The sequence below is a fragment of the Pseudidiomarina salinarum genome, from assembly GCF_000753715.1.
Classification (GTDB): Bacteria; Pseudomonadota; Gammaproteobacteria; order Enterobacterales; family Alteromonadaceae; genus Pseudidiomarina; species Pseudidiomarina salinarum.
The window spans coordinates 56,785-111,554 of record NZ_JPER01000002.1 but is presented as its reverse complement, the minus strand read 5'-3'; the positions used below and the strand labels follow the sequence as shown (position 1 = coordinate 111,554).

58 protein-coding genes (2 of these 58 only partly in view) are annotated in these 54,770 nt (G+C 54.9%); 24 read left to right on the top strand and 34 right to left on the bottom strand.

The features are described from left to right. Both IDSA_RS06080 and IDSA_RS06075 read left to right on the top strand, forming a co-directional pair. A protein-coding gene (locus tag IDSA_RS06080; protein WP_034775190.1) for a cystathionine gamma-synthase crosses the window boundary here: on the top strand, positions 1–996 show its 3' portion. 168 nt of this gene lie to the left of the window's left edge; only the last 996 of its 1,164 coding nucleotides appear in the window; the start codon falls outside the window, past its left edge; it ends in the stop codon at positions 994–996. Positions 997–1,018: 22 nt separating this feature from the next. Beyond that, positions 1,019–1,444, top strand: a complete 426-nt coding sequence (locus IDSA_RS06075; protein WP_034775189.1) for a VOC family protein — start codon at positions 1,019–1,021, stop codon at positions 1,442–1,444. On the opposite strand, the gene IDSA_RS06070 is transcribed toward IDSA_RS06075, so the two are convergent. After that, a complete protein-coding gene (locus tag IDSA_RS06070; protein ID WP_051986124.1) occupies positions 1,426–2,370 on the bottom strand; it encodes a threonine ammonia-lyase in 945 nt (314 codons plus the stop codon). The genes IDSA_RS06075 and IDSA_RS06070 overlap by 19 nt on opposite strands. A gap of 47 nt (positions 2,371–2,417) precedes the next feature. Here IDSA_RS06070 and IDSA_RS06065 point away from each other — a divergent pair, with 47 nt between their 5' ends. Continuing rightward, positions 2,418–3,032, top strand: a complete 615-nt coding sequence (locus tag IDSA_RS06065; RefSeq protein ID WP_034775186.1) for a YjaG family protein — start codon at positions 2,418–2,420, stop codon at positions 3,030–3,032. A 5-nt stretch (positions 3,033–3,037) separates the two neighbouring features. Here the strand turns inward: IDSA_RS06065 and IDSA_RS06060 are convergent, their stop codons facing one another. Both IDSA_RS06060 and rsmD read right to left on the bottom strand, forming a co-directional pair. Next, on the bottom strand, positions 3,038–3,316 hold the full coding sequence (locus tag IDSA_RS06060) for a DUF1145 domain-containing protein (RefSeq protein WP_034775184.1): 279 nt from the start codon (positions 3,314–3,316) through the stop codon (positions 3,038–3,040). A 25-nt stretch (positions 3,317–3,341) separates the two neighbouring features. Further along, positions 3,342–3,947, bottom strand: a complete 606-nt coding sequence (gene rsmD / locus IDSA_RS06055; RefSeq protein ID WP_034775182.1) for a 16S rRNA (guanine(966)-N(2))-methyltransferase RsmD — start codon at positions 3,945–3,947, stop codon at positions 3,342–3,344. An 88-nt stretch (positions 3,948–4,035) separates the two neighbouring features. Here rsmD and ftsY point away from each other — a divergent pair, with 88 nt between their 5' ends. The 4 genes from ftsY to rpoH all read left to right on the top strand — a co-directional run bounded on the left by ftsY (position 4,036) and on the right by rpoH (position 7,911). Further along, a complete protein-coding gene (gene ftsY / locus IDSA_RS06050) occupies positions 4,036–5,241 on the top strand; it encodes a signal recognition particle-docking protein FtsY (protein ID WP_034775179.1) in 1,206 nt (401 codons plus the stop codon). Next, positions 5,238–5,909 (top strand): cell division ATP-binding protein FtsE, encoded by a 672-nt coding sequence (gene ftsE, locus IDSA_RS06045; protein WP_034775177.1) that lies wholly within the window; start codon positions 5,238–5,240, stop codon positions 5,907–5,909. Before ftsY ends, ftsE begins: the two co-directional genes overlap by 4 nt. A gap of 2 nt (positions 5,910–5,911) precedes the next feature. After that, the gene (gene ftsX, locus IDSA_RS06040; RefSeq protein ID WP_034775175.1) at positions 5,912–6,892 is read left to right on the top strand and encodes a permease-like cell division protein FtsX; all 981 of its coding nucleotides are present in this window, start codon (positions 5,912–5,914) and stop codon (positions 6,890–6,892) included. Positions 6,893–7,044: 152 nt separating this feature from the next. Then, positions 7,045–7,911, top strand: coding sequence for an RNA polymerase sigma factor RpoH (rpoH, locus tag IDSA_RS06035; protein ID WP_034775174.1), 867 nt, complete (start codon positions 7,045–7,047; stop codon positions 7,909–7,911). Here rpoH and IDSA_RS06030 read toward each other — a convergent pair. Genes IDSA_RS06030 through gpmI form a run of 3 tightly spaced genes read right to left on the bottom strand, consistent with a single transcriptional unit; the run spans position 7,901 to position 11,363 of the window. Further along, positions 7,901–8,704, bottom strand: a complete 804-nt coding sequence (locus tag IDSA_RS06030; RefSeq protein WP_051986123.1) for a divergent polysaccharide deacetylase family protein — start codon at positions 8,702–8,704, stop codon at positions 7,901–7,903. The two genes, rpoH and IDSA_RS06030, sit on opposite strands and share 11 nt — an antisense overlap. Next, positions 8,704–9,828 (bottom strand): murein hydrolase activator EnvC family protein, encoded by a 1,125-nt coding sequence (locus IDSA_RS06025; protein WP_034775173.1) that lies wholly within the window; start codon positions 9,826–9,828, stop codon positions 8,704–8,706. Before IDSA_RS06025 ends, IDSA_RS06030 begins: the two co-directional genes overlap by 1 nt. After that, positions 9,828–11,363, bottom strand: a complete 1,536-nt coding sequence (gpmI, locus tag IDSA_RS06020) for a 2,3-bisphosphoglycerate-independent phosphoglycerate mutase (protein ID WP_034775172.1) — start codon at positions 11,361–11,363, stop codon at positions 9,828–9,830. The genes IDSA_RS06025 and gpmI overlap by 1 nt, the downstream gene beginning before the upstream one ends. A 157-nt stretch (positions 11,364–11,520) precedes the next feature. Between gpmI and IDSA_RS06015 the strand changes: the two genes are divergently transcribed. The 3 genes from IDSA_RS06015 to gpsA are packed head-to-tail and all read left to right on the top strand — an operon-like array spanning position 11,521 to position 13,497. Next, positions 11,521–11,949, top strand: coding sequence for a rhodanese-like domain-containing protein (locus IDSA_RS06015; protein ID WP_034775171.1), 429 nt, complete (start codon positions 11,521–11,523; stop codon positions 11,947–11,949). Positions 11,950–11,981: 32 nt separating this feature from the next. Then, the gene (gene secB, locus IDSA_RS06010) at positions 11,982–12,476 is read left to right on the top strand and encodes a protein-export chaperone SecB (RefSeq protein WP_034775170.1); all 495 of its coding nucleotides are present in this window, start codon (positions 11,982–11,984) and stop codon (positions 12,474–12,476) included. A gap of 19 nt (positions 12,477–12,495) precedes the next feature. Then, positions 12,496–13,497 (top strand): NAD(P)H-dependent glycerol-3-phosphate dehydrogenase, encoded by a 1,002-nt coding sequence (gene gpsA / locus IDSA_RS06005; protein ID WP_034775169.1) that lies wholly within the window; start codon positions 12,496–12,498, stop codon positions 13,495–13,497. On the opposite strand, the gene slmA is transcribed toward gpsA, so the two are convergent. Both slmA and coaBC read right to left on the bottom strand, forming a co-directional pair. Next, positions 13,498–14,085, bottom strand: coding sequence for a nucleoid occlusion factor SlmA (gene slmA, locus IDSA_RS06000; RefSeq protein WP_034775168.1), 588 nt, complete (start codon positions 14,083–14,085; stop codon positions 13,498–13,500). It lies immediately after the preceding gene. A 27-nt stretch (positions 14,086–14,112) separates the two neighbouring features. After that, entirely contained in the window at positions 14,113–15,351 is a 1,239-nt protein-coding gene (coaBC, locus tag IDSA_RS05995) for a bifunctional phosphopantothenoylcysteine decarboxylase/phosphopantothenate--cysteine ligase CoaBC (protein ID WP_034775250.1), read from the bottom strand. Between the two features lie 162 nt (positions 15,352–15,513). Between coaBC and IDSA_RS05990 the strand changes: the two genes are divergently transcribed. The 4 genes from IDSA_RS05990 (at position 15,514) to rpmG (ending at position 17,166) form a co-directional block, all read left to right on the top strand. Continuing rightward, the gene (locus IDSA_RS05990; protein ID WP_034775167.1) at positions 15,514–15,783 is read left to right on the top strand and encodes a hypothetical protein; all 270 of its coding nucleotides are present in this window, start codon (positions 15,514–15,516) and stop codon (positions 15,781–15,783) included. Between the two features lie 78 nt (positions 15,784–15,861). Then, the gene (radC, locus tag IDSA_RS05985; RefSeq protein WP_034775166.1) at positions 15,862–16,539 is read left to right on the top strand and encodes a RadC family protein; all 678 of its coding nucleotides are present in this window, start codon (positions 15,862–15,864) and stop codon (positions 16,537–16,539) included. A gap of 222 nt (positions 16,540–16,761) precedes the next feature. Next, on the top strand, positions 16,762–16,998 hold the full coding sequence (gene rpmB / locus IDSA_RS05980; protein ID WP_034775165.1) for a 50S ribosomal protein L28: 237 nt from the start codon (positions 16,762–16,764) through the stop codon (positions 16,996–16,998). 12 nt (positions 16,999–17,010) lie between these two features. Next, entirely contained in the window at positions 17,011–17,166 is a 156-nt protein-coding gene (rpmG, locus tag IDSA_RS05975) for a 50S ribosomal protein L33 (RefSeq protein WP_034775164.1), read from the top strand. Between the two features lie 77 nt (positions 17,167–17,243). Here the strand turns inward: rpmG and IDSA_RS05970 are convergent, their stop codons facing one another. Further along, positions 17,244–17,906, bottom strand: a complete 663-nt coding sequence (locus IDSA_RS05970; protein ID WP_198024046.1) for a 2OG-Fe(II) oxygenase — start codon at positions 17,904–17,906, stop codon at positions 17,244–17,246. 72 nt (positions 17,907–17,978) lie between these two features. Here IDSA_RS05970 and mutM point away from each other — a divergent pair, with 72 nt between their 5' ends. Beyond that, the gene (mutM, locus tag IDSA_RS05965; protein ID WP_034775163.1) at positions 17,979–18,794 is read left to right on the top strand and encodes a bifunctional DNA-formamidopyrimidine glycosylase/DNA-(apurinic or apyrimidinic site) lyase; all 816 of its coding nucleotides are present in this window, start codon (positions 17,979–17,981) and stop codon (positions 18,792–18,794) included. 3 nt (positions 18,795–18,797) lie between these two features. Here the strand turns inward: mutM and bioH are convergent, their stop codons facing one another. Then, positions 18,798–19,586 (bottom strand): pimeloyl-ACP methyl ester esterase BioH, encoded by a 789-nt coding sequence (gene bioH / locus IDSA_RS05960; protein WP_034775162.1) that lies wholly within the window; start codon positions 19,584–19,586, stop codon positions 18,798–18,800. A 35-nt stretch (positions 19,587–19,621) separates the two neighbouring features. On the opposite strand from bioH, the gene IDSA_RS05955 reads away from it, so the two are divergent. Then, positions 19,622–20,344, top strand: a complete 723-nt coding sequence (locus IDSA_RS05955; protein ID WP_051986122.1) for a ComF family protein — start codon at positions 19,622–19,624, stop codon at positions 20,342–20,344. On the opposite strand, the gene IDSA_RS05950 is transcribed toward IDSA_RS05955, so the two are convergent. Beyond that, entirely contained in the window at positions 20,341–22,968 is a 2,628-nt protein-coding gene (locus tag IDSA_RS05950; protein ID WP_126760550.1) for a M14 family zinc carboxypeptidase, read from the bottom strand. The genes IDSA_RS05955 and IDSA_RS05950 overlap by 4 nt on opposite strands. A gap of 156 nt (positions 22,969–23,124) precedes the next feature. Between IDSA_RS05950 and nfuA the strand changes: the two genes are divergently transcribed. Then, positions 23,125–23,703 carry a Fe-S biogenesis protein NfuA gene (gene nfuA, locus IDSA_RS05945; RefSeq protein ID WP_034775160.1) on the top strand — a complete coding sequence of 193 codons (579 nt, stop codon included), beginning with the start codon at positions 23,125–23,127 and terminating at the stop codon, positions 23,701–23,703. On the opposite strand, the gene IDSA_RS05940 is transcribed toward nfuA, so the two are convergent. Then, complete coding sequence (locus IDSA_RS05940) at positions 23,697–24,995, bottom strand: MATE family efflux transporter (protein ID WP_051986121.1); 1,299 nt, start codon at positions 24,993–24,995, stop codon at positions 23,697–23,699. The genes nfuA and IDSA_RS05940 overlap by 7 nt on opposite strands. A gap of 43 nt (positions 24,996–25,038) precedes the next feature. On the opposite strand from IDSA_RS05940, the gene IDSA_RS05935 reads away from it, so the two are divergent. After that, positions 25,039–26,097, top strand: a complete 1,059-nt coding sequence (locus tag IDSA_RS05935; RefSeq protein WP_034775246.1) for a polysaccharide deacetylase family protein — start codon at positions 25,039–25,041, stop codon at positions 26,095–26,097. Here the strand turns inward: IDSA_RS05935 and IDSA_RS05930 are convergent. Genes IDSA_RS05930 through IDSA_RS05910 form a run of 5 tightly spaced genes read right to left on the bottom strand, consistent with a single transcriptional unit; the run spans position 26,094 to position 29,965 of the window. After that, complete coding sequence (locus IDSA_RS05930; protein ID WP_034775159.1) at positions 26,094–26,708, bottom strand: SCO family protein; 615 nt, start codon at positions 26,706–26,708, stop codon at positions 26,094–26,096. The two genes, IDSA_RS05935 and IDSA_RS05930, sit on opposite strands and share 4 nt — an antisense overlap. A 25-nt stretch (positions 26,709–26,733) precedes the next feature. After that, entirely contained in the window at positions 26,734–27,687 is a 954-nt protein-coding gene (cyoE, locus tag IDSA_RS05925; protein WP_084694059.1) for a heme o synthase, read from the bottom strand. 22 nt (positions 27,688–27,709) lie between these two features. After that, positions 27,710–28,693 (bottom strand): COX15/CtaA family protein, encoded by a 984-nt coding sequence (locus IDSA_RS05920; RefSeq protein WP_034775158.1) that lies wholly within the window; start codon positions 28,691–28,693, stop codon positions 27,710–27,712. Between the two features lie 4 nt (positions 28,694–28,697). Beyond that, complete coding sequence (locus IDSA_RS05915) at positions 28,698–29,240, bottom strand: hypothetical protein (RefSeq protein WP_034775157.1); 543 nt, start codon at positions 29,238–29,240, stop codon at positions 28,698–28,700. 2 nt (positions 29,241–29,242) lie between these two features. Beyond that, complete coding sequence (locus IDSA_RS05910; protein WP_157980778.1) at positions 29,243–29,965, bottom strand: SURF1 family protein; 723 nt, start codon at positions 29,963–29,965, stop codon at positions 29,243–29,245. Positions 29,966–29,991: 26 nt separating this feature from the next. Between IDSA_RS05910 and IDSA_RS05905 the strand changes: the two genes are divergently transcribed. Then, positions 29,992–30,207 (top strand): DUF2909 domain-containing protein, encoded by a 216-nt coding sequence (locus tag IDSA_RS05905; protein WP_034775153.1) that lies wholly within the window; start codon positions 29,992–29,994, stop codon positions 30,205–30,207. Positions 30,208–30,243: 36 nt separating this feature from the next. Here IDSA_RS05905 and IDSA_RS05900 read toward each other — a convergent pair whose 3' ends face one another. The 6 genes from IDSA_RS05900 to lexA all read right to left on the bottom strand — a co-directional run bounded on the left by IDSA_RS05900 (position 30,244) and on the right by lexA (position 35,773). Further along, positions 30,244–31,128: a cytochrome c oxidase subunit 3 gene (locus IDSA_RS05900; protein ID WP_034775151.1), complete on the bottom strand. Its 885-nt coding sequence runs from the start codon at positions 31,126–31,128 to the stop codon at positions 30,244–30,246. Between the two features lie 9 nt (positions 31,129–31,137). Continuing rightward, on the bottom strand, positions 31,138–31,716 hold the full coding sequence (locus IDSA_RS05895) for a cytochrome c oxidase assembly protein (RefSeq protein WP_034775149.1): 579 nt from the start codon (positions 31,714–31,716) through the stop codon (positions 31,138–31,140). A 5-nt stretch (positions 31,717–31,721) separates the two neighbouring features. Continuing rightward, positions 31,722–33,308, bottom strand: coding sequence for a cytochrome c oxidase subunit I (ctaD, locus tag IDSA_RS05890; protein ID WP_034775147.1), 1,587 nt, complete (start codon positions 33,306–33,308; stop codon positions 31,722–31,724). Between the two features lie 13 nt (positions 33,309–33,321). Next, positions 33,322–34,443 (bottom strand): cytochrome c oxidase subunit II, encoded by a 1,122-nt coding sequence (gene coxB / locus IDSA_RS05885; RefSeq protein ID WP_084694058.1) that lies wholly within the window; start codon positions 34,441–34,443, stop codon positions 33,322–33,324. 299 nt (positions 34,444–34,742) lie between these two features. After that, entirely contained in the window at positions 34,743–35,156 is a 414-nt protein-coding gene (locus tag IDSA_RS05880) for a hypothetical protein (RefSeq protein ID WP_034775145.1), read from the bottom strand. Further along, the gene (gene lexA, locus IDSA_RS05875) at positions 35,153–35,773 is read right to left on the bottom strand and encodes a transcriptional repressor LexA (protein WP_034775144.1); all 621 of its coding nucleotides are present in this window, start codon (positions 35,771–35,773) and stop codon (positions 35,153–35,155) included. Before lexA ends, IDSA_RS05880 begins: the two co-directional genes overlap by 4 nt. Before the next feature lie 146 nt (positions 35,774–35,919). On the opposite strand from lexA, the gene plsB reads away from it, so the two are divergent. Further along, entirely contained in the window at positions 35,920–38,364 is a 2,445-nt protein-coding gene (plsB, locus tag IDSA_RS05870; RefSeq protein WP_034775141.1) for a glycerol-3-phosphate 1-O-acyltransferase PlsB, read from the top strand. 22 nt (positions 38,365–38,386) lie between these two features. Here the strand turns inward: plsB and ubiA are convergent, their stop codons facing one another. The 6 genes from ubiA to IDSA_RS05840 are packed head-to-tail and all read right to left on the bottom strand — an operon-like array spanning position 38,387 to position 43,207. Next, the gene (gene ubiA / locus IDSA_RS05865) at positions 38,387–39,253 is read right to left on the bottom strand and encodes a 4-hydroxybenzoate octaprenyltransferase (protein ID WP_034775139.1); all 867 of its coding nucleotides are present in this window, start codon (positions 39,251–39,253) and stop codon (positions 38,387–38,389) included. Then, complete coding sequence (locus tag IDSA_RS05860) at positions 39,225–39,794, bottom strand: chorismate--pyruvate lyase family protein (protein WP_051986120.1); 570 nt, start codon at positions 39,792–39,794, stop codon at positions 39,225–39,227. The genes ubiA and IDSA_RS05860 overlap by 29 nt, the downstream gene beginning before the upstream one ends. Before the next feature lie 9 nt (positions 39,795–39,803). Beyond that, entirely contained in the window at positions 39,804–40,640 is an 837-nt protein-coding gene (locus tag IDSA_RS05855) for a rhomboid family intramembrane serine protease (protein ID WP_034775137.1), read from the bottom strand. Beyond that, positions 40,641–40,964 (bottom strand): thiosulfate sulfurtransferase GlpE, encoded by a 324-nt coding sequence (gene glpE / locus IDSA_RS05850; protein WP_034775135.1) that lies wholly within the window; start codon positions 40,962–40,964, stop codon positions 40,641–40,643. A gap of 8 nt (positions 40,965–40,972) precedes the next feature. After that, positions 40,973–41,998, bottom strand: coding sequence for an L-threonine 3-dehydrogenase (tdh, locus tag IDSA_RS05845; protein WP_034775134.1), 1,026 nt, complete (start codon positions 41,996–41,998; stop codon positions 40,973–40,975). A gap of 15 nt (positions 41,999–42,013) precedes the next feature. After that, positions 42,014–43,207, bottom strand: a complete 1,194-nt coding sequence (locus IDSA_RS05840) for a glycine C-acetyltransferase (RefSeq protein WP_034775133.1) — start codon at positions 43,205–43,207, stop codon at positions 42,014–42,016. 84 nt (positions 43,208–43,291) lie between these two features. Between IDSA_RS05840 and coaD the strand changes: the two genes are divergently transcribed. Both coaD and pckA read left to right on the top strand, forming a co-directional pair. Beyond that, the gene (gene coaD, locus IDSA_RS05835; RefSeq protein ID WP_034775132.1) at positions 43,292–43,777 is read left to right on the top strand and encodes a pantetheine-phosphate adenylyltransferase; all 486 of its coding nucleotides are present in this window, start codon (positions 43,292–43,294) and stop codon (positions 43,775–43,777) included. A 118-nt stretch (positions 43,778–43,895) separates the two neighbouring features. Beyond that, on the top strand, positions 43,896–45,497 hold the full coding sequence (pckA, locus tag IDSA_RS05830) for a phosphoenolpyruvate carboxykinase (ATP) (RefSeq protein WP_034775131.1): 1,602 nt from the start codon (positions 43,896–43,898) through the stop codon (positions 45,495–45,497). 7 nt (positions 45,498–45,504) lie between these two features. Here pckA and IDSA_RS05825 read toward each other — a convergent pair whose 3' ends face one another. Then, the gene (locus IDSA_RS05825) at positions 45,505–47,532 is read right to left on the bottom strand and encodes a S9 family peptidase (protein ID WP_232221272.1); all 2,028 of its coding nucleotides are present in this window, start codon (positions 47,530–47,532) and stop codon (positions 45,505–45,507) included. A 114-nt stretch (positions 47,533–47,646) separates the two neighbouring features. On the opposite strand from IDSA_RS05825, the gene IDSA_RS05820 reads away from it, so the two are divergent. Next, positions 47,647–49,425: an SLC13 family permease gene (locus IDSA_RS05820; RefSeq protein WP_034775129.1), complete on the top strand. Its 1,779-nt coding sequence runs from the start codon at positions 47,647–47,649 to the stop codon at positions 49,423–49,425. Here IDSA_RS05820 and fabR read toward each other — a convergent pair. Then, complete coding sequence (fabR, locus tag IDSA_RS05815) at positions 49,394–50,014, bottom strand: HTH-type transcriptional repressor FabR (protein ID WP_034775128.1); 621 nt, start codon at positions 50,012–50,014, stop codon at positions 49,394–49,396. The two genes, IDSA_RS05820 and fabR, sit on opposite strands and share 32 nt — an antisense overlap. A gap of 183 nt (positions 50,015–50,197) precedes the next feature. Here fabR and IDSA_RS05810 point away from each other — a divergent pair, with 183 nt between their 5' ends. After that, positions 50,198–51,343 (top strand): fatty acid desaturase, encoded by a 1,146-nt coding sequence (locus tag IDSA_RS05810; RefSeq protein WP_198024049.1) that lies wholly within the window; start codon positions 50,198–50,200, stop codon positions 51,341–51,343. 19 nt (positions 51,344–51,362) lie between these two features. Here the strand turns inward: IDSA_RS05810 and IDSA_RS05805 are convergent, their stop codons facing one another. From IDSA_RS05805 to greB, 3 genes are all read right to left on the bottom strand, one after another. Beyond that, a complete protein-coding gene (locus tag IDSA_RS05805; RefSeq protein ID WP_034775127.1) occupies positions 51,363–53,684 on the bottom strand; it encodes a Tex family protein in 2,322 nt (773 codons plus the stop codon). A gap of 106 nt (positions 53,685–53,790) precedes the next feature. Beyond that, positions 53,791–54,381 carry a 3'-5' exonuclease gene (locus tag IDSA_RS05800; RefSeq protein ID WP_034775126.1) on the bottom strand — a complete coding sequence of 197 codons (591 nt, stop codon included), beginning with the start codon at positions 54,379–54,381 and terminating at the stop codon, positions 53,791–53,793. Further along, positions 54,374–54,770 carry the 3' portion of a transcription elongation factor GreB gene (gene greB / locus IDSA_RS05795; RefSeq protein ID WP_034775125.1) on the bottom strand. It continues 89 nt past the right edge of the window, so only the last 397 of its 486 coding nucleotides appear in the window; its start codon lies off the right edge, out of view — the gene reads right to left on this strand; it ends in the stop codon at positions 54,374–54,376. Before greB ends, IDSA_RS05800 begins: the two co-directional genes overlap by 8 nt.

The window sequence follows — 54,770 nt, the reverse complement described above, 5'->3', positions numbered from 1 at the left end:
ACCCGTTTCGCCTGGGAGCGCTCAGTCGCTAACCTGGAAGGCGGCAAGCAGGGCCTGGCTTTTGCATCGGGTATGGCTGCTACGTCCACTATTATGGAACTGCTGGACAGCGGTGACCACGTGGTGGCGATGGACGATCTGTACGGCGGTACCTTCCGCTTGTTTGATAAAGTCCGTGGCCGTTCAGCTAACCTGAAATTCTCTTACGTTGATCTGGCCGATATAAGTGCCGTTGAAGCCGCGATCACCGACAAAACCAAGATGATCTGGGTGGAAACTCCAAGTAACCCGATGCTGAAACTGGTTGATATCGATGCCATCGTGAAGGTCGCCAAAGCGCGCGACATTCTGGTGGTAGTGGATAATACCTTCGCCACACCCTACAACACCCGTCCGCTGGAACTGGGTGCCGACATGGTCATGCATTCAGCGACCAAATACCTGAACGGCCATTCTGATATGGTTGGCGGTATTGCGGTGGTTGGCGATAACCAGGAGCTGATCGAAAAAATGTTGTTCCTGCAGAACTCTGTAGGCGCGATAGCTGGTCCGTTTGATAGCTATCTGGCACTGCGCGGCGTGAAAACCCTGGCCTTGCGGATGAAGCATCATAACGAAGCGGCGCTGGAGCTGGCCAAGTGGCTTGAGAAACATGATCAGGTTGAGAAAGTGATTTACCCTGGTCTGCCAAGTCATCCGCAGCACGAGCTGGCGAAACGCCAGATGACAGGTTTTGGCGGCATGATCTCGATTCTGCTCAAAGGCGACATCAACAAAGCCCGTCGCTTCCTCGAAGAAGTTGAAATCTTCGCGCTGGCGGAAAGCTTAGGTGGCGTCGAGAGCCTGATTGAACATCCGGCGATTATGACCCACGCGTCGATTCCAAAAGAGAATCGCGAGAAGCTGGGCATTCTGGATAACTTCGTGCGGATCTCTGTGGGTATTGAAGATCTGGACGATCTGATTGCTGATCTGGATCGGGCGCTGAACGCTTAAGGCTGAGCGAAGGGAGACATACATGGCAAAGCAGGTTCAACCTTTTCATTTAGCGATTCCGGTGAAGGATATTGCCCGGGCACGCGCCTTTTATGGTGACGTGCTTGGGTTAAGCGAAGGCCGCAGCGATAAGCAGTGGGTCGACTGGGATTTTTTTGGCCACCAGTTAGTGACGCATCTGGCACCGGTACAAGCCGGTGAAGTGCATCATAATCCGGTCGACGGCCATGCCGTGCCGGTGCCGCATTTTGGTGTGGTGCTGACTATGGACGACTGGCAGCAACTGGCGCGCCGGCTGCAGGATAAAGGCATCAAGTTTGTGATTGAGCCGCATATCCGCTTTGAAGGGAAGCCCGGCGAGCAAGCCACCATGTTTTTCTATGATTACAGTGGTAACGCGCTGGAATTTAAAGCCTTTCAGGATATGAATCAGCTGTTCGCCAGCTGATTCACATTTCCCCCACTGATCACGACCCCGATCCGTTTAGCGGCAAATAGCTGCGGATAGGCCTTAATGGCTGCCAGCGGGGTCGCTGACGAGGGCTCGATCCACATTCCGGTATGCTCAAAACAAAGTTGTTGGGCGGCCAGTGCCTGTTCATCGGTGACCACCAGTACATCGTCCACCGCGCGCCGGATAATGGCGAAGGTTTCTTCCCCCAGGCTGGTCAGCAGGCCATCGCAGACACTGCGCGGCGGCATTGCCGGCTGAATGGATCCCGCTTCCAGCGAGGCCCTGCCATCGGCCGCCAGCTCCGGTTCCACGCCATAGATGTTGCTGATGCCCAGCTCACGCCCGACGATCGCCGTGCCGCTGAGCAAGCCGCCGCCACCCAGGGGCGTCAGTAAGATCTCGAGATCCGGTTGCTGCTCGAGCAGCTCCAGTGCCGCGGTGCCCTGACCACAGATAATATGCGGGTGATTGTAAGGCGGAACAAAGTGCCGGCCGCTGGCCTGCTGCTGCTCGACGAACTGCTCGCGTGCTGTCATGCCCGGTTCGATGGTGATGAGCTCAGCGTCGTACTGCTCCATATTGGCGCGTTTAACTGGTGACGCATTGCTGGCAACGCCCACCCGCACCGATATCCCCAGTTGCTGTCCGGCGGCCGCAAGTGCTGCACCATGATTGCCGGAAGAGACCGTAAATACACCCGCTTCGCGCTGCGCTGGCGTCAGTTGCAGCAGGGCATTGCAGGCACCGCGAAACTTAAACGCGCCGGTGTGTTGCAGGTTCTCGCACTTCAGCCACACCTGCGCGCCCAGCGCGTCGTCTAACGCCAGCTGATGGCGCACCGGCGTGCGCATGACGCGATCGCTGATGCGCGCTGCGGCGTCGCGGATCTGGCAAAACCATTGGTGTATGCTTGATTCCATGTATACTTACCCCTATCTGATCTGTCGCTAGTTTACCAAGGATTTCCATGGCTGTACTGAACACTTTTGAACGCATTCGCGAATTACCCCTGGCTTACCAGACGGTGGTGGCGCTGTACCTGTGTGAGCGCATGGTCCCCAATTATCACCTGTTCCATCAGGTGACCGGCTTTGGCGATCCGCAGCCGCTGGAAGGTGCTTTGAATGCTTGCTGGGATTGGGTATGGCAACCGAAGAAAGTCAAAGTGAATTTCAGCCGCTGGCAGGAAAAGGTCGACGATGTCACCCCCAGTGAATACGGCCATGATCTGCTTGGCGTATACCCGGCGATTGACGCCTGCACTGCCATCAGCACCATGCTGCAGGGGCTGATGGACAATACCTCGGCCGAACTGGTCAGCGTGGCGAAGATTTCTCAGGCGGATGTGGCTAAATTTGTCGAACTCACGGAAGGCGCCGAGCTGGATGCGGAACAACGCCAGCAACTGCTGCGCGAGCATGAGTTAGTACAGTACGAAGTCGACATTCAGCAGGCGCTGCTGAATTACCTGGAAGTGGTGGCGCCGACGTCCGCGTTGCCGACCAAAGAGCTGGTCGCACAGATCCGCGCGATGGCCGATGATGAAGGCATCTCCAACATCGGCGTCGCGATTTCCGAATAAGCGACTTAGTCGGTTTTCTGGCGTGGCTGTTTTTGTAATATGGCCAGCCAGCCAATCACGCCAAATACAATGATTTGCCAGTAATCGCCGCGGCTCCATTTGATTTTGTCGCCATACACGGTGACAAACATCAGTAGCTGCAGCAGGTGAATTGCCAGCAGTACAAACAGCAGGATCAGAAACAGCGCAAAGCCTTTGCCCGGAAACGGCCATACCAGGTTGGCCAGTAAGGCACCCCACACCAGCGCAAAAAGAATTCGACCCAACCACACGCTAATACTCATTCGTTGTCTACCTTAAGTTGTTGTTCTAATCATTTACCTGCAGCAGCCGGAAGGCCACCTGGCCGGCTTCTTTTTCGCGATGCAGGCGCCAGTTCGAGGGCCAGTTCGGATGCCAGTCGCGCTCGGTTTCCAGGTATACCCAGCTGCCCGGGCGCAGCCAGCCATTCCGCTGCAATAACTCGCAGGCGCTATCCGCTAGGTCCATGCGAAACGGCGGGTCCACAAATACCACGTCAAAGGGAGCGGCTGGTTGCTGTTGTAAAAAATTCAGCGCATCGCCCGATTGCACCAGCGCGGTGCCCTGGCAAGCAGCGGATAAGCGCTCGGCATGCTGGGCCAGTAATCGTGCCGCCTGGCTGTCTTTTTCCAGCAGGATCACTTGTGCGGCGCCGCGCGACAGCGCTTCAAAGCCCAGTGCGCCGCTGCCGGCGAATAAATCCAGGCAACGCTGATCGGCCAGCTCAAACTGCAGCCAGTTAAACAGGGTTTCGCGCACCCGGTCGGTGGTGGGGCGCAAGCCGGGGACCGCAGCGATACTGAGTTTCCGCCCGCGCAGCGAACCGCCGATAATACGCAATTCGCCGCTGCCTTCGGCACTGGCCTTTTTGTTCTTGTCTGGGCTTCGCGGCATGCTAAAGTAAGCCTTCTGTTTAGTCGCGTGTTAAACTACCGGCATAGTGTAAACCCTGTAGTAATGAACTTCCAAAGGTAAACTGGGCATGGCCAAAGGATCGCTGTTTTCGTTATTTCGTAAATCCAAAAAAGACGCACCCGAACAATCGCCTGAGAGCGAAGCGCCCCAACAAGACGAGGCGCAGCAGGAAGAGCCTCAGCCGCAAGAACTTCAGCCAGAAGAGCAGTCAGTAGCTGAACAGGTCGCTCCTGATGCTGCCGAGATTTGTGCGCAGGTTACTGCCGAATCGGCCGCCGAAGCCAAACCAGAACCAGAACCAGAGCCAGAGCCAGAACCCCAGCCAGCGAAAAAAACGGGCCTGTGGCAACGCCTGACCGCCGGACTGCGCAAAACCTCAAGTGCCATCGGCGATGGCCTCTGGGGCGTTTTTAAAGATAAGAAAATTGACGATGACCTCTTTGAAGAACTCGAAACCCAGTTACTGACTGCGGATATCGGCGTGCCCACGACCATGCGTATCGTCGAGCGCCTCACCGAGCAGGCGGATCGCCGCCAGCTGCAGGATGCCAGCGCCTTGTATGAGCTGCTGCAACAGAACATGACGGAAATCCTCAAGCCAGTCGAGCAGCCGCTGAAACTGGATACCAAAGCCGGCCCCTTCGTAATTCTGATGGTCGGCGTTAACGGCGTCGGCAAAACCACTACCATTGGTAAGCTGGCCCAGCAGTTTAAGCGCGAGGGTAAATCGGTGATGCTGGCGGCCGGCGATACTTTCCGCGCTGCCGCGGTAGAGCAGTTGCAGGTATGGGGCGAGCGCAACGCCATTCCGGTGGTCGCGCAGCATACTGGTGCCGACAGCGCCTCGGTCATTTATGATGCGGTGGAGGCCGCCAAAGCCCGCGGTGTCGATGTACTCATTGCCGATACTGCCGGTCGTCTGCAGAATAAAGCGCACCTGATGGATGAGCTTAAAAAAGTGGTGCGGGTGATGAAAAAACTGGACGCCGATGCCCCTCATGAGGTTATGCTGACGCTGGATGCCGGTACCGGCCAAAATGCCATCAGCCAGGCCAGGCTCTTTACTGAAGCGGTTGGTGTTACGGGCATAACCCTGACCAAACTCGATGGTACCGCTAAAGGCGGCGTGATATTTGCCATTGCCGACCAGTTTAATATCCCGATCCGGTATATCGGTGTGGGTGAGGGTATTGATGACCTGCGGCCCTTTAAAGCTGATGAGTTCGTCAGCGCCTTATTTCAGCGTGAGATCGCGAAAACGGAGCAAGAATGATCAAGTTTGAGCAGGTTAGTAAGACCTACGCCGGTGGCTTTACCGCGCTGAATCAGGTGAGCTTTCATCTGGAGCCCGGCGAAATGGCGTTTCTGACCGGCCATTCCGGTGCCGGCAAGAGTACCCTGCTCAAACTCATCAGCATGATGGAACGGCCTACCGCCGGCCGGGTGCTGATTAACGGCCATGACTTAAAACGTATCAACTCGCGGCAGATCCCTTATGTGCGCCGCGATATTGGCATGATTTTTCAGGATCACCGGCTGCTGATGGACAAAACTGTGCTCGATAACGTCGCGCTGCCGCTGTTGATTGAAGGTTACAGCATGCAGGAGGCACGTAAGCGGGTGCAGGCATCGCTCGAGAAAGTTGGGCTTGGCGATAAATTGCGCTATTACCCGATGATGCTCTCTGGCGGTGAACAGCAGCGTGTCGGCATTGCCCGGGCGGTGGTGAACAAGCCGCCCCTGTTGTTGGCCGACGAGCCGACCGGTAACCTGGATCCTAAGCTATCCACCGAAATCATTAAGCTGTTCGAAGATTTTAACCGGGTTGGCGTATCGGTGTTAATTGCGACTCACGATCTGGGCCTGATTGCCCGGTTGCGCTATCGCACCCTGAGCCTGAAAGAAGGTCGCATGATTAACGACGGCCTGCAGGAGAACTGAGCATGAGTATACTGTTCCGTTCACGCAGCCAGGGCGCTCAGCAGGTAAAAATTTCCGGCTTTCGTCGTTTTGTCATGTTCTGGGTGCATAATGCCCAGCAGGCCGTGGCAAGTCTGGGTGAATTAGTCCGTTATCCGCTGGCCAGTCTGATGACGATGGCGGTGCTGGGTCTGAGCCTGACGTTGCCGGCAACGCTCTATGTGGTGGTGAAAAATACCGACGCCATAGGCTCGGACTGGCAGGAAGCAGCAGAGATCACGGTATTTTTGCGTAAGAATTTAAGCCAGCAGGAAGTCGCTACTTTCACCAAGCGGCTGAACCTGTCACCGGATATCGAGTCGGTGAAATGGATTGATAAAAATGAAGCACTGGCAGAGTTTCGCGAAGGTTCAGGTTTTGGCAGCGCGCTCGACGCGCTCAGTGAAAACCCCTTGCCGGATGTACTGTTGATTACACCGGCTGCGGATAAACGCACGCCGTCCGCGGCTGAAACACTGTTGCGTAGTCTGAAAGGCGAGCGTGAAGTTGAAGAAGCCCGGCTGGACTTAGCCTGGCTGCAACGGCTGGAGGCCCTGCTGAATCTGGTTCGTGATGGCTTTCTGGCGCTGGCTTTGTTGCTTTGTATCGCGGTGGTGCTGATTGTCGGCAATACCATCCGCCTGAACATTAACAGCAAGCGTGATGAGATCATGGTGATGAAGCTGGTTGGCGCTACTGATGCTTATATTCAGCGACCCTTTATGTATACCGGCGTCTGGTACGGCATCGTCGGGGGCATCATTGCCTGGCTGGCCACGGCGCTGTTGATCTGGTGGATCGACGATGCGGTGCGGGCGATTAGCGAATTGTACGAAAGCCAGTTCAGCCTCACTGGCCTGAATTTGCAGGAAATGCTGGTACTCTGGCTGATTGCGGTGGGTTTGGGATTGCTGGGTTCTTATATTGCGGTAAGAAAACACGTCGCGACTATTGAACCACAATAAATCAGCCCCATATGATCTGAAGCAGGATCTATAGGATCGATCATTGTCACCTGCGTCAGATTTGCTAGAATGATAGAACTTCGCAGGCCCACAGAGGTCTGATGTATGTGTGGCGATGCAGCCACGCAGCAGTAAAAAGAGGATGTTGTTGGATGAGCACTGAAATGACAAATTTGGCGTTAGCAGTACCGCAGAGTAGCGGCAGCCTGGAAGCTTACATTCAGTCGGTCAATCGCATTCCTATGTTGAGTGCCGATGAAGAGCGTGGTCTGGCAGAGCGCTTAGTAGAGCAGGACGATTTAGCAGCTGCACGGCAGCTGATCATGTCGCACCTGCGTTTCGTCGTGCACGTTGCCCGCGGCTATTCCGGTTACGGCCTGCCGCAGGCTGATTTGATTCAGGAAGGTAATATCGGTCTGATGAAAGCGGTCCGCCGCTTCGACCCTAAAGTCGGCGTACGCCTGGTTTCCTTCGCGGTACATTGGATCAAAGCAGAGATTCACGAGTATGTGCTGAAGAACTGGCGCATGGTGAAAATTGCGACCACTAAAGCACAGCGTAAATTATTCTTTAACCTGCGTAAGATGAAAAAACGCTTAGGCTGGTTTACTCAGGACGAAGTCAGCACCGTTGCTGAAACCCTGGGTGTAAGTACCAATGAAGTGATGGAAATGGAAGCGCGCATGAGCGCTTATGATCAGGCGTTTGAACTGAGCTCTGATGACGATGACTCACGTGAAGGCACTGCGTATTCACCAGCTCAGTATCTGGAAGACAAGCGCTCTGATCTGGCTGAAGAAGTTGAAAACGAGCAGTGGGAAGCGCAGACTTCTAAGCGCTTGTTGTCCGCCATTAAGACGCTGGATGAGCGCAGCCAGGATATCGTCCGTGCCCGCTGGCTGGATGAGAACAACAAGACCACGCTGCAGGAGTTAGCCAATAAATATCAGGTTTCTGCTGAACGCGTACGTCAGCTTGAACAGAACGCCATGAAGAAACTTCGCAACGCTATGGCGTAGATGGTTTCAGTAATTTTTTCAGATTGTCAGAAGGCCCGCTAACCAGCGGGCTTTTTTGTGTCAGGCTGGAAACAAATACCAGTGAAATGCCTTGTTGCTCCAGTTGCGGCAGCTGTGCCTGCAAGAAGCTGTAGGTGCTCTGGTGTGGGTGGGCAATGGCAATGGCAAAGCCGTTTTTTCGTGCCAGCTTAAGCAGTTGCGCCCACTCACGGGCGATGGCTTCGGTTTGTGGGTTGTGGTCAAGAAACACATGCCGGCGGGCCACGGGCAGACCAATTTCATCAGCCATCTGTTCGGCGCGGGTGGCGGCGCTGGTCCGGCTATCCAGAAAATATAAGTTCCGGTTCGCCAGCGCCTGCATCAGCCAGCGCATAGGCTCACTGCTGGCAGTTAGCAGACTGCCCATGTGATTGTTAAGCCCCCGGGCGCCGGGCAGGGTCGCCAGCGCCTTATCCAGCTCAGCATTGAGTTCGGCTTCATTGTGCAGCGTACTGAGCATGCCGGGGCCAGCTGCTTGGCCGCCAGCAGGCTGCATGGGCATATGCACCATGACTTCTTTGCCATGCGCGTGAGCCTGCGCTGCCAATCGGGCGGCATGAGGGGTATGGGGCAAAAATGCGAGGGTCAGGGCGCCGGGCAGCTCGGTGAAGCGCTGGTGGCTGGCGCTGTTTCCCAAATCATCTATAACCACGGCAATCTGCACTGGTCGCAGAGGTGTCACGGCGCTCACCGGCTCGGCGCTGGCGCTGTAGGAAGCCAGCAGTATCGCGACGAAACAGAAACGGTTAAGCATCAGCGGAACCACTGGGTTGGATTGACGGCTTCGCCCTTAGCCCGGATTTCCAGATAAAGACCCGGCTCCGAACGGCCACCACTCTGACCAACCAGCGCGACGGTTTCATTCCGCCGCACAGTTTCCCCTACTGACGGAATAATGGTCTGGTTATGGCCATATAAACTCATATAGCCGTTGCCATGATCCAGAACCAGCACCAGGCCAAATCCACGCAGCCAGTTGGCGAACAGTACCCGGCCGTCGGCGATGGCGGTCACCGGGGTTCCGGCGGCAGCTTCAATGGTTATGCCTTTCCAGGTCACGCCACCACTACGCGGCTTACCAAATACCTGCTGTACCCGGCCCTTAGCCGGCCAGCTCAACTGCCCTTTCAAGGCTTGCAGGCCATCAAGGCGCGGTTCGTCCCGTAAGGCTGCGATAATGGCCTCAAGTACGCGTTCCAACGCCTCCTGGTCCTCTCTAAGCTGGTTAATGCGTTGCTTGTCGGCTGTTTGTTCGCGCTGCAGACGGGTGATTAATTGTTGCTGCTCGCGTTGCTGTTCCTGCACCACACCTTGCTGTACCCGTTGTTCCTGTTGCTGCTCGGCCAGAGTCTGGCGCTGGCTTTCAAGATCAGCGGTAACCTGAGCCAGTTCGCTCTGTATGGTTTTAAGTTCTTCGACTTCGGCCAGGCGAGCGCGGTTGAGGTAGCCATAGTAGCCCAGCAGGCGCTCAAAGCGGGCCGGGTCTTCCTGGTTAAGCACCAGCTTAATAAAGTCGTGCTTGCCCATGCGATAGGCCATGTCCAGTTGGCGGGCCAGCAGCTGCAGTTGTTGCTGCTGACGTTGCTCAAGCTCTTGTTGCTGTTGCTGCAGCTCGCTGATCCGGGCCTGGGTTTCGCGCAGCGCATTGCGGGTGGTGTTGAGTTCGTTGGTGACCGTACTGATTTGCAGTTCCAGCAGACGCAGCTCTTGCTCGGTCAGGCTGAGCTTTTCAGCGCGCTGCTCGATAGCCGCCTGGCGGCGTTGTAACTCCGCCGCGATCGCCTCAAGCCGCGCTTCGGTTTCTGCCTGGTCAGCCGACTGCTGCATGGCGTTGGCACTGAGCGACCATAACAGCACCAGCAACAGCCATCGCGCCATCACGTATCCAGCTTCACAATGGGCGAACCAGTCATTTCTTCGGGCTGATCCAGACCCAGCAAATGCAACATCGTCGGTGCCACATCGGATAGCTTGCCGCCATCACGGGCAGTGGCATTACGGCCGACATAGATAAAGGGCACCAGCTCACTGGTATGCGCGGTGTGTGATTGCCCGGTGGTGTGGTCCTGCATTTGCTCGGCATTGCCATGATCGGCGGTGATCAGGCATTCGCCACCGACTTCACGCAGTGCCTCAACCACGCGGCCGACACAACGGTCAACGGCTTCACAGGCTTTTACGGCGGCATCGAAGTTGCCGGTATGGCCAACCATGTCGCCGTTGGGGTAATTGCAGATGATGACATCGTGCTTGCCGGCTTTGATCGATTCCACCAGCTTGTCGGTCAGCTCTTCCGAGCTCATCTCGGGTTGCTGGTCGTAGGTGGCCACATTCGGTGACTTGATCAGCAGCCGATCTTCGCCCTTGAATTTTTCCTCACGACCACCGCTGAAGAAGAAGGTCACATGCGCGTATTTTTCGGTTTCCGAAATACGCAACTGAGTGTAATCGTGCTGCGCCAACCAGTCACCCAGCACGTTTTTCAGTTCGGTAGTAGGGAAGGCTACTTCGGCGTCCAGTCCGCTTTCATATTCAGTAAGCGTTACGAAGGCGTTCAGCGCCGGGCGGTGGCCACGATCGAATTCAGCAAAGTCTTTATCGGCAAAAGCATGGCTTAGCTGGCGCGCCCGGTCGGCCCGGAAGTTCATAAACACCAGGGTGTCGCCGTCGTCGACTTTGACGGTTTCACCAATTAGTGTTGGTTTAACAAACTCGTCATCTTCATTGAGTTCGTAAGCGGATATCAGGGCTTCACCGGCGCTGCGGGTATGGCGCTGGCCTTTGCCTGCCACCATCACCTCCCACACCTGCTTCACACGATCCCAGCGGTTGTCGCGGTCCATCGCAAAATAACGGCCCGAGACAGACGCAAAACGGCCAACGCCGAGTTTACTGAACAGCTGTTCAAAGCGCTCGATGGATTCTTTGGCTGAGCGTGGTGGCGTATCGCGGCCATCTAAAAAGGCGTGCACGTAAATACGTTTCGCATTGCGGTAAGCCGCCAGCTTGACCATAGCCTTCATATGATCTTCATGGCTGTGCACACCACCCGGCGACAGCAGGCCCATGATATGCACGGCTTTGTCGTTGGCCACGGCTTTATCCACCGCTTCGGTGAAGGCAGGATTTTCGAAAAAGTCGCCATCGGCGATGGCTTTGCTGATGCGGGTGAAATCCTGATAGACCACCCGGCCGGCACCCAAATTCACATGGCCCACTTCCGAATTACCCATCTGCCCGGCCGGTAAACCCACCGCTTTGCCCGAGCCATCAACCAGGGTGCGGGGGCAGTTCGCCCAGAGTTTATCCATGTTTGGGGTATCGGCGGCAGCAATGGCATTGTCTGCTGCGTCTTCACGATGACCCCAGCCATCCAGAATAAGTAGTGCAAGTGGGGCGTTTTGCTTAGCCATAGCATCCTCAATCCATCTGTTAGTGCTTTCAGTTTATGCGATTTTTGCATTCGGCGCATCCGTTGTAGCGGCAAAATGGCCCCAAATTTTGCTGGTATCTGCCATTTCAGCAGGTATACTCTGGTGCTTGATTTTTTCAGTTGGAGCTATTCGTACTATGGAGCAGATCCTCGCATTCGCTGGCGACCATTACCTGATGAGTATTCTTTGGGTTGTATTGTTAATCGCCTTAATTGTCACTTATGCGCAGGCGGCAACCTCTAAAGTGAAGGCGCTGCCACCGCAGCAGGCGACTTTGCTGGTTGATCGTAATAATGGCGTGTTTGTCGATATTCGTTCTGTTGACGAGTTTCGCAAAGGCCATATCCAGGGTTCACTGAATATTCCGGCTGAGCGGATCCGGAAAAATGACTTCGGCGCGCTTGAGAAATACAAATCTGCCCCCATCGTTGTGGTATGCGCTACCGGAATGACCGCGAAAGGGCCTGCGACACAGCTAAATAAAGCAGGTTATGAGCAGGTCGCGTTGTTGCAGGGTGGTATCGCTGCCTGGCAGAGCGCCAGTTTTCCACTCGTTAAAAAATAATTCAGAACTCAATCTTATAGGAAGTAACTATCATGGCTGACGAACAGCAAACGAACGGCGCCGCTCAAACCGACGCACAGCAAGAACAAGCATTCGCAATTCAGCGCATCTACACTAAAGATGTGTCTTTTGAAGCGCCAGGCGCACCAGCGATTTTCCGCAAAGAGTGGAAGCCTGAACTGAATCTGGACCTGAACGTAAAAAATACCATCATCGAAGATGGCGTTTATGAAGTGGTTCTGAAAATCACTGCGACCAACAAAGTTGGTGACGAAGTAGCATTCTTAGCTGAAGTTCATCAGGCCGGTATCTTCACCATCGCTGACTCGATCGAAGACAACCAGCGTGCGCACCTGCTGGGTGCATTCTGCCCGAACATTTTGTTCCCTTACGCGCGTGAGTGCCTGGCGAGCCTGGTTAGCCGTTCGACCTTCCCACAGCTGAACCTGGCGCCGGTGAACTTTGATGCGATCTTCGCACAACACCTGCAACAACGTCAGCAGCAAGGCGAACAAGCTGACGCTTAAGGGCTGACGCTAACTACCTATGCGCAATACGCAAGTTACAGTGCTGGGTGCGGGTTCTTACGGAACCGCCCTGGCACTTTGCTTTGCCCGTAAGGGCACCAAAACCTGCCTGTGGGGCCGTGATGAAGATCAAATCACGGCGATGCAGAAAACCCGTGAAAATTCCCGTTATTTGCCTGGTGTTGAATTACCTGAAGCCGTGATCCTGACCTCGGATCTGATTGCTGCCGTTGAAGACGCGGTAAATATCGTGGTGGTCGTGCCAAGTGGCAGTTTCGCTGAGGTGCTCAAAGACATCCAGCCACATTTGCGGGCCGATGCGCGGGTGGCTTGGGCGACTAAAGGGCTGGAGCCCGAAACTGGCCGCCTGTTGTTTGAGGTGGCAGAAGAGATTCTTGGCAGTGATCGGGTGCTGGCAGTACTATCCGGACCGACGTTCGCTATGGAAATGGCGAAAGGCCTGCCGACCGCGATTTCGATGTCGTCCACCAACGACAAATTTGTCTACGACTTATCTGAGCTCCTGCACTGCGACCGCAGCTTCCGGGTTTATACCAACGATGATTTTATCGGCGTGCAGCTGGGTGGCGCAGTCAAGAACGTGATTGCGATCGGTGCCGGTATGGCGGATGGCATCGGCTTTGGTGCTAATGCCCGCACGGCTTTGATCACCCGCGGCTTAGCGGAACTGACGCGGCTGGGATTAAAACTTGGCGCGCGGCCGGAAACCTTCACCGGTATGGCCGGGCTTGGGGATTTGATCTTAACCTGCACCGACGATCAGTCCCGTAACCGGCGGTTTGGGCTGGCTCTTGGCAAAGGGAAGTCGGTGGATGAGGCCATGAAGAGTATCGGCCAGGCCGTTGAAGGCTACCGCAATACCCGTGAAGTGGTTACGCTGGCACGTCGCAATGGCGTTGAAATGCCTATCTGCGAGCAACTTTACGATGTGCTCTACGGTGAAACCACGCCCCAGCAGGCAGCGATTAACCTGCTCAGCCGGGCGCGGACCTCAGAATAATTAACTCAGTAACTGCTGCGCCATCGTTTGCCACTGCTCGTCAAAGTGCTCGGTTGGCGCACGCTTGAATTCTGAGCGGACAAACTGCGCGATCTTGCCATCGGCATAAGCCATAAGCAGGTTCGCCAGTACCCCTTCGTCTATCCGGGTTTGTACATTCTCGCGCAACCGGCGCTCGCGGATAGCTTGCTTCAGATTGGCTTCAATTTTCTCAAAGATACCCAGCACCCGGGCCCGTAGCCGATCATGTTCACCCATCAGCGCATCGCCGGTCAGTACCCGGGTGATGCCAGGATTGCGTTCGACAAAGGTCAGCACCACGCGCAATATCATCTCGCAGCGCACCAGGGTGTCTTTCTCCACTTCAAGCACCTGATTGATCCGCGACAGCACCGCGTCCTCGGTGAACTCGATCAGTCCTTCAAACATCCGGGCTTTAGACGGGAAGTGCCGGTACAGTGCCGCTTCCGACACACCCATTTCAGCCGCCAGCCGGGCGGTAGTGATACGCTGGCCCGGGCTGGTTTCCAGCATGGCGGCCAGGGTACCGAGGATCTGCTCTTTGCGGTTCGGTTTTTTGGTGGTCATAGTTATAGGTCTCAGTTTTTCGTCAGGTTAGTCTGTAGCGATGCTGTAGTCGTTGCTGGTATGCAGCCGGGCGGCCTGCTCCAGAATGCCGCGGGCAATCTGCTGCTTGCTGGCTTTGTCCAGGGGCTTGCTCTGCAGTTGCTGCTGGCTGTCCAGCCAGAAGAGGCTGATGGCATTTTCATCACTGTTAAAGCCGATGCTGGTGTCGCTGACATCATTGGCAGCAATCATCGCCAGCCGTTTGCGTTTGAGTTTGTCCTGCGCGTAGTCCGCGACGGCATGAGTTTCTGCGGCGAAGCCAACGGTGAACGGCGGCTTGCTGCTACTTGCCACTGTGGCAAGAATATCCGGATTACGCACCAGCTCCAGGGTCATGCTGCTGGCTGATTTTTTGATTTTGCTGTCGGCGACGGCAGTGGGGCGGTAGTCGGCCACGGCGGCACAGGCGATAAAGAAATCAGCGGCCGTTACACGATCCTGCACGGCCTTCAGCATCTGTTCGGCCGACTCGACATCAATGCGCTTCACTTGCGGCGGCGTAGGTAAATGGCAGGGACCAGCAATCAGCGTCACCTCCGCGCCCATCTGCTGCGCAACTGCGGCTAGCGCAAAGCCCATTTTGCCGGAACTATGGTTGCTGACGTAACGCACCGGGTCAACGGCTTCGCGGGTGGGGCCGGCGGTGATCAGCACGTGCTTTCCCTGCAGCACCCCTTCAGCCGGACTGAGTAACTGGCAAATCTGCTCACGCAGATCGAGCGGCTCTGGCATGCGGCCGGCACCCACATCACCGCAGGCCTGGGCACCGCTGGCGGGGGCTATAATATGAACGCCCCGGCGGCTCAGGGTGGCGATATTGTCCTGGACTGCGGCTGCCGCCCACATCTGCTGGTTCATGGCAGGCGCTACTGCGATGGGGGCCGGAGTGGCCAGGCACAGGGTACTGAGCAGGTCGTCCGCAAGGCCGTGGGCTAGCCGCGCCAGAATGCTCGCTGACGCCGGGGCAATTACAATCAGATCAGCCCATTTGGCCAGTTCAATATGACCCATGGCGGCTTCGGCATCAGGATCCAGCAAATCGTCATGTACTGCATGCCCCGACACCGCCTGTAAAGTAAGTGGTGTGATAAAGGCTTTGGCTCCATGGGTCATTACCACCCGCACCGTGGCGCCATAATCGCGCAGCCGGCGCACCAGATCAGGTATTTTATAAGCGGCGATGCCACCACTGATCCCGACCAGTATCTTGCGTCCGGATAGCGGCATATCAGGGCTTGCAGTCATAGTGAGTCCTTACCTTTTAGTTGCGCTAACCATAGCATAGGCAGGCCGCCCTTGGCGAGTGTATAAATTGTTACAAACTGGCTATAGCCTGTACCTGAAAACTGTTCTAATGTAGGGGCGTAAAATCAACATTAAGGATAAGAAATGAAGCAATTATTATTAGCAGCCTGCGGCGCATTATTGATTGCCGGGTGTGCGAACACGTCAGAGGAAGACATTGGCAGTGGCTATACACGTATTGTGAATGATGAGGGCGAAGTGACTCATATATGCAGTAATGAGCATGTAGTGGGCACCAACTTTAAAAAACGTATTTGCCGGTCGACTGCAGATATTGAAAATGATCGGGAAGATGGCCGGGGATTCGTCGAAGCTTACCAGCGAAGCGGCATGACAGGCCCTACCGGAAATTAGTAAACTCGTGGATCTGCGAGTGCTCTGAAAAGCCACCAGCAGGTGGCTTTTTTATTGTAAAAACCACGGAGGGTTTTCATGGATTCAGTAAAAGACTGGCCGGTGCAGGAACGGCCCCGCGAAAAAATGGCTGAGCTGGGTGTCAGCAATCTGAGTGATGCGGAGCTACTGGCGATTTTGTTAGGTACAGGCATCCCGGGCAAGGATGTGGTTGCCTATTCCCGTGACCTGCTGCAAACGTTCAAGGGCATAGGCGGTATGCTCTCAGCTCCCGCCCGGGACCTGCTCGCCCAGCGCGGCTTAGGGCCAGCCCGGGTAATGCAGCTGCAGGTGGTGATGGAAATATCCCGGCGCTATCTGTCGTGGCAGCTGCAGCGCGAGGATGGTTTTACCCAGCCGGCGATGGTGCGGGATTATCTCACCGCCCAGTTGCGGCATCAGCAGCGCGAAGTGTTTGTGGTGTTGCTGCTCGACAGTCAGCACCGTCTGCTAAAATATGTGGAGCTGTTTCACGGCACTATCAACGCGGCACCGGTCTATCCGCGCGAAATTATTAAACTGGTGATGCAGCATAACGCGGCCGCCGTGATACTGGCCCACAACCATCCGTCCGGCGTCGCTGAACCCAGTCAGGCGGATCAGCGGGTAACGGAACGACTGAAGCGGGCGCTGGGATTGATCGATGTGGCACTACTGGATCATTTTGTGATCGGCGCCGGCGAACCGGTATCCTTTGCCGAACGTGGGCTGCTCTAGAGACTATTTTAACCGGTGCCGCGATAATCACTGGCACATTGGCGGTATTTCAAGTAAAGTAGCGCGGCATATTTACACAGACAGACACGATCAAAAAGATCAAAAAATCGCCGCGATCACTTGATTGACGGGCGGATTTGCTGTATAAAATGCGCCCTCGGATTTGAACGCAAGGCCGCGATGGGCGTCAGGCGAGCTTGAAGCAATTTTGGAGTAAAAACAATGTCACGAGTATGTCAAGTTACAGGAAAGCGTCCGGTAGCGGGTAATAACCGCTCTCACGCAAACAACGCGACCAAGCGTCGTTTCCTGCCGAACCTGCAATCTCACCGCTTCTGGGTTGAATCAGAAAAGCGTTGGGTTAAGCTGCGTATTACTACTAAAGCGATGCGCATTATTGATAAAAACGGTATCGACTCGGTGCTTGCGGATCTGCGCAGCCGTGGCGAGAAAGTGTAAGGAATTTAAACTATGCGCGATAAGATTCGTTTAGTCTCTTCTGCCGGTACTGGGTTCTTCTACACTACCGACAAGAACAAGCGTACTATGCCTGAAAAAATGGAAATCAAAAAATTCGATCCAGTGGTTCGGAAACACGTGATGTTCAAAGAAGCGAAAATCAAATAAGATTTTTGCGGCATAGCATGAATTAAAAAACCCGGCCTGCGCCGGGTTTTTTGTGTCTGAAATACCACGCCCGCAGCCTAGCGGGTGGGATCAATCACGCCCCCGATACTGGCGTTAAGCCGGTACCAGCCGGTAATGCTGAAGCGGTCGCGCTGGCCGGGCAGCACCTCATGAACGAACCTGTCACTTAAAAACAGCACTAGTTTACCGGCTTGCGGTAATACGGTTTCAAGTACCTCGCCGTGATCGCCATAAATGACCAGTTCGCCGCCATCAGTGGCCTGCCATTCAGGGTTCAGGTAGAAAACCGTGGTAAGAATGCGGTTGCTGCGCCCTTTGAAGGCGTCCAGATGCTTGCGGTAAAACGAACCTGGCGGGTAGTGGGCCAGATGGCATTCGTAATCGAACAAACCCATGAACAGCTCACGGTTAATGAGTTCCCGCAGGTGCTCCATCATCTGCAGGTAATCGCGTTCAACGGCAAGTGCCGGACTTAGCCAGCGGATCTTGTCCTGGCGCACGGCGGTATTGGTGGTGTATTGATCAGCCCGGCCAATACCGGCCTGCTGCCAAGCACCGGCAGGCAGTTCGCGGGCATAATCAAAGATAATGCTGCATTGGGCGCTGGCAAGGAAATTAGGTACAATCACATAGCCGTGTTCAACCAGCTGATCCATGTCGATGGCCTGGGTCTGAAACGCCTGTACCGGTAGGTCGGAATATAATTCTGCAGTGTGCATGAAACTCGGTGATCCCGTTTTGCCAACGCCGCGAATATAGGTGAGATTTTCAACAAACACAAGTGAACAACGATGCCCGAATTACCAGAAGTGGAAGTCAGCCGCCGTGGTATTGAGCCGCATTTGCTGCAGCGGCGGATTACCGGCCTGATTGTGCGCGATGCGCGTCTGCGCTGGCCAGTACCCGATGCTGCCCAGGCGGTGGTTGGTGAAACCATCATCGCGGTTGAACGCCGCGCAAAATACCTGCTGATTCAGACCACCGGCGGCTATCTGATTGTGCATCTGGGAATGTCCGGCAAGCTTCGCGTGGTGCCGGCCGACACGCTCGTGGTAAAGCATGATCATATTGATCTGGTGCTGGATTCCGGCCAGGTGTTGCGATTCAACGATCCCCGGCGCTTTGGCTGCTGGCTGTACAGCGCTGAGGATCCGCAACAGGCGCACCCGTTATTGGCCGAATTAGGCCCTGAACCGCTCACTGACGGCTTTGATTCAGATTACCTGTTCAATGCCTCGCGCGGACGCCAACAAGCCGTTAAAACCTTTCTGATGGACAATCACGTGGTGGTGGGCGTGGGTAATATCTATGCGAACGAAGCTTTGTTTAAAGCCGGAATCAATCCAAAACGGGCGGCGGGGAAAGTCAGCAAAGCGCGTTATGAAAAACTGGTGCCGGTGATCAAAGCAACTTTAGCCGAGGCCATCCGCCAGGGCGGTACCACCTTGCAGGATTTTACCCAGGCCGACGGCCAGCCTGGTTATTTCAAGCAGCAGTTGATGGTGTATGGCCGGGGCGGCAAGCAGTGCATGCAGTGTAAAGCCAGGCTCAAAGAGATCCGGCTGGGCCAGCGCAGCACTGTGTACTGCACTTTTTGTCAGAGATAGTGGTCAGCGTGGCTCGGGCAGGTCGTGAAAAAAGGCCTGCCAGTCGCGGATAAACTGCTGCGGATTGCTGATAAAGGGCGCATGGCTGCAGCGCTCGGCAATTATCGATCGGCTCTGCGGCGCCAGCGCGTCCACCTGCGGAATCACCGCGGTGGGCACCAGCGCGTCAAGCCGCCCGTACATCCGCAGAAAAGGCATCTGGATCTGCTGTAGCTGCGGCCGTAAGTCCACTTCGGCCAGCATATCCAGCCCCGCGTTTAACACTTCCACAGCGGCCATCGGCTTGCTGAATAACCACTCTTTAATCTGGCGGACGTCCTCGCGGGCGTGCGGGCTGCCCATCGACTGCAACGCCAGGAAACGCTCGACGGTACGACGGAAATCCCTGCTGAGCTGACGGGCAAAGGTATTCAGAATATGGGGCTCGATACCTGGCCAGTCGCCGGTTTCAGGGAAGTGCGGCGATGAGGCCACGGTCGTCAGTGAACGGACTCGTTCCGGCTGCTTCAGGGCAATGGCGGTGGCGACCAGACCACCCAGCGACCAGCCAACCAGGTGACACCGCTCAGGTAAAGCGGCGCTGACCAGCTCACAGAGATTGTCGAAGGTAACCGGCAGGTCTGCCGGCCAGGGCGACTCGCCGTAACCAGGCAGATCCAGGCAGTGCAGCCGGCCGAGTTCAGACAATGCCGGTACCACCGGAGTCCAGATTTTCGCATTCAAACCCCAGCCATGGAGCACAACAATATCCGCTCCGTCACCGCTGACGCTTTGCCACACAGAGGTTACCATTAGTCGTTCTGCTATTACTGCTCAAGGAGGAGCTTATGTTAGCTGTGTGGAAGGCACTTGCCAAGTTACCCTGGGGATATTGCTGGATCTGCCGACAGCCTATGGCCGTGGGCGATCATGGCGGATTTTGTATGGTCTGCCTGCGTGATTTACCGCGCCTGCCGCCGGGCTGCCTGCGCTGGCGTTGTCAGCGGCCGGAACTCGCCCGCGGCCGGCATTGGTTCGCCGCCTTAAGCTGGCAGCCGGAGGTGCAGCAACTGGTTCACCGCTTTAAATTTCGCCGTAGCCCGGAATTGGCGCGCTTGTTGGCACCGCTGCTGGCCGCCCAGGTGCGGCACTGCTATCGCGATCGCTCCGCGGCCTGGCCGGATCTCATTGTGGCGATGCCGTTGACCTACAAACGCTGGTGTGAACGTGGCTACAATCAGGCGGGGCTGCTCGGCCAGGAGTTGCAGCCGCTGTTACAGATACCATTTGCCCCGGGCCTGCTACGCCGGCTTCACGAGGATAAAACCGCCCAGCATCAGTCATCGGCGACAGAGCGCTGGACCAACATGTTAAGCAGTATGCATTGTACGCGGGATGTAACGGGTTTAACTATCGCTGTGGTGGATGATGTACTGACTACCGGTGCGTCGGTTTCTGCGGCGGCACAAGCATTATTAAAGCGGGGGGCAAAAGCGGTTGATGCCTGGACGCTCGCTTATACTGAGCCACATCAACCGCTTACTTCAGATACTTACTTCAGACGAACCTAGTGAGCGTGCGCTGCCTCGGCTGCTTCTTCCGCAGCGGCGGCAGCATCTTCGTCGGCATTACCGGTTGGGGTAATAGCCGGCGCCATAAAGATGGCGTTACTCAGCAGCTTGGCGCTACCCCAGAAGAAGGCCCGGAAGTTCACGTTATCGCTAAAGGCAATAACCCGGCCCTGACCAACGCGATGCGCAACGATGGCGGCTTTGCCGGACAGTACTTCACGGTTCTCTTTAGCGGCATAGCCGCTAAGCAGTGGTTCTTCCAGGTAACGTGCCGCGGTAATGAACTTCTTATCAGGCACGTTCATGGCCGTCAGCGAGTCTTTGAAAATAGGCAGTTTCGCCCGTGGGAAACCAAACGCCAGCGGATGGCTGGTGTCCAGTTCAAGGCCAACAATGGCGCCTGCCAGACGGCGGCGGCCATGATAGTCGTCCATGTCCACGAAACGCTCGTCGCTAACCTGGAAGGCCTTGTCGAATACGTCTTTTTCGACAAACTCAGCAGACAGCAAGTTGTTTTTGCTTAACCAGCGGGCGCCATCTTTCTGACCGATAACCACGCCGCCTTTGCGAACCCAGCGCTGCAGGCGTTCGGTATCGGTTTTGCTCAGCGGACGGAAGCTGCCATCGACCATAATGATGTGGGTGTAGCGATCCAGATCGATGCGGCTGAAGCGATCCGTGTCGACCATGGATAGCGGAATGCCAACGTGGCGGTCCAGGTAGTACCAGGCTTCGCCGTTTTCATACATGCTGGCGCCATTACCAACCAGCATCATCACATTCACGGGATCGACCGGACGGAGATTGCGGCTACCCAGGTCAATACCCTGCGGCGTCAGACCACTGCTAATGCTGTGCACGGCAAGCTCGTTGCGGGCTGCCACATCAGCGACCTGCTGCTGCACCTTGGCCCAGTCATGCTTCTGATAAGCGCGGGTAACCACGACGCTGCCCTGGGTGAACTCGTGGGTGCCGTTAGCGGTTTTGGCCGTGAACGATTTATCCGCCTGGCGTACATGGACGCCGGCTTCCAGCAGTTCCTGCAAGGCGCGCGGCGCCAGGTAGCCATGCCATTCAAATGCGTAGGCATAGGCGTTGTCGGTCAGCGTCACTTCTTTATCGACGACTGGCTGCCAGGCGCTATCAGCGATGTTGATCCGACGGCTCTTGAACTCGGTAAAGTTCAGGTTGAATGCCATTGGCAGGGTCCAGCCAGAAACGTCATAGAAGGTGTTATCTTCAAAGCTCTGACGGGTGCTGAAAATTGCCCGGATCAGGCGATACTGCGGCTGCTCGACCGGCACGTAATAGCTGCTGCCGGCACGGTAAACCACATTATCGATTTTCACGCTTTCGTTCAGCGCATAAGCCTTAATGCCATGCTGAGAAAGAATTTCCAGCATGCCGTTGAGGCGCACCGGATCAGTCTCATCGCCGATCAGGTAACCACGAAAACCGGCTTTGGTTGATTCGGCCAGGGCGTTGTCATAAAAGCGCTGCTGGTAATCCAGGAACAGTGCCTTATTCTGGTGCGCACCATACATAGTGGTCAGCGAGGTCGTCAGCTGGTTCTGGATGGTAAACGGAAATTCGACCACGCCATTGATTGAATCCTGCGCATGGCCGCGGCTGGAAGCCTGCTCAAACAGAATACCTATGGCACCCTGTACGTCAGGATAGGTTGAGCCTTTGCCGACATAGAAATCGTCGAAGGCTTCTTCAGTAAAGTAAAGATGGCCTTGCTCATCCAGTGCCGCAGCGTGATGATCCGCCAGCTCCGCCGTCAGTTCAACGTTCTCTTTTGGCGTGAAGGGATTGCGGCGGGTAGGAATGCCCGGTTGAAAGAAGAAGGTGCTGTCGGTACCCATTTCATGGAAATCGGTCAGTACGTTTGGTTTCCATTTCTGGAAGTTCGCGATACGCGCGCGTGATTCAGGGTGTTGTAGTAATAACCAGTCACGGTTTAAGTCGAACCAGTAGTGGTTGACCCGGCCGCGTGGCGTGCCTTGTACATGTTCACGGTGCTGGGTATCGGCGACCAGATTTTCACTCTTATGCTGGTTTACCCACTGCGCAAAGCGCGCCAGGCCGTCAGGGTTCAGGCTGGGGTCAAGCAGGATGATGGTGTCTTTTAATACCTGCTCAATTTTCTCGCCCTGCGCTGCGGCCAGATAGTAAGCATAAAGCAGCGACGCATTACTGCCGCTTGGTTCATCACCATGGATACTATAGCCCATATAGAGCACCAGCGGGGCGGTGGCCGGATCGCCTTTACGGTTTGGATCCGCAATTGCCATATGCGCGTCGCGCAGCTGGTCAATGTTGCCGTGATTTTCTGGCGCGGTAATGGTCAGCAGCACCAGCGGGCGTTGTTCATGGGTACGGCCGGTGTACTCGATCGTAAAGCGATCAGAATGATCAGCCAGTACTTCCATATAACGCACCAGTTGATCATGGCGTACATGCCATTCACCTACTTCGTAGCCAAGTACCTCGGCAGGAGTAGGAACATCCGGGTCATAAGTGACATCGTCCGGCAAATAATCGGTAAGAGTGGTGGCTTGCGCGGGTAGCATGAAAGCTACCGCAACCACGCTGAGCATACGTAAAAATAAGGGTCGCATAATGACTTCCTGAGCAGTAAATAACAGCTTTTAACCTAGCAAAGATTTAAGCTCAGCCCAAGTGACTTACTATGCAATGCATGAAATTTGCGGTAAGATATACCCTACTAATTTAGTCAAGTATATTACTAAGCACAGCATTGAGGTGTACTGCCCATGATTCGTATTACAGAAAGCGCCCAGGCGCATTTCCGCAAATTACTTGCTGATCAACCGGATAACACAAATATCCGCGTATTTGTGGTGAACCCGGGCACGCCAACTGCTGAATGTGGCGTGTCCTATTGCCCACCGGAATCGGTAGAGGGTGATGATGAAATACTGCCGTTCAGCGGTTTTGACGCCGTGGTTGACTCCGGTAGCGCGCCGTTTCTGAAAGATGCCGTTATCGATTTTGAAGAGCAGGATCTGGGATCACAGCTGACTCTGAAGGCACCGAACGCCAAAGCCAAGAAAGTGGACGAAAATGCGCCACTGATTGAGCGCGTCGATTACCTTATCCAGGCTGAAATTAATCCGCAGCTGGCCAGCCATGGTGGCCGCGTCACCATCAGTCATATCACTGACGATGGTGTGGCTATATTGCAGTTCGGTGGCGGTTGTAATGGTTGTAGCATGGTCGATGTAACCCTCAAAGAAGGCATCGAAAAACAGCTGCTGCAGCAGTTCCCGTCAGAGCTGACCGGTGTGCGTGATGCCACTGAGCATGAGGCCGGCGAGCACTCCTACTACTGATGAATGCGTTGTTCCGGTGTCAGGCCGGGGCGCTTCAGGTAGAGCCACTGGCTAACGCCGCGGGCGAACAGAAATAAACTCAACGCCAACCACAGACCGTGGTTGGCGTTGTCGTTAGTGAGCAGCCACTGACTGACCTGCCAGACGGGTACAAATACTGCCAGGGCACTGATCGCCATGGTGTCGCGCATGGCACGGGTCAGCCCCAGACCAATGTACACGCCGTCGAAATAATAGCTCCAGTGCGCCAGCAGGGGTAGCGCAATAAGCCAGGGCAGGTAGCTCTCCGCTGCGCTGATCACCGCCGGCAGATCCGTCAGCAAGCGCACTATACTGCTGCCAAAGAGCAAAAATACCAGGCTGTAGCCGACCGCAAAAATGATCGACCAGATGAGCGTCAGGCGCATCCAGTAACGCACCTCAGCGGCACGTTTGCGGCCGATGGCAGCGCCGGTCAGGGCTTCAACGGCATAGGCAATACCGTCCAGGCCAAGCGAGATCAGCATCAGAAATTGCATCAGAATGGCGTTGGCGGCCACCACCACCACGCCGTAGCGTGCGGCGTAGCCGGTCATGGTCGCGATACACAACTGCAGCAACAGCGAACGGATAAACACATCCCGGTTCATGCCCAGAAAACGCTGCATTCCGGGCCATTTGATGCCCCAGTTGCTTCCTGCCAACAAGGTTCGAATGAGGTAAAGGCCGAGCATGGCCGTACTGACTTCCGCAATGACTGAAGCCCAGGCAGCGCCGGCAACGTTAAAGTCCAGGATCACTACCAGGATGACATCGGCGACAACGTTGACGGCATTGGTAAAGATGACCAGCAGCATCGCCTGCCGGCTCTGTTGACGACCCAGCAGTACGCCCAGCACCACCAGGTTGATTAATGCAGCCGGCGCTGCCCACAAGCGGATGTCGATATACTTAGCACTCAACTGCGCCAGTTCGGGCTGAGGCTCAATCAGCCACCAGGCCAGCGAGATAACTCCCGGTGCCGCCACCATAATGACAAGCCCCAGCCCCACCGCAAACCATAAGCCGTGTACGACGGTTTGTTGCTGACGCCTGATGTCTTCAGCACCAAAAGCACGGGCGATGTCGCCGGTGGTGGTCATACGCAGAAATACCGTCAGCAGGTAGATGAAACTGACAACCATAGCGCCAAGCGCAACGGCGCTCAGGTAGATAGGCCGCTCAAGATGGCCTATGATAGCGGTATCCACCAGCCCCAATAAGGGCGCGGCGATATTAGAAATAATCATGGGCAGGGCAATCGCGAAAATCATGCGATGATGCTGCCATTGTCCCCAGAAATTGCGGAGGTCAGGTATGTGGTTGCGACTGTTTTTGGTTTTTATCGGGTCGGCCTGGTTAGTCATCTCAAATCCGGCTGCGGCTGGTATCGCTATTCTGCAATATCATCATATTGGTGATGATACACCCAGGGTCACTTCGGTAACAGCGGTGGAACTGGAAACCCACCTGGCTTATCTGGTGGAGCAGGATTTTACCGTATTATCACTGACCGAGGCTGCCGCCTATCTGGCTGAGTCCCGCCCGCTACCTGAGCGTACGGCGGCGATAACCTTTGATGATGGCTGGCGCAATGTGTATACCGAGGGGCTGGAGCTCTTCAAGAAGTATCAGCTGCCGTTCACGATATTTGTTAATCCAGAACTGATGCGCGAAACACCGCATTTATACATGACCTGGGATCAGCTGCGCGAACTGCAGGATTATGGCGCTACCATAGCGAACCATTCCAACAGCCACGGGCATATGACCTGGCGGCAAGAGGATGAGACTGAAGCCGAATGGCTGGCGCGGCAGCGCGCTGATGTGGTTGACGCGCAGGCCGAAATCGAAGCGGAGCTGGGTGAACAGCCGAAACTTTTTGCTTACCCTTATGGTGAATACAATCCGGAGTTAGAGGCGATGCTGGCGGAAGAGGGCTATATCGCATTTGGTCAGCATTCGGGACCCTGGGGTGAATACACGCCGCTAACGGCGGTGCCACGTTTTCCGGCGGCCGCGCAATATGCCAACCTGGCAACGCTGCAGACCAAGCTACTCAGCCTGCCCTTGCCGATTACAGAAGTAGAACCCCAGAGTATGGTGCTGGAGCATGAAACCAAATTTCCTGAGCTGGCGGTTAGCCTGGCGCACAGTGATGATTTGGCCCCGGCGCAGCTCAACTGCTTTGCCGGCGGCGAAGTGGTTGAACCCGTGTGGGTTGGCTTAACCTTCACCATGCAAACGCCACAGCCAGTACCTATAGGTCGTTCGCGGGTTAACTGTACGGTGCCGAGTAAATCAAAAAGCGGTCGGTTCTACTGGTTCTCGCAGCCGTTTATCCGGCCAGACAGCAACGGCCGCTGGCCCGATTAGTCGGCGATGAGGCTGAAATCACTGACCAGATCTTTCATATTCACTGTCGGGATCTGGCCAGGCTGATGGTCGGTTTTGAAAATCGCCTGCAGGTTGCCGTCGGGGTTAACCAGTATGATCGCCGCGCTGTGATTGACCAGGTAATCTGTCTCGTCTACATCCGGAATAGAATACATTAAGCCCAGGCCTTGAACGAAGGGGTAAAGCTGCGGGTGTTCGGCCCGTACGCCGTAAAACTCCTCGCCGAAGAAGCCGGCATAATCCGCCAGCCGCTGCACGGTATCGCGCTGGGGATCGACGGAAATCATCCACACTTTCACCGGCGCTTCGGTATGCTGCTGCAGCTCGGGGAGGATCTTCTTAAGCTGGGCCATGGTAGTCGGGCAGATGTCCGGGCAGAAAGTGTAGCCGGTAAACAGCAGTGTCCACTGGCCTTCCAGCGCCTGATTCTGCAGCGCCGCGCCATCATCGCCGGTTAGGTTAAAAGGCGCGATAATCCGCGGTGGCTCATACACCAGCGCTTTCGCCTGAGGCTGCGGCAACAGCAGATAAATAGCGATACCACCAGCCAGTGCCAGCACCGCGACCAAGCCAATCAGGAATTTTTGCATCTGAAGCTCCCTTTGCTAAAAAATATCAGCGAAATGCTAACGCCGGCATCATAAAGTAGTGATCCACCAGCAACAGTATGAACAGTGCGAACAGCTGCCAGATCGAAAACTTAAACATGTTGAACGCCGTGTGCTTATTGGCCGCAAATTTCAGCTTCCAGGCGTAGCCAAGAAACCAGATGCTGAGAATGCTTGAGCCAATCAGGTAAATCAGACCCGACATCCCAACCAGATAGGGCAGCAGACAGATAACGCCCAGCAAGATGGTATACAGCAGGATGCAGGTTTTGGTGAATTCAATCCCATGGGTAACGGGCAGCATCGGAATGTCCGCTTTGGCGTAGTCTTTCGCCCGGTGCACCGCCAGTGCCCAGAAATGGGGCGGCGTCCAGGTAAAGACGATCATCACCAGCAGCACCGCAAAGGGGTGAATCTCGTTGGTGACAGCGGTCCAGCCAAGTAATGGCGGCGCCGCACCGGCCAGGCCGCCGATAACGATATTCTGCGGCGTGGCGCGCTTCAGATACATGGTATAGATAACCGCGTAACCAATCAGGCTGGCGAATGTCAGCCAGGCGGTCAGCATGTTGACCCAGATGGCCAGAATGGCGAAGCCGACTGCGCCGACGATGCCGGCGAAGCTGAGTACCCGCCGTGGCGACAGGGCACCGGACGGTAACGGCCGGCGCAGGGTGCGTGCCATACGGGCATCAATGTGGCGATCCACCAGATGGTTAATGGCTGCGGCGGAGCCGGACATCAGACCGATACCGGCAATAGCCGGAACCATAATGTCCCAGCCAACCCAGCCGGGGCTGGCCAGGCACATACCCACTATGGCGGTCAGCAGCAGCAGGGCAACCACCCGCGGCTTGGTCAGTTCCAGGTAATCACGCCAGCTGGCGTGACGCTTATAGGTTGCCGCCAGTTCGGCATCGGTTTTCGCGAGCGTTAAATCTTCAGGTATATCTTCGGGCATTAGTTACATCCTTGCCGCAACGTCAGGCGTTGCGTGCGATACGATAATTTAGTCCCACCAGGCTCAACAGTAGCAGGGCGCCGACGGCATTGTGAAGCACGGCGATACTAAGCGGCAGGAAAAAGACGATATTACTGATCCCCAGGGCGACCTGCAGCATCAGTAGTAAGGTGATCAAATTGAGATTGCTGCGTATGACCTGTGACTGCGCATTGCGATAGCCACGCCACAGTAACAAGCCAACCACCAGAATCGTAACTATGGCACCGATACGGTGGGCCACGTGCATAGTCATGCGCTCGTTAAAGTCATGGGCGCCATACTGGTAGGTTACTGCCTCAGGTACCGAGAACGCACCGGCGATATCCAGCCGCGCAACCCAGTCCCCTTCACAGATGGGCAGACTGGTGCAGGCCAGTGCCGCGTAATTCGCCGCCACCCAACCGCCCAGCGCGATCTGGCCAATCACTACCAGCAATGCCAGCAAAGCGATACCGCCGAGCTTTCTGGCCCCGGGGTCGCCCAGTGGCAAATGCACCCGTTTAAGGCGCAGTAACGTTAAATAGAGCAGCGAGAAGGTAGCGAAACCGCCCAGTAAATGGCCCATGACCACTATTGGCTGCAGATTCATGGTGACCGTCCACATGCCCAGCGCCGCCTGAAAAATTACCAGTGCCAGCAATGCCAGTGGCAGCTTGACCGGTTGGATAGAATGCTGCCGGGCCCGTACTACCGACCAGATAGCAATTACCAGAATGACCAGGCCAAGTAAGCCTGCGGCATAACGGTGAATCATTTCATTCCAGGCTTTATGGGTTTCCAGTGGAGAGTCAGGCCACAGGGTTTCGGCTACCACCACCTGATGCGCCAGGCTGGGTACCGTCAGCTGACCGTAACAACCGGGCCAGTCGGGGCAACCCAGGCCGGCGTCGGTTAATCGTGCATGCGCACCAAGTACAATGACAACAAAGGTCAGTATCAGGCTGATTTTTACCAGAGCACGCATGAGGCTATCCTATCTTCGAAAGTTTCAGCATAGTGCGCAGGTCCGCAAGCAGGTTTTTGGCTTCCGCGCGCATTTCTTCTTCGTTACTGTAGGTGGGGTAGTGCAGCATGACGTTACCCAGCGGATCGACAATAAACAGGTGATGCTGGGGGATCTCGCTGAGCTTTTGCACCAGATCCGGATTCACTACTGTTTTTACCTGGGGGGTATTGCTGATATTGAGGTTGGATGGCGCGGCGCTGATAAGTACCGGCGTAACGCGCTCGGTCTCTTTACCCAGTGCGACATCGGTCTGATTGATAGCGTACAGTGCCTGCTCACAGTTAACACCGCACTGGCCATCGTCAATCAGGGCAATAACCCAGCCTTCGGGCAAGCTCTGATTCAAGTCCTGCAGTTCAACCGGCGGTACCAGCATGATCCCTTTATTGGTGACAGCACCCTGGTACCAGGTCTGATCAAGCACCAGCTTGGCGCCAATTACCGGGATCAAAAAGGCAAGAATCACCCCGATCAGGGTGGCGCGGGATTTTTTCGCAGACTTCATGTTCATTCCTCTGTAGTTTTTGTTCTGGAACGACTGGCAAAGAATACAATCACCAGACAGGCAAGCGCCAGCGAGAACCACTGTAACGCATAGGCCTGATGCTTTTCGGGAGTCATTACCATAGGCTCCCAGGAGCGCGGCCAGCCATAGTCGGCGGTCTCTGAGAGTAGCACCACATAGGGCGCAATGGGAAGCTGTGTGGCTTGCTCAATCGCGTCGAATCGCAGCTGTTGAATGCGCATCGGCCAGCGTTCGGATTCAACCACCTGATCAGACAACGAAAACCCGTGCTGGTCGGGTTGGTAAAACCAGCCGGACACAGTGACTTCGCCGGCCGGAAGCTCAACCTCAGGGCGTATCTGGCGGCTGACACCAATGGGTACCCAGCCCATATTTACCGGCACATAGTGGTTGAGCTGCGGGTTTTTAAGTAAACCAATGATCTGATAGCCAACCTGGCCGTTGAGAACCTGATTATCGAGCAGTAAGTAACGGTTTTGTTCGAACTCACCGGTGATGCGCACGGGGGCGTAGCGATCAGGTGTTTCGGTGCGCTGGGCAAGGTCAGTGAAGGCTGCGGAACTATCGCTCTGCTGGCTTTGTTCGAAGTCGTCAAACAACGCCTGTTTTTCGGCGGCGCGGTCAAGTTGCCAAAATCCCAACTTGACCAGAATGGCAATTGCCAGCACAGTGAGCAGGGTCGCAATAACTTTGCTTTTACTCATACGGCGCATCTGGAGCGGACGAATTAATGGAACTTGCTGCTAAAATCATTCTGGTACTACTCATGGTGTTTATGGTCTTCAACTTATTCCGCGCCTTGTTGGCTATGTTACGCGCGGATCCGACCAAACCCTCAATGACGCACTATCTGGGCCGACGGGTATTATTCTCGGCCATCGCGATGATACTTATTGTAATTCTGCTGTTCTCCGGCGTTCTGGTACCGAATCCGCGGCCGTACTGAGTCTGAGACTCAGTACGCCGCTGTGGCAACGCACGGTTAAAGTACGTAGACAAAAATAAACAGACAGACCCAGACCACGTCAACAAAGTGCCAGTACCAGCTGGTTGCCTGGAAGGCGAACTGGTTGTCGTGGCTGAAGTGGCCTTTCAGCACCCGGAAGAACATCACGATCAACATGATGGTTCCAAGCGTTACGTGCATGCCATGGAAACCGGTCAGCATGTAGAAGGTGTTACCGTAAACACCCGAATCCAGCTGCAGGCCTAAATCCTGATAAGCATGCACATATTCCATACCTTGCAGGTACAGGAAGATTAAGCCTAACAAAATGGTGATACCCAGCCAGACTTTAAGCTGCGTGCGTTTACCCTGTTCCAGGCCAACATGGGCAAAATGACAGGTAATCGACGAGGTGATCAGAATCAGGGTGTTATAGAGCGGCAGACCGCCCCAACCCATGCCCTGCGTGGTGGTGCCACCCGGGGTTTCTGTCAGCGGCCAATGGGCGCTGAAATCGGGCCACAGCACTTCGTTGGTCATGGCATTGTTACCACCCCCGCCAAGCCATTCCAGCGCGATTACCCGGGCGTAAAATAGCGCGCCGAAGAATGCCGCAAAGAACATCACCTCAGAGAAAATAAACCACGCCATACCCTGACGGTAGGAGTCACTTAGCTGGTTGCTGTACAGGCCCGACATAGACTCGTTGATCTGGTCGCGGAACCAGCCAACCAGCATCACCAGAATGGTCGCGATACCCGCCAGCAGGATGTAAACCCCGTAGCCCTCAGTATCGTTGCTCATATTTATTACGGTATGGCCTGCACCAACAGCAATCAGGCCCAGACCGACGGCACCGACAATCGGCCAGGGGCTCGATGCGGGGACATAGTATTTTTCGTATTTTTGTTCTTCTGCCATAACAAATCCTCAGTCCGCTGGCTGCTGCATGAGCGCCAGTACATCAGGTGTAGCATGGGCTGTCATATCGTACAGCGTATATGACAAAGTCAAAGTATGAATATGATCCGGAATATCAGGGTCCAGGTAGAACTGCATTGGCATGGCCACATCATCACCGGCTTTCAGCGGCTGCTGATTGAAACAAAAACATTCGGTTTTGTTCAGGTACAGCGCCGCCTCGCCTGGGGCGACTGATGGGATAGCCTGGGCGACCATGTCGCCGCGTGTCAGGTTGTGTGCGAGGAAATTAACCACCCGGGTTTCGCCCGGATGCACACGAACACTGGTCACTTCAGGTTCAAAGTCCCATGGCATGCCTTTGTTCACACGGGTAATAAACTGGACATTGACGGTCCGCGAAGTATCGACTTCACGGACGTTGGCCGCCGCCTGTTCATTGTTGGTGCGGCCGTTAAATCCGGTAAGATCACAAATCACGTCGTATATAGGAACCAACGCAAAACCGAAGGCGAACATCCCGGCTACTGTAAACAGCAGCCGGCGAACGATGCGCATATTATCCGGGCGTGAATTGGTATCAGTCATCGCAGTTATTTCACCTCTGGTGGTGTTTCAAAGGTGTGGTACGGCGCCGGTGAAGGCACTGTCCATTCCAGACCTTCTGCGCCATCCCAAGGTTTAGCTTCAGCTTTTTCACCACCACGGACACACTTGATCACGATGTACAGGAACAGCAACTGCGTCAGGCCGAAGGCAAAGCCACCGATACTGACGATCTGGTTAATGTCAGCGAACTGCAACGAGTAATCCGGGATTCGTCGTGGCATACCAGCCAGGCCGGCAAAGTGCATCGGGAAGAACAGCACATTAACGGAAATCAGTGACAGCCAGAAGTGCCAGCGGCCAAGGGTTTCGTTATACATGTGTCCGGTCCACTTCGGCAACCAGTAGTAGGCCGCAGCCATGATGGAGAAGATCGCGCCGGTGACCAGTACGTAATGGAAATGTGCCACCACGAAGTAGGTGTCATGGTACTGGAAGTCGACTGGAGTAATCGCCAGCATGAGGCCGGAGAAACCACCAATGGTGAACAGGATAACGAAGGCCAGAGCGAATAGCATCGGTGTTTCGAAGCTAAGCGCGCCGCGCCACATGGTCGCTACCCAGTTAAAGACTTTCACGCCGGTAGGCACTGAGATCAGCATGGTGCAGTACATAAAGAAGAGTTCTGCGGCCACCGGCATCCCGGTGGTGAACATGTGATGCGCCCATACCAGGAACGATAAACCTGCGATGGCGCCGGTGGCATACACCATTGAGGCATAACCAAACAGCGGTTTTCGCGAGAACGCCGGGATAATCGCGGAGACAATCCCGAACGCCGGCAAGATCATGATATAGACCTCAGGGTGTCCGAAGAACCAGAAAATATGCTGGAACATCACCGGGTCACCGCCGCCAGCAGCGTCAAAGAAGCTGGTGCCAAAGTATTTATCCGTCAGTACCATGGTCACCGCCCCGGCCAGTACCGGCATAACCGCAATCAGCAGGAAGGCGGTAATAAACCAGGACCAGACGAACAGTGGCATCTTCATATACGTCATGTCAGGAGCACGCATATTCATAATGGTCACGATCACGTTGATCGCGCCCATAATCGATGAGATACCCATAATATGCACAGAGAACACGAACAGTGCGGTTGAATCGCTGCTGTAGGTGGTCGACAGCGGTGCGTAGAAGGTCCAGCCAAAAGCCGGGCCGCCGCCTTCCATGAACAGTGAACCCAGCAGAATCGCAAACGCGAACGGCAGGATCCAGAAGCTCCAGTTATTCATCCGTGGCAGCGCCATATCCGGCGCGCCAATCATCATGGGGATCATCCAGTTAGCCAGGCCGGTGAAGGCTGGCATAACCGCACCAAATACCATGATCAGGCCGTGCACTGTGGTCATCTGGTTAAAGAAGTGTGGATCAACCAGTTGCAGCCCCGGCTGGAACAGTTCGGCACGGATGACCATTGCCATCGCACCGCCCACCAGGAACATTGTAAAGCTGAACCACAGGTACAAAGAACCTATGTCTTTGTGGTTGGTTGTAAACAGCCACCGGGTGATACCCGACGGCGCGTGGTGGTGATGATCGTTGTGATCAGCCTCGCCAGCAGCATAACTCATAGTCGGGTCTCCCTTACTCGTTCATAAATTCGTTAATATCAGCGGCTTGGATCAGGTCGCCGGTATCATTACCCCAGGCATTACGCTCGTAGGTAATTACCGCAGCCAGTTCGCTCATGCTGAGCTGGTTGGCGAAAGCCTGCATCGCGGTTCCTGATTTACCATTCACCACGATATCGATATGGCCCTGAATGTCATTCATCACCATATCGGTGCCTTTCAGACTCGGGAACACTCCAGGAACACCCTGACCATTGGCTTGATGGCAAGCCGCGCAATTGCCGAGGTAAATTTTCTCACCCAGGTCCATCAGCTCGTCTTTGCTCATTTCCATGCTCAGCAGTTCTTGCTCGCGCTGTTTGGCTTCACGCTGTTGTTGTTCCTGTTCAGCCAGCCACTTTTCAAACTCGGCCGGCTCTTTTGCGATAACAACCACAGGCATGAACCCGTGGTCTTTACCACAAAGCTCAGCACACTGGCCGCGGTAGATGCCGGGCTCGTCAACACGGGTCCAGGTTTCATTAATAAAACCCGGGTTAGCATCTTTTTTAATGGCAAAAGCAGGGACCCACCAGGAGTGGATAACATCATCTGAAGTGATCAGAAAGCGGACTTTCTGTCCGGTCGGGATCACCAGTGGACGGTCAACTTCAAGCAGGTAGTTTTCACCTTTCTCAAGCTTGTTGTTGATTTGATCCTGACGGGTAGCAAGTAAACTGAAGTATTCAACATCGCTGTCAAAGTACTTGTAGTGCCATTTCCACTGCGAACCGGTAACCAGTACTGTTACGTCTGATTCGCTGACATCCTCCATAGCAATAAGCGTGGAGGTGGCGGGAATCGCCATACCAATCAGGATCAGGAAGGGCACAATAGTCCAGACAATCTCCACCTGAATATTCTCATGGAAAGTTGACGGCTTGCGGCCTTTTGATTTGCGATGGCGAACAATGGACCAGAACATGGCACCAAAGACGACCAGACCAATGACGCAACAGATATAAAAGATGGTCATATGCAGGTCGTATACGCGGTTACTGACTTCGGTTACACCCTGAGTCAGGTTAAACTGCGACTGTGCACTGGCAGCAAATGGAATGCTTGCTGACAGCGTCGTGATTAGTCTCGTTCTCACGGGACATCTCCTCTCATTCTTCCGACGCGGGATTACCGCGAATACACCGAAGTGCGAGCCTGAAGAACAACGAGGTAAGCAGAAAAAGGAACAGCATTTCGAAGAAAATCGCTTTCCCTACTAACCCTTTGTTGTTATGTGTTTTTAGTTATTATCATTTTTTGTGTTAGCAGTAAGCTGCTAGAACAAAATACCATGAGTAGCCGAAAAAGCCACCGCCAAAGTTAATAAAATTTGAATTTACGGAATAAAAAAAGGGCTGCCGAAGCAGCCCTGGGGTACTCGCCTTCACCGCAGATTTAGTGGAGTGGGGTAGATGAAGGCAATTCGTTAAAAACGAAACTATGGGTATGACTGACCTTGCTGGCCATTTTTAAGCGCTGTTCCATGCGCGGCGCGATATCATCCAGAAAGCTGAGAACCAGGCTGCTGGTGCCAGCGAGCAAGGCTTGCTCGGTCGCCCATTCGCGATGATCCTGGTCGCGACCGCTGACCCAGCGAATGCGGGTGCGACTAACGCCTGCGGCCACCAGCCGGGCGATAACATCGCGGGACCCGCCAATCACAGTAATCCATTCGGAGGTGCGCAGCGCTAAAGAATGCAGGCGCGGCAGGGCTTCTGCGAAACGGGTGTTACCGATTTCAACTTCGGCACCTGTGGTCCAGGATTCAGCGAACAAGCTCTCAGGGTGTTGTTGATAATTGTGTCTCATAACCATGCTCCATTGCGAATAACGCCAACTGCTAAGCCTTCAACGGTGAAGAACTGTTGGGTCAGATCGACCTGAATGGGGGAAAACTCGTCGTTTTCCGGGTGTAATATAATCATCTTGCCTTTGCGTTCAAAGCGCTTGACGGTGACGTCTTCATCAACCCGGGCTACCACGATCTGGCCGTTGCGGGCCTCCTGGGTTTTATGCACGGCAAGCAAATCACCATCAAGAATACCGATGTCCTTCATACTCATACCGCTGACCCGCAGCAGGAAGTCAGCGTGGGGGCGAAACAGGTTTTCGTCGACCCGGTAATGACTCTCAATATGTTGTTGTGCGAGAATCGGCTCGCCGGCAGCTACCTGGCCGATAAGCGGCAGGCCTTCGGGGATGTCTTCGTCGTTAGTACCAAGCAGGCGCAGGCCGCGGGACATGCCCGGCAGTATTTCGATGGCGCCCTTTTTCGCCAGCGCTTTCAGGTGCTCTTCGGCGGAGTTGGCTGATTTAAAACCAAGCCGCTGGGCTATTTCAGCGCGTGTGGGTGGCATGCCCGTCGCATCGATTGTATCTTTAATCAACGTCAGGATTTCTTGCTGACGCGGTGTTAATGGACGCATGATAGTACCTGTTTATCTATACAGTGATACTGTGAGTATATACAGGTGTTTTTGTTTGGCAATGTTTTTTATTGAATTTTTTTCTGGGTTCCGCAATGCCCGATCAATGTTATGCTTTCCTGGTCTGTACTCGGTGAGGGGTTTTCATGAGTTTGAGAGGCTTTTGGCTTAAGGTTCTGTACTGGCCGGTGCGCTGGTTCACCCGCTTTGAAGTGATACTGGATAAAGACGCGGAGGCGTTACAGGGTGCTGAGCAAGTCGTATACGTTATGCGCTCGACCTCGGTCACCGATCTGCTGGTGGCCCGGCGAGCCCTGCGCAAGACCGATCTGCCTGACCCCCGCGAGCCGCTTTTACTAAACGGTGTGGAACACGCCCGTATGCTCTACCTTGAGCGGGCCGGTAAGCAATCCAGTGATATTGCTATCGACGAATTTCTGAGCTTGCTGAAGAATCACCAACAGGATACCAGTCTGGACGTTAAGGTTATTCCCGTTGGCTTGTTCTGGGGCCGAAAAGCGGGTCAGGAGCGCCGTGAAGGCCATACCATGGTGGCTGATCTGGAAAACCCCGGCCGCTGGCGTAAGTTCTGGCTGGTGCTGTTTTCCGGGCGGCACATTCTGGTGCGCGGCAGCCGCCCCCTGAGTATCCGCGAAGTCGTCAGCAAAGACGGTGCCGATCGGCGCATGGCTCATAAGTTGGCGCGGGTTGCCCGCGTTCATTTCGTGCGCCTGCGTCATGCCGTCGCCGGACCAAAAATTACTGAGCGCGAGCTGGTGATCCAATCCCTGCTGGAAACCGCCGCGCTAAAAAAAGCCATTAAAGACGAAGCCCGTAGTAAAAAAATATCAGCAGAGCAGGCCCGCAAAACGGCTTACAAATACCTGGATGAAATCGCCGCCAGCTATAGTGAAACCCTGGTGCGTATGCTGGATCGTTTTATGGGCTGGCTATGGAGTCGCATCTACAACGGTATCCATGTGGAAGGGGGCGAGCGCATCCGCGCGCTGGCGCAGGCCGGTCATGAGGTAATTTACGTTCCCTGTCACCGTAGCCACATGGATTATCTGCTATTAAGCTATGTCATCTATAAAGAAGGCCTGGTGCCACCGCATATTGCAGCGGGTGTGAATCTCGACTTTTTCCCGGCCGGCCCGCTGTTCCGTCGCGGTGGCGCCTTCTTCATCCGCCGCAGTTTTAAGGGCAATAAGCTCTACTCAGCAGTATTTCGTGAGTACCTGAACCGGTTGTTGCAAAAAGGCTATCCGGTTGAGTACTTCACTGAAGGCGGGCGTAGCCGCACCGGTCGCTTGCTACCACCGAAAACGGGAATGGTGGCAATGACAGTGCAGGGTATGCTGCGTGGTCAGCAACGACCGGTTTCCATCGTGCCCGTGTACCTGGGGTACGAGCATGTAATGGAAGTGAACACTTACTTAAAAGAACTCAAAGGCAAGTCTAAAGAAAATGAGTCGGTATTTAAGGTGCTAACCAGTTTGCGCCATTTACGTAACTTCGGCGAAGGCTATGTCACCTTTGGTAAGCCGATTAACCTGAGTAAGACATTGGATCGGTTACAGCCGGACTGGCATGAGTCAACCACCACCGGCGCTCAAGAACCATCACGGCCAAAATGGCTGACGCCAACGGTCAACCTGCTGGCGGAAGAGATCATGCAGCGCATCAATGATGCCGCCGCCTTTAACAGTATCAACCTGACCTCGCTGGCCTTGCTGAGCTCTGAGCAGCATGCGCTAACCCGTGAGGAGCTGGTCAGTCAGCTTGATCTCTATACCCGTATCATGCGCAGCGTTCCCTACAGCAATGACGCCTATGTGCCGGAACAAAGCGGAGCGGAACTCTGGAAGCTGGCGTTGCGCCACGACAAATTCACCGTGGTTGATGACAGCATGGGCGAGTTGATCCGGGTTGACGGTACGACCGCCATTGCTATGACCTATTATCGCAATAACATCATGCACATGGTGATCGTACCGGCGATAGTAGCCGCGATTGCCAGTGCCCACAGCCGGTTTAAAGCCAGCACCGTGATCAACCTGCTGGAAGAACTGCATCCGCTGCTACAGGATGAGCTTTTTATCAGCCATTCGCGCGATCGGATGGCGGCCTGGGTGGACGCATTGCTGGAGGAATATGCTGAAATCGGGCTCATCCACGAAATCGACGAAGAAGATGTGTACCAGGCTGCTGCCCGCGATACTCATGCCTTCTTCCAGCTTCAGTTGCTGGCGCGCAGTGCCGCCGAAACCCTGCAGCGCTATGCGGTGGTACTGGAGCTGCTGCAACAGATGCAGCCAATCGGGCGATCCGATCTGGAGCGCCATTCGGTGGCACTGGCCGAGCGGCTGAGCGCAATGCACGGTATTAACGCGCCGGAATTCTTTGATAAGAAGCTGCTGGCCAATGTAATCGGAACCTTAAAGCGCGAAGATTACATTGCAGTGGATGATGACGGACAGCTAATCGCTGATGAACGCGTTGGCCGCTTCAGCGACTCCATCGATACGCTGCTGGAGCCGCCGGTACTGCAAACGATCCGGCAATCCGTCCAGCAACTGCTCAGCAGTTAAAACCAGAACTTAAAACCAGAACTTAAAACCAAAACTCGGCGGCCACTGCGGTCGCCAGAACCAGGCCGACATAGTTATTGTGCAGGAAGGCCCGCAGGCAGCGCTGCGGGTCACGCCACCAGATCAACCGCTGCTGCCACAAAAACAGCAGTGCGATAATCGCCAGCCCCACCTGATAAATGATACCAAACTCAAGCAACCGCCCCAGCCAGAACAATAGCGCCAGGGTGATGATCTGCAGCAGTCCGATCGAAAGGCGATCATAGCCACCGAACAGGATCGCGGTAGACTTCACGCCAATGCGCAAATCATCTTCCCGATCCGTCATGGCATATTCAGTGTCGTAGGCGACGGTCCAGGTAATATTGGCAGCAAATAAAACCCAGGCAGCCAGCGGCAGGCCCTGATCAAGTGCCGTGAATGCCATCAGGATACCGAAGCTGAAGGCAATGCCCAGTACCACCTGTGGCAGGTTGGTAAAGCGCTTACAGAAGGGGTACAGAATGGCCACCCCGGCGGCGGCAACGCCAAGCAGAATAGTCGCGCGGTTAAACTGAATCAGGATAAAAAATGCGATGGCCAGTAACAGTGCGAACAGCAGCATGGCATGCCACGGGCGTAGCTCGCCGGCCGCAAGTGGGCGGTTGCTGGTGCGGGTCACATGGCCGTCGATATGGCGATCGGCAAAATCATTGATCACGCAGCCTGCCGAGCGCATCACAAACACTCCCAGCATAAACAGCACCACTACTTTGAGTGGCGGTGACCCGCCACCAGCAATAAGCAGCGCGGCCAGTGTGGGCCAGCCCAGTAGCATGCTGCCAATCGGGCGGTCAGCGCGCATCAGACGCCAGTAGGCGTTAAAGCGAGTGGTCGCGGGAGGGTTCATGAGCGATCTCCTGATAAAATGGTGTCGCGCCAATAAAAACTTCGGCCACCAGAATGGCCTGGCCAGCGGCGGTAAAGCAACTGCGGCGTCCCCACAGCGGGTGTGGGCGGAAGCCCAGTTGCTGATGCAGCGCACCAACCACTGTGGTCGGTTCAAAGGCGGCGACTTCAATGGCACTGCGCTGCAAGTCCGGCTGGGAAAACAGATGTTCACCAAGCGGGCGGGTGCCCAGGCTATTAAGCTGTAGCTGCCCGCTGGCATCAGTATGAGCAAACACGCTACGGGCAAAAACCCAGGGCTGCTCATCACACCAGAGAATGACCTCACGGACGGTGGTTGCCTGCGGGTTTCCAAGCCAGCGCGCCTCGTCGGCGGTTACCGGTGCATCCTGCTGACGTAGCAACTGCACCCGGAAATCCTGACACCGACTTTTCAGCTTAGCGGTTAATGAATCCGGGTCGAGCAGCCAGTCGCGGGCGGCTGCGGGAATGTCCGCGCGGGCCGTCGCGGCTGGTTGCCATGGGGTATCTGAGAACGCCATCAATACTGCTCAGCGCGCCATGCGCGAGCGCTCGCTCAGCCAGCGCAGCACCCCACCTAACACCAGACCACTGATAAGACCAGCGGTATGGGCGGTATTGGCGACGTTAATCCACAGCAGATCCGTGTAGCCCAGAATCAGCCAGATAAGCATAAAGCCGATCAGACCCGGCGGCAGAAACAGCGGATGCGTAGGCCGTTGCCAGGCAACCACCACAGCAATGCCGAACAGGCCATAAACAACGCCGGACAGCCCGCCAAAATAGGGGCCGCCGATATAGAACTGAGAAATATTTGAGGCCAGCGCACAGATTACAAATGCCAGAATCAGCCAGGTAGTGCCATACAGGCGTTCAAAGCGCCCGCCCAGATACCACCACCAGAACAGATTAAAGATCAGGTGCAGCAGGCTGAAGTGCAGCAGCGCGGGCGTGAGCAGACGCCAGGGCTGGCTTAATGGCAACTCATCCCATGAATCACTGATGCGCAGGGTATTGAATATGGCTTCGGCGGTGGTTGGCACCAGCAGCAGTAAAAATACCACCAGCACCGCGCCGGCATAAATGGCGGTGAACAAGCCACCCTGACGCAGGACCTTTTTCAGTGGCGACTCGCTCGCCGTAGCAGGGCTATTGCGGCTATCCTGATGGTCTTCATCAGCTGCCGCAGGGTCGGATTTAAATTGCTGAATCAGCTCCTTAGCATGCGCCAGGTAGCTGGATTGGGTCAGCCAGAGCTCTAGCTGGTTACCGTGCTCACTGACCGTGACCGGTACGCCCTGTTGCCGGAGAAAGCGGTGCAGCCGGCCCATCATATCTGCGTCACGGGTGGTCAGTAGTTTCTTCATTTAGTTCGACTCCACCGCATCGGGAAATTGCTGGCCCCAGGCGGTAAAGCCGCCGTCCAGGCTGCTGACCGTTTCCAGCCCCTGATGGCAAAGGTAATCGGCGGCACCCTGGCTACTGTTGCCGTGGTAGCAAACCACTACCACGGGTTGATCATCTTCAACGTCCTGCAAAAAATCCGCCAGTGTGGCATCTGTCAGATGCACAGCGCCCGGAATATGCCCGGCAGCATAAGAACGGGCGTCGCGAATATCAGCAAAGCGGGCCTGGCCCTGCTGCCAGAGTTCGTGTGCTGTTTCAGCGTTAATCCGCGTGAATACTGCCATAACCAAACTTACTCCCAGTTCAGAATAACTTTTCCGGATTGTCCGGAGCTCATAATATCAAAGCCTTTCTGGAAGTCATCTACCGGCATTTCGTGGGTCAGAATCGGTGACAGATCCAGCCCTGATTGCAGTAGTGCTGCCATCTTATACCAGGTTTCGAACATTTCCCGGCCATAGATACCTTTAATAACCAGGCCTTTAAAAATCACTTTGTTCCAGTCGATGGCAACATCCTGCGGCGGAATACCCAGCATGGCAATCTTGCCGCCATGGTTGATGGTATCCAGCATCTGCCGGAAGGCAGACGGCACACCGGACATTTCCAGGCCGACATCAAAGCCTTCTTTCATGCCCAGCTCGGCCATGACGTCTTTGAGGTTCTCTTTGCTGACATCCACGGTGCGCGTGGCGGCCATGGTTTTTGCCAGATCCAGACGGTAGCTGTTTACATCGGTAATCACCACATGACGCGCGCCGACATGACGGGCTACGGCGGCGGCCATAATGCCGATCGGGCCAGCACCGGTGATAAGGACATCTTCACCCACCAGGTCAAATGCCAGCGCGGTATGCACCGCATTACCAAAGGGGTCAAAAATTGCTGCCAGTTCATCACTAATGTCGTCGGGTAGCTTAAACGCGTTATCAGCCGGGATGACCAGGTATTCGGCAAAAGCACCGGGGCGGTTCACGCCAACGCCGACGGTATTGCGACACAGGTGCCGGCGTCCGGCGCGGCAGTTACGGCAATGACCACAGGTGATATGGCCTTCGCCTGATACCCGGTCGCCGATACTGAAGCCGCGTACGCCATCGCCCATAGCTTCAACTACGCCCACATATTCGTGGCCGATGACCATAGGCACCGGAATGGTCTTCTGCGACCACTCGTCCCACTTATAGATATGCACATCAGTGCCGCAGATAGCGGTCTTCTTGATGCGGATCCGCAGATCGTTGTAGCCGTAATCAGGCTTCTCTGCGTCGGTCATCCAGATGCCGGGTTGAGCATGTAGTTTAGCCAGTGCTTTCATTCATAATCTCCGCAGTTAAATAACGTCGAGTTCTTTACCGATACGGGTAAAGGCTTCAATTGCTTTGTCCAGCTGTTCGCGCGTATGTGCGGCGGACATCTGCGTACGAATCCGCGCTTTGCCCCGTGGTACCACCGGGAACGAGAAGGCCACTACGTAAATGCCTTCTTTCAATAACCGTTCTGCCATTTCCGAGGCAATACGGGCATCACAGAGCATGACCGGAATAATGGCATGATCAGCGCCACACAGGTTAAAACCGGCTTTGGTCATCTCGGTACGGAAATGTTTTACGTTTTCCCATAGCTGATTACGTAGTTTGCCGCCGCTTTCGAGCATATCCAGTACGTGAATCGACGCCTGAACGATCGATGGTGACACGGAATTTGAGAATAAATAAGGACGCGAGCGCTGGCGCAACCAGTCGATCACTTCTTTTTTGCCTGAAGTGTAACCGCCGGAGGCGCCGCCCAAGGCTTTACCCAGGGTGCCGGTAAGAATATCAACGCGGCCCATCACATCACAGTACTCGTGGGTACCCCGGCCGCTGTCGCCAAGGAAGCCAGTAGCGTGGCAGTCATCAACCATTACCAGCGCGCCGTAATCATCGGCCAGATCGCAGATACTCTTGAGGTCCGCAATGACCCCGTCCATTGAGAATACGCCGTCAGTAGCAATCAGAATATTACGGGCGCCATCGACCTTGGCTTGCTTCAGCTGTGATTCCAGGTCGCCCATGTTGTTGTTCTGATAACGATAGCGTTTGGCCTTACACAAACGGATACCGTCGATAATGCTGGCATGGTTCAGTTCATCGCTGATCACCGCGTCGTCCGGGCCCAGCAGGGTTTCAAACAGACCACCGTTGGCGTCAAACGCCGATGAGTACAGAATGGTGTCTTCAGTACCCAGAAACTCGCTCAGCTTGCGCTCGAGGGTTTTGTGGATATCCTGGGTGCCGCAGATAAAGCGTACGGAAGCGGTACCAAAGCCGTGTTCGTCCAGGCCTTTTTTGGCCGCTTTAATAAGCTCGGGATTGTTAGCCAGGCCGAGGTAATTGTTGGCACAGAAGTTCAGTACGGATTTGCCGTTATCGACCACGATTTCGGAGCTCTGATCGCTTTCAATAATGCGTTCATGCTTGTACAGGCCTTCTTCTTTCAGCTCAGCCAGCTGGCTCTCGAGTTGTTGATAAAAATCGTTGTTCATGTAATTCTCCGTTTCATTAATACCTTATAGTTTAACGTATCAGCAGGGTACTGCGCATCCTCAATTAAGGGCTTGGAGAAAATCATGCACAAACGTGCCATTTACCCGGGGACTTTTGATCCTATAACCAACGGCCATGCGGACTTGATTGAGCGGGCAGCTAGCCTGTTCAGTGAAATTGTGGTGGGCGTGGCAAAAAGCCCGAGTAAAAATCCGATGTTCAGCCTGGATGAGCGGGTGGAACTGGTACGCCAGGTCACAGAAGATCTTGATAATGTGACCGTAGTTGGTTTCAGCGGCTTGCTGGTCGACTTCGCTAAAGAGTATCAGGCGACGGTGTTAATCCGTGGTTTGCGGGCGGTATCGGATTTCGAATACGAGTTTCAGCTGGCCAATATGAATCGGCGGCTGTACCCGCAACTGGAAAGCGTATTTTTAACGCCAGCCGAAGAAAATTCTTTTATTTCCTCAACTTTGGTGAAAGAAGTGGCCCTGCATCACGGTGACGTTCGCCAGTTCACTGATCAACGGGTGGCCGATGCGCTGGCGGCCAAAGTTAGCAAAAAATAGCTACAAAACGCTCATATAAAGCCTGTCAGGCTATCATTTTTTGCATTTTGGGGTTAGAATCGCGCCCCAAAATTTCCTATTCATATTTTGCTTTGATCAGACCCGCAGGAGCTCACCAATGACTGATCTGGATTTAAGCCGTTACGGCATCACAGACGTCAACGAAATCGTTCATAATCCTTCGTATGACCAGCTGTTCGAAGAAGAAACCCGCAGTGACCTGGTCGGTTACGAAAAAGGCGTGGTGACTAATCTTGGCGCAGTGGCAGTAGACACCGGTATTTTTACCGGCCGTTCCCCGAAAGATAAATACATCGTGCGCGATGACACCACCCGTGACACTTTGTGGTGGGCTGACCAGGGCAAAAATGATAACAAGCCGATTTCACAGGAAGTCTGGGCTGATTTAAAAGACACCGTAACCAACCAGTTATCCGGCAAGCGTCTGTTCGTGGTCGACACTTACTGTGGCGCCAATGAAGATACGCGGTTGTCAGTGCGCTTTATCACTGAAGTGGCATGGCAGGCACATTTCGTCAAAAACATGTTCATTCGCCCGACTGCGGAAGAACTGAAAACCTTTAAGCCTGATTTTGTGGTGATGAATGGTGCCAAGTGCATCAACGACAAATGGCAGGAACACGGCCTGAATTCTGAAAACTTCGTGGCCTTTAACTTAACTGAACGTATTCAGTTAATTGGTGGTACCTGGTACGGCGGCGAAATGAAAAAAGGTATGTTCTCAATGATGAACTACTTTTTACCGCTTAAAGGCATCGCGTCCATGCATTGTTCAGCCAACGTTGGCGAGCAGGGCGATGTGGCCATCTTCTTTGGTCTGTCAGGCACCGGCAAAACCACCCTGTCTACTGATGCCAAGCGTCAGTTGATCGGTGATGATGAGCACGGCTGGGATGATGACGGCGTCTTTAACTTTGAAGGTGGCTGTTACGCCAAAACGATTAATCTTTCGAAAGAAGCAGAGCCGGATATCTATAATGCGATTCGCCGTGACGCGCTGCTCGAAAACGTAACAGTACACGACGATGGCACTATTGATTTTGACGATGGTTCCAAAACTGAGAATACCCGGGTGTCGTACCCGATTTACCACATTGACAATATCGTGAAGCCGGTTTCCAAAGCGGGCCATGCGAAGAAAGTTATCTTTCTGACTGCGGATGCGTTCGGCGTACTGCCACCGGTATCCAAGCTGACTAAAGAGCAGACGAAGTATCACTTCCTGTCTGGCTTTACGGCCAAGCTGGCCGGTACCGAGCGCGGCATCACCGCTCCTACGCCAACCTTCTCCAGCTGTTTTGGCGCTGCTTTTCTGAGCCTGCACCCAACTCAGTATGCTGAAGTGCTGGTCAAGCGGATGGAAGCTGCCGGGGCGGAAGCCTACCTGGTCAATACGGGCTGGAACGGCACTGGTAAGCGGATCTCGATTAAAGCGACCCGTGCCATTATCGACGCGATTCTGGATGGCAGCATTGAAGATGCAGAGTTTATTAACCTGCCATACTTTAACCTGGCCGTGCCAACGTCACTGCAAGGTGTTGATGAACAGCATATTCTGGATCCGCGCAACACCTATGATGATGTGCAGGACTGGGATGTGAAGGCGCAGGATCTGGCGCGCCGTTTTGTTGCTAACTTCGAGAAGTTTACCGACAACGACGAAGGAAAATCCTTAGTCGCTGCCGGTCCTCAGCTTTAATCTTCGATTACAGCTTTTCTGCGTGGGGTAATTCGTGAGGCGGCGCTTCGGTGCCGCCTTCCACCAGGAAGTGCTCCATCCAGCGCATCAGCCGCATACTGTAGTCCAGCTGTGCTGCCGCTTTACGGTTACCATGGCCTTCACCCGGATACAGTACTAAACGCACCGGTACATTATCGTGGGTTTTCAGGTAGCGGTACATTTCCATCGACTGACTTGGATGCACCCGGGTATCTTCCTTACCATGCATAATCAACAGCGGCGTACGCGCTTTTTCAGCGTGATAAATCGGGCTGCGTTCCAGATACCACTGCCACTTATCCCATGGGTAGCTGCGCGCGTGAACGGCGTGCATTTCTTTAGGAATATCCGTGGTACCGAACTTGGAAATATTGTCGCTGATACCGACCGACATCACGCTGGCATCGAAATGCTCAGTCAGTGCTGTAGCCGCCCAGGCTGACGCAAAACCGCCATAGGAGCCGCCGGTGATGCCAATTTTCTCATCATCAGCCAGGCCAGTTTCGACCAGGTGGTTTTTACCGTCTACCAGATCATCAAATTCCTTACCGGCATAATCGTTCTGACCCAGCTTCGAGAATTCAACGCCACGGCCGGTGCTGCCGCGATAGTTCGGGAAGAATAATGCATAGCCTTGCTGAGCCGCATACTTGGCCGGGCTTGCATAGCGATCCAGCCAACCGTTGCTGTAGTGCGCTTCAGGGCCACCGTGAACGACCATGATGAGCGGATAGCGCTGCTCGCTCTGGTAGTCAGTGGGATAGACCACGATGCCTTCCAATTCCAGGCCATCGCGTGCTTTGTAGGTCATGCTTTCTTGCCGTGGCATGGTGATTTCTGCCAACCAGGGGTTGGAGTCAGTCAGGCGGATCAGCGTCTGGTTCTGCAGGCGGAATAGCTCGGTTGGATGCTCCGGCTTATGCGCGCGAACCAGCACCTCACTCTGGCCCGGTACGGCCTCAATATCGATCACTACCGCAATACCAGGAGCCAGCAGCTGACGGCTTTCCAGCCATTGCATGGTCAGCGCCTGAACTTCCGACGTGGTGCCGCGATGGCCCAGCCAGATCACTTCGTCATTGCGACGCCAGGCAATGTCCTTCACGTGCCCCTGATAGTCCGGCAGCACTTCGGTGCGGGCATTGTCTTTCTGGGTATCGTAAACGTACAGGCGACCGGCGGACGGATCGTTGTAGTCAGCGGCACCAATAACTGCAAGGTAGCGGCCATCTGGTGAAAAGCGCGCGTCGCCCAGTTTGCCTTCGGAGGCAAAGTCAGACACTGCATCACCAGCGTAATCAATCAATCGGTACTGACTGCTCATGTAGTTATCATCAACCAGCGGCGTTGGCGCGGTGCGCACCAGCAACTGCTCGTGCTGAGGACGAAAATCCACCGACCAGATCTGCACATCACGGGTCAGCTGCACCGGTTTCGCCTCGTCAGCCTGGGTATCCCATAACCACACATGCGTAAATTCCAGCTGCTCTTCGTAGATTTCAGCCTTGAAGCCTTTCTTCTTCAGCTTCTCTGCATCGCTGTCGGCTTTGCTCTTGGCACGAAAAGCAATATAGCGACCGTCACCGCTGATCGTGTAACTCGAAATCGCGGTCTCATGGCTCAGCACCTTTTGTGCCTCACCGCCTGATGTGGCGATGCGATACAAACTGGTGTGCTTGTCATTGCCGCGCTTACTCAAAAAGTAAATGCCGCTGCCGTCCGGGCTTACGGCGACTGAACCGACGCCCTCTTTGCCAGTGACAAAGGGCACGGGCTCATTTTCACCACTTACGGTAAACAGCTCAGTAAAGGGGCTGCCATCGTCATCTTTATAAGGCTGACGTGGATTGACCCGGGTAAAGGCAGCGAACTGCGCACCTGGTGCCAGGGCTGCACTGTTTACGGATTTAATTGTTACGGTTTCTTCTAATGTGATCTCGCGGGCCATCAGCGGCATACTTACCGCAGTTATCAAGGCAGCAAGGCCAACTTGTCGTAGCATGGAACCAACCATGGAGTTCTCCTCATTGTTTTTAGCCAGCCAATCTTAGCAGTAAAATAATTGACATCCCAAGAAATCACGCCACTCTTAATAGCTGGGAAAAAAATAGCGGAAACGGAAGCAGTAATGATTGACCAAATTCTAATAGGCGTGATTATCTTCGGCGCCCTGGTGCTATTTGTCTGGGAAAAGTGGCGCTATGACATCGTCGCCATGATGGCATTACTGATTGCCGCTATCCTCGGGCTGGTGCCATCCAGCGAGGTTTTTTCCGGATTTGGTAACCCCGCGGTGATTACCGTAGCTGCCGTTCTGGTTATTAGTCATGCCTTATGGCGCTCCGGGGTAGTGGACGAACTCGCTGTTACCATGAAGCGGGTGGGCGATAATCCGTTTTCGCAGATGATAGCGCTTACCGCACTGACCACCTTCTGTTCGGCATTTATCAGCAATACCGGCACTATGGCCATTATGATCCCGGTGGCCCTGCAGTTATCCCGCAGTGGTGCCGGCCATGCTTCGCGGGTATTGATGCCAATGGCATTTGGCTCGCTGCTGGGCGGTACCATTACCATGATAGGTACGCCGCCGAACATTATTATCGCCGACCTGCGCCGCGAAGCACTCGGTGAAGCCTATGGCATCTTTGATTTTACGCCCGTCGGCCTGACCCTGGCCATTGTCGGGCTGGTATTTATGTGGATATTCAGCCGCTTTCTGGTGCCCGCCAAGCAAAGCCGGGATATGTCTACTTCGCCTTATGATGTGAGTTCGTACCTGACCGAACTTTATGTACCGCCCGAGACTAGCCTGGTGGGCGAAACCCTGTATGAACTTGAATCGCGGGTACAGGAAAACTTTTCCGTGGTGGCGTTAAAGCGCGATAAAAAACTGATTACCGCACCGCCGCGTTATCAGCGAATTCGTGCTGAAGATGTACTGATTATTGAAGCCGACACCGAAACCATGCAGGAAATTATCGATGTGACCGGGCTGGAGCTGAACGCGGAAGAAGAAATTGATGACCGCTTCCTGATCTCCGATGAGATCCAGGTCATTGAAGGGATCGTCGGGCAGGATTCGCGGCTGATCGGGCGCTCAGCATCGGATATGCGCCTGCGCCACCGCTTTGGCGTCAATGTACTGGCGGTCGCCCGGCATGGCCAGGCCGGTAAGCCGAAGCTGGCCAATATCCGGTTTAAGCCGGGTGACGTGCTCTTGCTGCAGGGCGACAAGGAGATTCTCGGCGACGTGTTCCGCCGGTTTGGTTGTTTCCCGCTGGCGCAGCGCAGTATGCGCATCGGCGGTGAGAAAAAGATCTTTTTACCCCTGGGTATTTTCGCCACCGCCATCGGTCTCAGTGCCTTTGGTATTTTGTCCGTACCGGTGGCCTTTACTCTTGCGGCCGGGGCGATGGTACTGACCAATGTGATGCCGGTGCGCGAACTATATGAAAACGTCGACTGGCCCATCATTATCCTGTTGGGGGCTACCATCCCCCTGGGTTCCGCACTGGAACGCAGTGGTGCCGCTGACAGCATTGCTCAGGGCGCCTTAATGGTCAGTAGCGGGGCTCCCGCCGCGATCGGCATTGGCCTGTTAATGCTGGTTACGCTGTTATTGTCGAATATTGTCAATAATGCCGCTGCTGCAGTACTTATGGCACCGATTGCGCTGAGCATGGCCAGTACGCTGGAAGCGTCGCCGGATCCTTTCCTGATGACAGTCGCCGTTGGCGCCGCCTTGCCATTTATGACGCCAATCGGGCACCAGTCGAATATTCTGGTTATGGGGCCAGGTGGCTATGTATTCGGGGATTACTGGAAACTGGGGCTGCCATTGACCGTGGTGATTATGGCCGTGGCGATTCCGGTTATTCTCTGGGTCTGGCCGCTAGCCGGGTAGCCTCAGCGCCGCGGGCGACAATGCGCACCTGCTGGATGGTCTGCTCGGTCAAACGCGCACACTCCTGCGCGTCGGCATCCAGAGCGTCGGCGCCGGCACCAAAAACAATACGCACTATGGCGTCGGCCTGTAACTCGGCCAGCCCGCGCTGATAGTCCTGCTCATCGATCAGATAATCCACTAACTCGGCAGTGAAATGCTCAATTTCACGCACCACCGCCATCCGGAATTCCCGCGAGTTACCGGACTTTTCCTGCAACAACAACCGGAATATTGCCTTGTTGTGGCCGACGAATTCCATAAAGGTCCTGACCGAACTACGGATAATCGAGCCGCCGTTGGCGATTTGCTGGCGCGACTGGCGTAACAGCTGGCGTAGTGCCAGTCCGCCTTCATCGACCAGGGTCAGGCCAAGCTCTTCCATATTCTGGAAATGCCGGTAGAACGAGGTCGGGGCGATGCCCGCTTCGCGCGCGACTTCGCGCAGACTGAGGCTGGCATAGCCGTGTTCGGCACTGAGCTGATTCATGGCAGCCTGAATCAGAGCGCGTCGTGTTTTCTCTTTTTGTTGTGCCCGGATACCTGCCATCGACTGCAATGTCCTGCTTATCGTTTGATTTCAGTGAGCTGAGTAAAATGGATTATGTCAGTGAACGCATGTTCACGCAATTTATCGCAGATAAGTGTTACAGACATTGCGTTACCGGGTTAATACCTGTAAATTGAGCGTACACTTGTTAGCTTAAAATTGTTGTATATGTCCTCAGAAAAAATTCAGAAGCCCCCGTTAATCTGGCTCACCACCCTGGTGTTTGCGATTACCTTTCTCGTGTCTGTCATCGGCGTACCCTGGTACGGACTGACCCATGGTTTCTCGACCACCCTGGTGGTTGCGATGATCGCCACCATTGGCTTCGCCGGTATTTCAATTACCGCCGGTTACCATCGGCTGTGGGCGCATAAAACCTACGATGCCCACTGGAGCCTGCGGATTCTGTTCGCATTAGGTGGCGCCCTCGCGGTGCAGAATAGCGCCTTGCACTGGTCATCGGATCATCGTGAACATCACAAGCATGTAGATGACAACGATAAAGACCCGTATTCGGCGAAGCGCGGTTTCTGGTATTCGCACATTGGCTGGATGTTGCGTGAGTATCACGCCTCACGCTACAGCAACTACGATAACTGCAAGGATCTGCAAAACGATCCTGTGGTGATGTGGCAGCACCGCAATTATCTGACCCTGACCCTGCTGACCACTTTTGGCTGGCCGGTGGCGTTAGGCCTGATGGTTGGCGATATCTGGGGCGCGGTTTTGCTGGTTGGCTTTGCCCGGCTGGTGATCAACCACCACACCACTTTCTTTATTAACTCGCTGGCCCATATGTGGGGTAAGCAGACCTACACCGACCGCAACACTGCCCGCGATAACGGCTGGCTGGCGTTTCTGACTTTCGGCGAGGGTTATCACAACTATCACCATATTTTCTCAGCCGATTACCGTAACGGTATCCGCTGGTGGCATTACGACCCTACCAAATGGCTGATCCGCAGCTGTAGCTGGCTGGGACTGACCAGCAACCTCAAGCGCACCAACGGCTTTCAGGTTGAAAAAGCGCGGCTGGAAATGCAATTTAAGGCCTTGCGGAATGAAGGCGGGATTAGCTGTGAAACCACCATGGAAAGGTTGCAGCATGAATACGATGTGTTGATTGCGAAGCTACGCCAGTACTATCAGGTGCGTAAGCAATTTCTGGATGCGCGCGCTAAGACCATAGCCGAGCAAATGCATATGCCCACGCTGAACGAATTGCAGAAGCAGGTTGAAGACTTGCGGCAGGCCTTCCGTGAGCATAGACATCAGTTCCGGGAACTGGTGAATGCCAGCCTGCGCAAGCCATCAGAGCAGCTGAATTAATCAGCTGCTTTTTTTTATCCTACTTTTTAGCTTTAGCGAAGGCGTCAGCAAAAGCTGAACCCATCGCTGAGTTGGCAGCGGGTGCCGGAGCTGGTTTGGGCTTCGCTGCAGCTGGCTTATTCCCTTTAGCCGCTGGCTTGGCTGCAGCGGCTGGCGCTGCCGCAACCGGCTCATCGTTCAGCCGCATCGACAAACTGATGCGTTTACGCTGCAGATCAACCTCAAGCACCTTCACTTTCACGATATCGCCCGCTTTGACCACGTCGCGTGGATCACTGACAAATTTATCTGCCAGCGCCGATACATGCACCAGACCATCCTGATGCACACCGATATCCACAAATGCACCAAATGCCGCCACGTTACTGACCACACCTTCTAAGGTCATGCCAGGCTTGAGATCCTGCATGGTATCCACGCCTTCTTTGAAGGTCGCGGTTTTAAATTCAGGGCGTGGGTCGCGGCCGGGTTTATCCAGCTCGCTGAAAATATCTTTAACGGTCGGTAAACCGAAACGCTCATCTACATAATCAGCCGGGTTCAGGCTCTTGAGAAAGCCGGTATCGCCGATAATGCCGGCTACCTGCTTATCATGCTGCTTCGCAATACGCTCGACTATCGGATAGGCCTCGGGGTGAACCGCTGAGGCGTCCAGCGGCTGCTCGCCGTTAGTAATACGCAAAAAGCCCGCTGCCTGCTCAAACGACTTCGGCCCCATACGGGCCACTTTAAGCAGTTCTTTGCGGCTGTTAAAGCGGCCGTTGCTGTCGCGGTGTACCACGATATTCTGTGCCATGGTTTTGCTCAGGCCAGCCACCCGGGCCAGTAGTGGCATGGAGGCGGTATTGAGATCCACGCCGACGGCGTTTACACAGTCTTCGACGACAGCATCGAGGCTATGGGCCAGTTGCGCCTGACTCACATCATGCTGGTACTGGCCCACACCAATGGATTTAGGCTCAATCTTCACCAGCTCTGCCAGTGGATCCTGCAGCCGGCGGGCGATAGATACGGCGCCGCGCAGCGACACGTCGAGATCAGGAAATTCTTTCGCGGCCAGCTCGGACGCTGAATAAATGGAAGCCCCGGCTTCATTGACCATGACTTTCGCGGCCTTAATCTCGGGGCTCGCCTTGAGCATGGCTTCAACCAGCTTGTCGGTTTCGCGCGAATGGGTGCCGTTACCTATGGAGATGAGCTCGACTTTATGTTGCTTGCACATTCCGGCAAGGGTGCGCATGGCTTTGTCGACCTGATTCTGCGGCTGGAACGGGAATACGGTGTTGGTGCCCAGTACCTTACCGGTGCTGTCGACGACCGCCACTTTAATGCCGGTCCGTACGCCCGGGTCCAGGCCCATGGTGGTCTTAGCGCCGGCCGGTGCGGCCATCAGCAAATCTTTCAGGTTATTGGCGAAGATCTGAATCGCGTCTAGTTCGGCGCGCTCACGCACCGTTCCAAACAGCTCGGTTTCCATATGTAGCAGGATCTTGATGCGCCATGCCCACTGCACGGTTTGCTGCAACCAGGCATCCGCCGGGCGACCCTGCTCGCTAAAGCCAACATGGGCAGCGATCAGTTGCTCGCCATAGCTGCGCGCTTTGGGATCGTCCTGTTGCGGGTCAGCATCCAGTTTGAGCTGTAAGAAACCTTCGTTACGACCGCGGAACAACGCCAGCGCCCGATGCGATGGTATTTTTTTCAGGCCTTCGCTGAATTCAAAATAGTCGCGGAACTTAGCCCCTTCAGTTTCTTTACCCGCTACCACGGTGCTGTTGATCTCAGCGTTATTCCAGAGGTAGTCGCGTACCTTCTTCAGCAGCGCGGCATCTTCAGCAAAGCGCTCCATCAGAATAAACCGGGCGCCTTCAAGCACCGCTTTGGTATCAGCGAAACCCGCTTCGGCATTAACGTACTGGGTGGCCTGCTGCTCGGGATCCAGATCCTGATCGGTAAAGAGCGCGTCCGCCAGTGGCTCCAGGCCCGCTTCGATCGCGATCTGGCCCTTGGTGCGGCGCTTTGGCTTAAACGGCAGGTAGAGATCTTCGAGCTCAGTCTTTGACTCGGTGCCCAGAATGGCTCGCTCAAGCTCATCAGTGAGCTTGCCCTGATCACGGATGCTGGCGAGAATGACTGCGCGGCGATCCTGCAGTTCACGCAGATAACCCAGGCGCGAGGCCAGGTTACGTAATTGGGTATCATCCAGGCCGCCGGTCGCTTCTTTCCGGTAGCGCGAAATAAAGGGCACCGTAGCGCCGTCATCAAGTAGCGCGATAGCAGCCTGTACTTGCTGCGAACTGACCGCTAACTCGTTCGCGATTTGCTGAGTAATCGAGCTCATATCATCTCTCATGCTGAAAAAAAACGGGCTCAAGTATACCAGCCTGAACCGGCGAGCGGGTGGCTCAAATGAAAAATTTGGCGGGTTTTACTGGCGGGCGCCAGCCTCAGGACGTTTCAGCCAGATCCCAGTTCACATAAGGCAGCAGCCGGGCGATATTTTCAGCGTCATCAATACCGCGGTGCAGGCGGCCTTTAAACTCCATGTTATGAAACGCCAGGGCCTTGCGCAGACTGGTGCGCATGGGCTTGTGGTGGCTCTGGCACCAGACCTGTTTGAGGTTGTAATGGGGCAATTTCATAAATGCCGGGGCGACCTGATGGCGCTGCTCTTCGGCCTGCAGTTGGCGGTTATCGTAGTTGCCCCAGCTGCACCAGAGATCCGGCTGCGGCTGTTCCGACAGCCAGCGGTCAAGTTGCGCGACGGCGTCGGCATAACGTGGCGCGGCGTCAACCTGCTCCTGATCGATACCGGTCAGGCCTTTGCAGAAGTTGCTGAGTTCGGGGTGAACCACCGGCTTGACCATAAAGCTTGCGGAGCTGATCACCTTGCCGTCAGGCGTTGCCATGGCGCAACCAAACTCAATCACCTCCATGTCATCGACGGTCTGCTTCTCGCCCGTGCTGGCTAGCGGATGGTCCCAGCAGGTGGCTTCGAGATCCACGACCAGAATACACTCCGGCTTGGTGTCAGGCATCGGCATTCACCTCATAATTGATCGCAGTAATAAACCAGGTTTTGATGCCGCCTGGCGTACTGACTCTGACCTCATCATCCACCTGTTTACCCAGGGCCGCGCGGGCCATAGGCGCATCAATGGAGACGACATCCTTGCGGTCATAAATTTCGTCGGGCCCGACAATGCGAAAGCGCCGCTCATCGCCGGCGTCATTCTCAATAGTTACCCAGGCACCGAAAAACACTTTGCCGTTCTGCTGAGGAGAATAGTCAACGATCTTGAGGTCTTCCAGGCGCTTGCTCAGAAAGCGGATGCGGCGGTCAATCTGCCGCAGCTTCTGCTTATTGTATTTATAGTCCGCGTTCTCCGAGCGGTCTCCGAGACTTGCGGCCCAGGCCACCTTCTCA

What these genes read in the sequence shown, in the direction of transcription:
- secB (WP_034775170.1), top strand. Translation starts at nt 11,982, where the DNA reads ATGGCTGACGAACAGCAAACGAACGGCGCCGCTCAAACCGACGCACAG.
- IDSA_RS05950 (WP_126760550.1), bottom strand. Translation starts at nt 22,968, where the DNA reads ATGCGACCCTTATTTTTACGTATGCTCAGCGTGGTTGCGGTAGCTTTC.
- IDSA_RS05825 (WP_232221272.1), bottom strand. Translation starts at nt 47,532, where the DNA reads ATGGTTGGTTCCATGCTACGACAAGTTGGCCTTGCTGCCTTGATAACT.
- IDSA_RS05820 (WP_034775129.1), top strand. Translation starts at nt 47,647, where the DNA reads ATGATTGACCAAATTCTAATAGGCGTGATTATCTTCGGCGCCCTGGTG.
- IDSA_RS05940 (WP_051986121.1), bottom strand. Translation starts at nt 24,995, where the DNA reads ATGATTTTCGCGATTGCCCTGCCCATGATTATTTCTAATATCGCCGCG.
- bioH (WP_034775162.1), bottom strand. Translation starts at nt 19,586, where the DNA reads ATGGTAACCTCTGTGTGGCAAAGCGTCAGCGGTGACGGAGCGGATATT.
- IDSA_RS05910 (WP_157980778.1), bottom strand. Translation starts at nt 29,965, where the DNA reads ATGAGTAAAAGCAAAGTTATTGCGACCCTGCTCACTGTGCTGGCAATT.
- IDSA_RS06060 (WP_034775184.1), bottom strand. Translation starts at nt 3,316, where the DNA reads ATGAGTATTAGCGTGTGGTTGGGTCGAATTCTTTTTGCGCTGGTGTGG.
- IDSA_RS05915 (WP_034775157.1), bottom strand. Translation starts at nt 29,240, where the DNA reads ATGAAGTCTGCGAAAAAATCCCGCGCCACCCTGATCGGGGTGATTCTT.
- IDSA_RS05880 (WP_034775145.1), bottom strand. Translation starts at nt 35,156, where the DNA reads ATGAGACACAATTATCAACAACACCCTGAGAGCTTGTTCGCTGAATCC.
- IDSA_RS05860 (WP_051986120.1), bottom strand. Translation starts at nt 39,794, where the DNA reads ATGGCGTTCTCAGATACCCCATGGCAACCAGCCGCGACGGCCCGCGCG.
- nfuA (WP_034775160.1), top strand. Translation starts at nt 23,125, where the DNA reads ATGATTCGTATTACAGAAAGCGCCCAGGCGCATTTCCGCAAATTACTT.
- ftsX (WP_034775175.1), top strand. Translation starts at nt 5,912, where the DNA reads ATGAGTATACTGTTCCGTTCACGCAGCCAGGGCGCTCAGCAGGTAAAA.
- cyoE (WP_084694059.1), bottom strand. Translation starts at nt 27,687, where the DNA reads ATGCCCGAAGATATACCTGAAGATTTAACGCTCGCGAAAACCGATGCC.
- IDSA_RS05900 (WP_034775151.1), bottom strand. Translation starts at nt 31,128, where the DNA reads ATGGCAGAAGAACAAAAATACGAAAAATACTATGTCCCCGCATCGAGC.
- ctaD (WP_034775147.1), bottom strand. Translation starts at nt 33,308, where the DNA reads ATGAGTTATGCTGCTGGCGAGGCTGATCACAACGATCATCACCACCAC.
- IDSA_RS05970 (WP_198024046.1), bottom strand. Translation starts at nt 17,906, where the DNA reads ATGCACACTGCAGAATTATATTCCGACCTACCGGTACAGGCGTTTCAG.
- IDSA_RS05905 (WP_034775153.1), top strand. Translation starts at nt 29,992, where the DNA reads ATGGAACTTGCTGCTAAAATCATTCTGGTACTACTCATGGTGTTTATG.
- rpmG (WP_034775164.1), top strand. Translation starts at nt 17,011, where the DNA reads ATGCGCGATAAGATTCGTTTAGTCTCTTCTGCCGGTACTGGGTTCTTC.
- slmA (WP_034775168.1), bottom strand. Translation starts at nt 14,085, where the DNA reads ATGACCACCAAAAAACCGAACCGCAAAGAGCAGATCCTCGGTACCCTG.
- IDSA_RS05855 (WP_034775137.1), bottom strand. Translation starts at nt 40,640, where the DNA reads ATGAAGAAACTACTGACCACCCGTGACGCAGATATGATGGGCCGGCTG.
- gpmI (WP_034775172.1), bottom strand. Translation starts at nt 11,363, where the DNA reads ATGGCTAAGCAAAACGCCCCACTTGCACTACTTATTCTGGATGGCTGG.
- radC (WP_034775166.1), top strand. Translation starts at nt 15,862, where the DNA reads ATGGATTCAGTAAAAGACTGGCCGGTGCAGGAACGGCCCCGCGAAAAA.
- coaD (WP_034775132.1), top strand. Translation starts at nt 43,292, where the DNA reads ATGCACAAACGTGCCATTTACCCGGGGACTTTTGATCCTATAACCAAC.
- IDSA_RS05935 (WP_034775246.1), top strand. Translation starts at nt 25,039, where the DNA reads ATGTGGTTGCGACTGTTTTTGGTTTTTATCGGGTCGGCCTGGTTAGTC.
- pckA (WP_034775131.1), top strand. Translation starts at nt 43,896, where the DNA reads ATGACTGATCTGGATTTAAGCCGTTACGGCATCACAGACGTCAACGAA.
- rpmB (WP_034775165.1), top strand. Translation starts at nt 16,762, where the DNA reads ATGTCACGAGTATGTCAAGTTACAGGAAAGCGTCCGGTAGCGGGTAAT.
- ftsE (WP_034775177.1), top strand. Translation starts at nt 5,238, where the DNA reads ATGATCAAGTTTGAGCAGGTTAGTAAGACCTACGCCGGTGGCTTTACC.
- IDSA_RS05930 (WP_034775159.1), bottom strand. Translation starts at nt 26,708, where the DNA reads ATGCAAAAATTCCTGATTGGCTTGGTCGCGGTGCTGGCACTGGCTGGT.
- IDSA_RS05805 (WP_034775127.1), bottom strand. Translation starts at nt 53,684, where the DNA reads ATGAGCTCGATTACTCAGCAAATCGCGAACGAGTTAGCGGTCAGTTCG.
- ftsY (WP_034775179.1), top strand. Translation starts at nt 4,036, where the DNA reads ATGGCCAAAGGATCGCTGTTTTCGTTATTTCGTAAATCCAAAAAAGAC.
- IDSA_RS06075 (WP_034775189.1), top strand. Translation starts at nt 1,019, where the DNA reads ATGGCAAAGCAGGTTCAACCTTTTCATTTAGCGATTCCGGTGAAGGAT.
- rsmD (WP_034775182.1), bottom strand. Translation starts at nt 3,947, where the DNA reads ATGCCGCGAAGCCCAGACAAGAACAAAAAGGCCAGTGCCGAAGGCAGC.
- IDSA_RS05895 (WP_034775149.1), bottom strand. Translation starts at nt 31,716, where the DNA reads ATGACTGATACCAATTCACGCCCGGATAATATGCGCATCGTTCGCCGG.
- mutM (WP_034775163.1), top strand. Translation starts at nt 17,979, where the DNA reads ATGCCCGAATTACCAGAAGTGGAAGTCAGCCGCCGTGGTATTGAGCCG.
- IDSA_RS05840 (WP_034775133.1), bottom strand. Translation starts at nt 43,207, where the DNA reads ATGAACAACGATTTTTATCAACAACTCGAGAGCCAGCTGGCTGAGCTG.
- rpoH (WP_034775174.1), top strand. Translation starts at nt 7,045, where the DNA reads ATGAGCACTGAAATGACAAATTTGGCGTTAGCAGTACCGCAGAGTAGC.
- lexA (WP_034775144.1), bottom strand. Translation starts at nt 35,773, where the DNA reads ATGCGTCCATTAACACCGCGTCAGCAAGAAATCCTGACGTTGATTAAA.
- IDSA_RS05920 (WP_034775158.1), bottom strand. Translation starts at nt 28,693, where the DNA reads ATGCGTGCTCTGGTAAAAATCAGCCTGATACTGACCTTTGTTGTCATT.
- gpsA (WP_034775169.1), top strand. Translation starts at nt 12,496, where the DNA reads ATGCGCAATACGCAAGTTACAGTGCTGGGTGCGGGTTCTTACGGAACC.
- IDSA_RS06030 (WP_051986123.1), bottom strand. Translation starts at nt 8,704, where the DNA reads ATGCTTAACCGTTTCTGTTTCGTCGCGATACTGCTGGCTTCCTACAGC.
- ubiA (WP_034775139.1), bottom strand. Translation starts at nt 39,253, where the DNA reads ATGAACCCTCCCGCGACCACTCGCTTTAACGCCTACTGGCGTCTGATG.
- IDSA_RS06025 (WP_034775173.1), bottom strand. Translation starts at nt 9,828, where the DNA reads ATGGCGCGATGGCTGTTGCTGGTGCTGTTATGGTCGCTCAGTGCCAAC.
- coaBC (WP_034775250.1), bottom strand. Translation starts at nt 15,351, where the DNA reads ATGCCGCTATCCGGACGCAAGATACTGGTCGGGATCAGTGGTGGCATC.
- tdh (WP_034775134.1), bottom strand. Translation starts at nt 41,998, where the DNA reads ATGAAAGCACTGGCTAAACTACATGCTCAACCCGGCATCTGGATGACC.
- IDSA_RS06015 (WP_034775171.1), top strand. Translation starts at nt 11,521, where the DNA reads ATGGAGCAGATCCTCGCATTCGCTGGCGACCATTACCTGATGAGTATT.
- IDSA_RS06070 (WP_051986124.1), bottom strand. Translation starts at nt 2,370, where the DNA reads ATGGAATCAAGCATACACCAATGGTTTTGCCAGATCCGCGACGCCGCA.
- IDSA_RS05800 (WP_034775126.1), bottom strand. Translation starts at nt 54,381, where the DNA reads ATGCCTGACACCAAGCCGGAGTGTATTCTGGTCGTGGATCTCGAAGCC.
- IDSA_RS05990 (WP_034775167.1), top strand. Translation starts at nt 15,514, where the DNA reads ATGAAGCAATTATTATTAGCAGCCTGCGGCGCATTATTGATTGCCGGG.
- plsB (WP_034775141.1), top strand. Translation starts at nt 35,920, where the DNA reads ATGAGTTTGAGAGGCTTTTGGCTTAAGGTTCTGTACTGGCCGGTGCGC.
- fabR (WP_034775128.1), bottom strand. Translation starts at nt 50,014, where the DNA reads ATGGCAGGTATCCGGGCACAACAAAAAGAGAAAACACGACGCGCTCTG.
- glpE (WP_034775135.1), bottom strand. Translation starts at nt 40,964, where the DNA reads ATGGCAGTATTCACGCGGATTAACGCTGAAACAGCACACGAACTCTGG.
- IDSA_RS05955 (WP_051986122.1), top strand. Translation starts at nt 19,622, where the DNA reads ATGTTAGCTGTGTGGAAGGCACTTGCCAAGTTACCCTGGGGATATTGC.
- IDSA_RS06065 (WP_034775186.1), top strand. Translation starts at nt 2,418, where the DNA reads ATGGCTGTACTGAACACTTTTGAACGCATTCGCGAATTACCCCTGGCT.